A 57671-nucleotide genomic window follows, 5' to 3' on the forward strand; every position below is an offset into this window, starting at 1 on the left:
GCACCGCAGCCGCTCAGTGTCAGCACGGCGACAAGAACCGCCAGGAATCTCCGCATCAGTACTGCTCCCGTATCGGCGGCCACATGCCCCAGCCCAGCGACAGCACCGCGCCGAACACGCACACCAGGAACACGGTGTCGACCCCGGCCAGCGCTCGTGCGGCCGCGGCCGTGTTGCCGGTGGCTCGGGTGGTGTGCCGGGTGATGGCCTCGGTGAGCACCTCGTCGAGCCGCTGGGGGTGCTCGGTGCGGACGATGAGCCTGGCCCGTTCGACGTAGGTCAACGGCGGGTTCCTCGGCTCAAGCCGTTGTGCCACCTCAGTCCGCCACGCCTCCACCGCGGTGGTCGCGTTGTCGAGGCGTTCGCCGCCGCTCTCCTTGGCCGAGGTGACCCGGTCCTCGATCGCGGCCAACTCACCGCGGAGGTTCGCGATGTCGCCGACCTTCGGGAACACCAGGATCCGCACCCCGTCCCCATCGGCGGTCCTGCCGAGGTTGCGCGCCTCGGTCAGCGGGCCGACCACGCCCTCGAACTCGTTGACGCTGTCCTTGGTATGCCCAGCGGCAAGGCCAACCGCCACGCCTAACGTGACCAGCGCGGTGAGCACCAACGCGGTCGACAACACCAACCCGCCATTGACCCTCTGTCGCGTAGTGCGAGCCAGGTAGCGCTGTGCAGCAACGAGCAAGCCGAGCAAGACAGCGCCAACCGCGAACACATCCCACGGCGGCTCACCCGCGGACGACTGCGCGTCGTACAACGCCGCCATCTCCCTCCCGTGCAACTGGCCCGCCAAAGGCAGCAAGGTGACACGCGCGAGGTAAGAGGCCTGCGCCAGGTAGGTAGTGCCGACTGGTTGGTCGGTCGCGGCATTGACCCATCCCGCCTCGACCAGCCGGGAGTACTCAGGCAACAAGTCCGTCAGGTCGCGCACAAGGTCGTCCGACGCGCCCTCTGGCGCCAAGGAGGTGGCCACCCGCAATGCGTCCGTCGCGTCGAACAGGTCCTTCCGGAAGCGCTCCTGCTCGGCCATGACACCGTCCGGCCCGACCACCACGGCGTTGAGCGAGGTTGCGTCCGCGTCCGCCAACGCGCGGTAGACGTCCGACGCGGCGCCGGTGAGGGCGATGCGGCGACCGACCGCGTCGTCGAGCAGGCCCGTCCGGTCCCGCACCGCGGACTGGCCCATGAGGCCCAGCGCCACCGCCACGGCCGTGAGCACGGTAGCGCCCACGACGATGGCGGCCACGGCGATCAGGCGTCGTTCGAACCGCCCGATCCACCTCGTCAGGACTGGCACCCGGCTCCTCACCGACAGTCGATCACGGCCACCCAGGCTACGGATCCACGTACCTCGACGCCGGGATGGGTTCGCGGTTGGGGACGGAGCCGAACCAGCGGGTGTGCAGGGCGGCGAGGCTGCCGTCGGCGCGCATCCGGTCCAGGACGCCGTTGACGAAGCGGACCAGGTCCGGGTCCTCGTCGCTGATGGCGATGCCCGCCTCGCCCGCGGTGGGGGAGCGGTAGTCGAGCAGGACCGCGGTGGGGTCCTGCTGTCGGAAGCCCTCCAGGATGAGCACGTCGGTGTAGATGGCGTCGACCAGGCCGCGTTGCAGCAGCATCAGGCACTCGCTGGTGTCCGACACCGAGACCGGGATGACCGCGGGCTTGCCCTCGGCGCGCTGCCGGTCGCTGATCTCGATCATCTGGTCGCTGTTGGTGGTCTGGGCGCCGGAGCACACCTCGCGGCCGCCCAGGTCGTCGGGGGAGCGGACGCCCTCGTCGCCGCGGCGGACCATGAGGCCGGTGTTGGCGGTCAGGTAGGGCGCGGAGTAGCGCAGCCCGTAGGTCTGCACCCGCTCGCAGGTGATGCTGACATCGGCGATGACCAGATCGACGATAGGGACCTCTCGCAGCTCAGGTCGCCGTTCGCGAACCGCCCTGTTCTTGGGCGTGTCGAGTGCGAACAAGCGGCTACCGGTGGGCATGGTCACCAGCCGCAGGCGGGGGTCGCTAGTGCTTAGAGGCTCGCCGAACAGCTCTTGCGCTATCCGCCGCACGACGTCCACCTCGAACCCGGTGTGTTCGCCGGTCGTCAGGTCGCGGCGGCTGAACAGCGGCGCGGTCTGGCTCAGACCCACTATCAGCCGCTTGTCCTCGTTGCGGATCCGGTTCAGCGTCGGCATCTGCGCACGCGTCAGCCCTGCCGGGTTGAGGCTGCGCCCAGGGTCGGGGCATGGGGCTACCGGCGGCGAGTGCACGGCAGGGGACACGTAGCCGTTAGGGAGAACGTCCGGCGCCGACCGTGGTTCCTGCGCGACCGGTTCCGGAGCACTGCACCCGGTGACGACCAGCACCGCGGCGAGCGCGGCCAGCACAACGCGCATCAGTAGTACTCCCTGATCCTCGGCCACATGCCCCACCCCAGCGACACCAGGGCCAGCACGACGCACACCGCGAACACCAGGTCCGTGTCGGCCAGCGATCCCTTGGCCGCCGCCGTGCTCGTGGCGGCGTCGGCGGTGTGCCAGGTGATGGCGTCGGTGAGCGCCTCGTCGAACCGCTGGGCGTGCGCGGCCTGGGCGGTGCCGATGACCAGGCCGGACATCTCCGGGTAGGTCAGTGGCGGGTTCTGGTTGCCAAGCAGCGGCGCTACCGCGGTGCGCCACGACACCAGCGCCGTGGCCGCCTTGTCGACGCGCTGCTGGTTGCCGCCACCCGTCCTGGCGGCGGTGATCTCGCGGTCGAGCGCGTCCAGGCCGTCGCGCAGCCTGCCCACGTCACCGACCTTGGGGAACACCAGGATCCGCACCTCGTCCCCGTCCGCGATCCTGGCCAGGTTGCGCGCCTTGGCCAGTGGCGCGATGACACCGTCCAACTCGTCAACGCTGTCCGCGGCATGCCCGGCGGCAAGGTTGACGCTGACGCCTAGCGTGATCAGCGCCGCGAGCACCAACGCGGTCGATAGCAACAGGCCCCGGTTGAGCTGACGACGCGTCCGCCGAGCCAGGTAGATCTGCGCCAACACCAGCAGCACAAGGAGAACGGCACCAACCGCGTATACCTCCCACGGATGCCGCCCGGCCGCGAGCTGCGCGTTCGACAACGCGGTCGCCTGCTCGTGGTGCAGCTCTTGCGCTTCCCCCAAGAGAACCTCGCGGGCGAGCGAAGAGGCCTGACCCAGGTAAGACGTCCCCACCGGCTGGTTGAGCGCGCTGTTGCCCCAGCCCGCCTCGACCAGCCGCGAGTACTCGGGCAGGTGGTCGAGCAACTTGCGGACCCGCCGCGCCGAACTCTCCTCCGGAGCCAGCGAGGCGGTCGCCCGCAACGCGTCCGTGGCGTCGAACAGGTCTTCCCGGTACCGCTTGCGCTCGTCACCGACCCGGTACGCCTCGACCACCACGGCGTTGAGCGAGGTCGCGTCCGCGTCGGCCAACGCCCGGTACACGTCCAGCGCCGCCGCTGTCGACGCACCCCGCCGCGCCACCGCGTCGTCCAGCAGCGCCCCGCGTTCCCGGACCGCCACCTCTCCCAGGACCCCGAGCAGCACGGCGACACCCGCCAGTACCGCGCTCGCGGCCACCAACCGCCGCTCGGTGCGCTCGAACCACCGGAGGGCGCCCGCCCGAGCAGCGGCCCAGCCCCTCCGGTTGCCGACGCCCGCGGCCGATCGCGCCCTGCCGATCACCACTGGTCGTCGCTCGCCGCCCGGTCCGCGTTACGGCGAACCGGAGCGGCGCACGTCAGCGGATCGGGTCCGGTGCCACCGCGCCGGGGATCGCCGCCAGGAGATCCTTGGTGTACTGGGCGTTCGGGGTGGTGAGCACCGTGTCCGCTGGGCCGTGCTCGACCACCGAACCGTCGCGCATCACCGCGATGTGGTCGGCGATCTCGCGCACCACGGCCAGGTCGTGGGTGATGAACAGGTACGTCAGCCCCAACTCCTCCTGCAGGCGCACGAGCAGGCGCAAGATCTGGGCCTGCACCGACACGTCCAGCGCCGACACCGGTTCGTCGCACACCAGGAGGTCCGGGTGCAGCGCGAGCGCCCGGGCGATCGCCGCCCGTTGCCGTTGACCGCCGGACAGTTCCGCCGGCTTGCGCGCCAGCATCGAGGACGGGAGCGCCACCTGGTCGAGCAGTTCCGCCGCCCGGGTGCGCCGCTCGGCGGGCGAACCGACCCCGAACGCGCGCAACGGCTCGGTGATGACTTCCTCGATGGTGAACCGCGGGTTCAGTGAGGCGTAAGGGTTCTGGTAGACGAGTTGGAAGCGGCGGCGGAGCAGTCGGAGTTCCTCGCGGCCGAGGGTGGTGATGTCGTTGCCGTCGAAGGTCACCGTGCCGTCCGTGGGTGTTTCCAGGCCCACCACCATCCGCGCCGTGGTCGTCTTCCCGGAGCCCGATTCCCCCACCAGCGCCAGGGTCCGGCCGCGGGTGAGGGTGAACGACACGTCGTCGACCACCCTGGTGCGCCCGTCGAACGACTTCGAGACCCCATTGACCGCCAGCAGCACGTCCGGTCCCGCGTCGAGCCTGGCCCGCAACGGTTCCCGCGACAGGCTCGGCGCCGCGGCCAGCAGTTCCCTGGTGTAGGCGTGCGCGGGCGCGGTCAGGATCTCCCTGGTCGAGCCCGTCTCCACGACCTCGCCCTGCGACATCACCACGACCCTGGCCGCGCGGTCCGCCGCGATGCCCAGGTCGTGCGTGATCAGCAGCACCGCCGTGCCCGACTCCGCCGCCAACCCCTCCAGGTGGTCCAGGATCTCCCGCTGCACCGTGACGTCCAGCGCGCTGGTCGGCTCGTCGGCGATGATCAGCCGCGGCCTGCCTGCCAGCGCGATCGCGATCAGCACCCGCTGCCGCAGACCGCCGGACAGCTCGTGCGGGTACTGCCGGGCCCGCCGCTCCGGCTCCGTGATGCCCGCCGTGCGCAGCAACCGGACCGCCTCGGCCGCCGCCGCCCGCCGGGGCACCAGCCGGTGCACCAGCAGCACCTCGGCCACCTGCTCGCCGACCCGCCGCACCGGGTCGAGCGACACCGTCGGGTCCTGCGGCACCAACGCGATGTCGGACCCGCGGACCTGCTGCCACTGCTTGTCCGACAGCCCGGTCAGGTCCCGCCCGGCGAAGGTGATCGACCCCGACTCGACCCGCCCGCCGCGCGGCAGCAGCCCGATCGCGGCGTGCGCGGTGGTGCTCTTGCCCGACCCGGACTCGCCGACGACGGCCACGATCTCGCCCGGCGCCACCGCCAGGTCGGCCCCGCGCACGGCGGGCACCACCCCCGAGCGGGTGTGGTAGGACACCACCAGGTCGCGGATCTCCAGCAGCGCGCTCACCCCAGCCTCCGTTCACCGTCGAGCGCCCGGGAGATCCGGTTCGTGGCCAGCACCACGGCCGCGACCGTCAACCCCGGGAACGTCGTCATCCACCACGCGGTGGCCAGGAACCCGCGCCCACCGGCCACCAGCGACCCCCACTCCGGCGTCGGCGGCGTCGCGCCGTAGCCGAGGAAGCTCAGCGCCGACACCTCCAGCACAGCGGTGCCGAAGCTCAGCGTCGCCAGCACCAGCACCGGCCCGAGCGAGTTGGGCAGGATGTGCCTGGCCAGCACCCCGGTCCAGCGCACCCCGGCCGCCCGCGCCGCCTCCACGAACACCCCCGTGCGCACCCGCAGCACCTCGGCGCGCATGAGCCGGGCGAACGTCGCCAGGTTCGCCACCCCGACCGCGATCGCGACGTTGGTGGTGCCGAACCCCAGCGCGGTCACCAGCGCCAGCGACAGCAGGATCGAGGGCACCGACTGCAACACGTCGACCACCCGCATCACCAGCGAGTCGACCCAACCGCCGCGGCTGCCCGCGAGCAGACCGAGCGCCGCGCCCGCGATCAGCGACACCAACACCGACAGGACCGTTGCCCGCAGGGACAGAGCGGCGCCGTGCACGACCCGGGCGAACACGTCGCGCCCGGTCTCGTCGGTGCCGAAGAGGTGCGCCGCCGAGGGCCCCTGCAACCGCTCGGCGGGCACACCGGCTATCGGGTCCTGCGAGGTGAACAACTCCGGCGCCACCGCGCACAGCAGCACGAACACGATCACCGCGCCCGACAGCACCAACCCGGGGCGCCGCAGGTAGAAGCCGAGCTCCTGCCGGACCGCGTTCGGGGGAGCGAGACTAGACACCGGACACCGCCTTCGCCGTGACCCGGCCCGCGAGCCGGGGGTCGAGCACCGGGTAGAGCAGGTCGACGACCAGGTTGAGCACCACGAAGAACAGCGCCGCCAGCACGATCACCGCCTGCACCACCGGGATGTCCTGCGCGCTCACCGCCGAGGCGGTGACCCGCCCGATGCCGTCGCGGGAGAACACCGACTCGGTGATCACCGAGCCCGCCAGCAGGTTCCCGGCGAGCACGCCGACCAGGGTCAGCGCGGGCAGCGCGGCGTTGCGCAGCACGTGTCCGAAGTGGACCCGCGCCCGGCCTGCGCCCTTGGCCAGCACCACTTCCACGTAGGGCTCGTCGAGCTGGGTGCGCAGGCTCTTGGCCAGCACCTGGCCGATGATCGCCCCCGTCGGCAGCGCCAGTGTCACCGCGGGCAGCACCAGCGAGGAGAACCCGTCCGACCCCAGCGCGGGCACCAGCCCGAGGTCGAACGAGAACACCTGGATCAGCATCAGCCCCACCCAGAACGGCGGCAGCGAGTTGCCCAGCGGCGGCAACGACGCCAGGAACTGGCTGAGCAACCGCGACCGCGTGTACGTGCCCAGGATCGCGATCGCGCCGCCGAACACGACCGCGAACAGCAGGCCCAGCCCGGTGATCGACAGCGTCGACGGCAACGCGTTGAGCACCAGCGTGGTCGCGTCCTCGCCGGTCGCGATGGACCGGCCGAAGTCGCCCTGCGCCGCGGCGACCAGCCGCTTGCCGTACTGCACCACGACCGGGTCGTCCAACCCGAGGGCGGCGCGCTCGCGGGCCACGTCGGCCGCGGTCACCGTCGAGCCGCCCTCGCCGCCGCCGAGCTTGGCGAGGACCGCGTCGCCCGGCAGCAGGTAGAGGATCACGAAGGACAGCGTGAACGCCGCCCACAGCACGACCACCGCCTGCGCCAGGCGGCGCGGTACCCCGTTCGTCATCCGGCGAGCCAGGCGTCGAACAGCCGCATCCGCGAGGACGCCTCGAACGCCACGTCGTGCGTCTTCGGTCCGAGACCCCACACCTGGGTCAGCTCGAACACCGGCACCGCGTACGCCTGCTCGACGATCACCCGCTGCGCCTCCTCGACGGCGGGCTTGCGGGTGGCCTCGTCCACAGTGGCCGCCTGCTTGTCCAGCGTGGCGTCGAGCGGGTTGCCCGCGGTGAGCTTGCTGCGGTTGCCCGCCTTGGTGGAGAACAGCTGCCGCAGGATGTCCGCGTCGGCGCGGGTCGTGTTGTACCAGATGAAGTCGTAGTCACCGGCCAGCGTGAGCTGCTGGGTCTCGGCGGTCGTGCGCTGCTCGATCTGCAGGTCGAACCCGATCTTGCGCAGCTGCTGCTGCACCAGCTCCAGCACGCTCTGGTTCTGGTTGAACACCAGCGAGAACACGATCTTCGCACTCAGCCGCGTGCCGTCCTTGACCCGGATGCCGTCCGGACCGGGCGCCCAACCCTGCTCGTCGAGCAGCTTCTTGGCGCCGTCCGGGTCGTAAGCCAACTCCTTGGACAGGTCCAGGTGCAGCGGGGTCGCCGAGCCGAGGATGCTGGACGCGGGCTTGTAGTTCTTCGTCAGCACCGTGTCGGTGACCTCCTGGCGGTTGACGCCCTTGAGGACCGCCTGGCGCACCTTGAGGTCGGTCAGCACGCCGCGGGTGGTGTTGGCGTGCAGGTTGAACACGATGCCCGGGTTGGCCCGCACCGGCTCGGTGAACCCGTTGCCCGCGAACTGCGGCTCGTCGACCGGCTGCACGTCGGTGATCGCGTCGAGCTGGCCGGAGGCGAGGCTGCCGGTGCGCACACCCGGCTCCGGCACGACCCGGAACTCCACCTTGTCCAGGTACGCCTCGCCGGTGTGCTTCCACAGCGGCGAACCCCACGCGTAGCCCTTGCGCTTGGTGATGACGATCTGCTGGTTGGACTTGAAGCTCTCGAACACGAACGGCCCCGACCCGACGAGACCGTCGCCCTGGCAGCGCTGCTCCGGCGACTTCCGGTACGCCGATGGCGCCAGCACGCCGAGCGACATCGTGGAGCTGGCCTGGAGGAACTGCGCGCTCGGGGCGGAGAAGTCGAGGCGAACGGTGCTCGGGTCGACGACCGTGGCGCCCTTGTACGCGGCCAGGTAGCCGTTGCCCAGCTGCGCCTTCGGGCCGATCGCCTTGATGCCGTCGAAGCTGCCCTTCACCGCGGCGGCGTCGACCGGGGTGCCATCGGAGAAGGTGGCGCCCTTGCGCAGGGTGAAGGTGAAGCTGGTGGAGTCGGCGTTGACCTCCCACTTCTCCGCCAACCACGGCGTGATCTTGCCGTTGGCCGGGTCCTGGTCGGTCAGCGAGTCCACCAGCTGGCGGCCCACGTTGAGCGCCGCGTTCGTGCCGACCTGCTGCGGGTCAAGGCAGTCCGGGTTGGACGAGATGCCCAGCCGCAGCGTGCCCCCGGGCTTGGGCGGCCCCGCGTCACCGCCCCCGCCACCACCGGCGGCGTTGGTCGTGCCGCAGGCGGCGGCCAGTCCGAGAACCAGGACGAGTCCGGTGGCGGATAAGAGACGTACGGGGTTCCCGAACACGAGTGTGCCTCCAGCGGGGGAAAGCGGATCAGCACGGCCACGCTAACCGCGATCCCAGGCCCGGTCCCACCCACTGAATGGCACTCCCATATCGCGGGCGGCGATGCGATGACCTTGACCGCGCGCTCGCGGGCGTGCTCACGAAAACCCTTGCCGCGGACCGGATCCGCGGCGTACCAGCTCGTGGTACCGGTGGTTCCACCATGTGATCGGCAGGGCCGCTACCTGCGGGTGACCGATTCCCAGGCCGCCATCGCCGCGTCCACCACGGCCGTGAGCTCGGCGGCGGAGGCGGCGTCGCGCGACCGCACCGACATTCCATAAAGGACTGAAAGGTAGAAGTCGGCGACCGCCTCGGGCGCGGTGGTGATCTCCCCGGCCGCCCGCGCCTCGGTCAGCCTGGCCACCAGGGTCGCCCGGTCGCGCGCCCGCAGGTCGGCCAGCAGCGCGCGCGCCGGGTCGTTGTCGGCGCTGGTGTTGGTCGCCGCGAGCACCACCATGCAGCCCGGCGGGGTGTCGGGGTCGGCGTAGGCGGCCGCCCGCGCGCGCAGCAGCCGCTCGACGGCCTGGCAGCCGGTGGGCTGGGCGCGCGGGTCGAACTGGCTGTCCGGGCCGTCGTAGAGGTCCACCGCCTCCCGGAACAGCCGCTCCTTGCTGCCGAAGGCGGTGTAGAGGCTGCGGGTGCCGATGCCCATGGCCGCGGTGAGGTCGGCGATCGACACGGCCTCGTAGCCGCGCTCCCAGAACAGCCGCATCGCCGTGCGCAGCGCCGCGGCCCGGTCGAACCCGCGCGGCCGCCCCGGTCCCGGCATCGCCGCCTCCTCGCCCGCTCGCGGTTGACAACGCCGATGCTACTGCGGCAGGGTAATTGTGCAACGTTCGATGCACAATTACCGGCACGGGGGAGCACGACGATGGGTGAGCGGGGACAGCTGGCGGGCGCGGTCGCGCTGGTGACCGGCGGCAGCAGGGGGATCGGCGCGGCGATCGCGCGCCACCTGGGCCGCGCGGGCGCCGACGTCGCCATCACGTACAACACCGCCGCCGACCTGGCGAGCGACGTGGTGGCGGAGCTGACCGCGTTGGGGGTGCGCTCGGTCGCGGTGCGGGCGCCCGCGACCGAGCGCGGCGCGGTGGACGCCGCCGTGCGCACAGCGGCTGCCGAGCTGGGCGGACTGGACGTGCTGGTCAACAACGCGGGCATCGCCCGCTACGGCCCGGTCGCCGACACCGGTGACGAGGACGTCGACGACATCATCGATGTCAACATCCGCGCCGTGTTCACCGGCACGCGCGCCGCCCTCGGGGTGATGCGCGACGGCGGCCGGGTCATCACCATCGGCAGCAACCTCGCCGACCGGGTGTCCAGCCCCGGCCTGGCCCTCTACACGATGAGCAAGTCCGCGCTGGTCGGCTTCACCAGGGGCCTCGCCCGCGACCTGGGTCCCCGGCGCATCACCGCGAACCTGGTGCAGCCCGGGTCCACCGACACCGACATGAACCCGGCGGACGGCCCCGGCGCGGCGGCCCAGCTCGGCACCAGCGCGCTCGGGCACTACGGGACCGCCGACGACGTGGCCGCGACCGTGGCCCACCTGGCGGGTCCCGGTGGCGCGCACATCACCGGGACCGTGCTGACGGTGGACGGCGGTCAGAACACCTGACCAGCGGCGTTCCGCGCCGTGAGCGCCACGGCCACGCGGCGTTCACCTGGGGTGCATAGCTTTCTGCCCGGATCGGGGACACGGGAGAAGGAGGGGCTATGCGCAGAACAGTGGCGTACGGGGCCATCGGTGCCACCGTGCTCGCCGCGGGTGTGCTCGCGGGCGTGCCGAGCTCGGCGACGCCGGAGCACGGCCGCGGGTTCGGCCAGGCGGCGCTCACCGCGTTCGCCGCGCTGCCGGCGGAGACCTTCGTCTCGGCCAGCGACCCGTCGGGCGCGGCGCTGGGCACCAACCCGGTCAACGGGATCGTGCCGCCGTTCGCCGACCAGCCGGTGCAGGGCTTCAGCGGCATCGTGCGCAACGGCGACGGCACCTTCGAGGTGTTGTCCGACAACGGCTACGGCTCCAAGGCCAACAGCGGCGACTTCGTGCTGCGGATCCACCGGATCGCCCCCGACTTCCGCCAGGGCGCGGTGGACGTGCTCGGCGGGGTCAACCTGACCGACCCGAACCGGAAGGTGCCGTTCCCGCTGACCCGGCCCGACCGCGTGCTCACCGGCTCCGACTTCGACGTCGAGTCGATCGTGCGCGCCGCGGACGGGACCTACTGGATCGGCGACGAGTTCGGCCCGTACCTGCTGCACTTCGACCGCGCGGGCAGGCTGCTGACCGCGCCGGTGCCGCTGCCTGGCGTGTTCGCCCCGGAGAACCCCGCCGGGACGCCCAACCTGGGCGGCAGCAAGGGCTACGAGGGCTTGGCGATCTCCCCGGACCGGCGCACCCTCTACGGGCTGCTCGAGGGCACTGTCGCCGGTGACGCCGCGGGCACGTTGCGGCTCAACGAGTTCGACCTCGCCTCCGGCGCCTACACCGGCAAGCGGTGGGTCTACCAGCTCGACCAGCCCAACCACGCCATCGGCGACCTCACCGCGGTCGACCGCGACCGGTTCCTGGTCATCGAGCGCGACGGCGGCCAGGGCGTGGACGCCAAGGTCAAGAAGATCTACCTGCTGGACAAGCGCGACCGCGACCACGACGGCAAGCTCGACAAGGTCCTGGTCGCCGACCTGCTGAACCTGGCCAACCCCCGGCACGTGGGCGGCTTCGCCGACCCGTTCACCTTCCCGTTCCAGACCATCGAGGACGTCGTCATCCTCGACGACCGCACGCTGGCCGTGCTCAACGACAACAACTTCCCGTTCTCGTCCGGGCGCACCCCCGGCAAGCCGGACAACAACGAGTTCATCACCGTGCGGCTCACCGACCGGCTCAACGCCGACCCGCGCGTCCTGCGCTGACCCTCCCGCGCTGGTCCGACCTGCACTGGTCCGACCGCACGAAGCGCACGGCCCCCGGCCAGGTACTACCGGGGGCCGTGCGCTTCGGCCTAGGGCTGCGGGGCCTGGACGACCCGGTAGCCCAAAGCGGTGAACATGCCGGTCAGCATGGCGAGGGTGTTCTTCTCCGCGCGCTGCGTCAGGCCTGACTTCTGCGCGGCCTCGCTGATGCGCTGCTCCGCGGCGACGTAGAACTCCCGTTGGTCCTGAGGAGCGCTCACCAGCGCGCTGAGCTGGTCGAACAGGCCGCGGTCCTGGCGGTAGAGGTAGCTGCGTTCGTTGTCCAGGTTCGGCTTGCTGAGCTGTGCCTTCGGTAGCCGTACCTGCACCGTCTTGGCCTGCTGGTCGACGGTGAGAGCGTTGTCGGCCAGACCGCGGAAGTCGACGAACGCGTCGACGCTGCCCGCCGCGACAAACAGCGTGCGTTCGCCCGCGATCTCGGCCGGGACGTACTTGACGTCCTTCTCGATGTCGACCACGACCTGGTAGTCACCGGCGGCCGCGTGGTACTCGCTGAGGTCGCGCACGGCCTGCAGCACGGCGGGTTGGCTGCGGTCCACGGTGTCGGTGCCCGGCGTGAACCAGCCCGCCGCCCCGATGCCCACCGCGCCCGCTGCCACGACCAGCACGATCACGGCAACGATGCCGATCCACTTCTTGCGCACCTGCCATCACCCCACTCGGTATCACCCACCAAGTGCCACCTGGGGCCGCCGCTGAACCAGCAGCGACGATATTACTCCGATCGGGTGATTCGGTGGTGGCGGTATTTCCCTGGCGCCACTCGACACCGGCAGATACCGGGAAATCCGAGGCGTGCGGGTGTGTGCGGGCAGTGATCGGTTACGGCGGGCAACGCCCGTTTGGGGGTTTTACGGCGATGTTCGCCACGCGGGCGACGAAGTCCGGTCCTCGGGCCTATCGGTCGCGTTTGCCCAGTTCAGGGGGTTGTGAATTGGTGGGAATGGGTGAGTTCCGCGGTCTTTGCGGTAATTGCGGGATCTCGTTGACCCCGGTGTGCGACCGTGCCACCATGGGTTTCGGGGGGTGTCCGCACGGTCGCGCGCACATCCGTTTCACCGCGGTTCCGGCACGGGTCTTCAACTGGGGGATTGATGACTAGTGGGATGTTGTCGCGCCGACTCGGCGGGTTACCGGCCGCGGGCGAGCGGGCCGAGGACGTGGTCCGGGCCGCCCGCCACCACGTCGCCGTCGTCTGGCGCGACGGGGTGCTCCCGCTGACCCCGCGGGCCACCGTCGCGCTGCTGGCCGAGGTCGCCTGCCGCGGCGTGGTGGTCCAGGTGCTGTGCGCCAGGGACAACACCTACGCCGCCGCCGAACTGGCCGACGCGGCGCGGCGCGGCATCGAGGTCCAGTACGTGCCGAGGGGGACACCGGACGCGATCATCGTCGACCACCGGGTCGCGGTGTTCCCGCCCGGCCTGACCGACGACACCCCCGCCGCGGTGCTGCGCCACAGCGGCGTCGTCTCCGCGGCCCGCGAACTGTTCACCGCGGGCTGGCAGGCCGCGCTCGCCGCGAGCCGGGTCCCGCTGGCCTGCGTCCAACTCCACCGCGACATCCTGACCCTGCTCGGCCGGGGCCACACCGACGACACCGCCGCCCGCAAACTGGGCGTCTCGGTCCGCACCTACCGCAGGCACGTGGCCACCATCATGCGCACCCTCGGCGCCGACTCCCGCTTCCAGGCCGGTGTCCTCGCCCGCGAACGCGGCCTCGTGTAGGCACGCCCCAAGGCTGGGTCCGATGTGGACACCGTGGACCCCCGGGTGTGCGCAGTGTCCACATCGGAACGGTCAGCCGCGGGGCTGGTAGTGGCCCGCGTGCTTGCGCTGGGTGATCCCGAGCCGGTTCCAGGCGTTGATCAGGGTCGCCGCCATCACGACCTTGGCCAGCGTCGCCTCGTCGAACACCCTGGCCGCCTCGGCGTAGACGTCGTCGGGCACGTGGCTGCCGATGACATCGGTGATCGCCTCGGTCAGGGCGAGGGCGGCCCGTTCCTGCTCGGTGTAGAACCCGGTCTCCCGCCACGCGCCCAGCAGCAGCAACCGCTGGGTCGTCTCCCCGGCGGCCAGCGCGTCGAGCGAGTGCATGTCCAGGCAGAACGCGCACCCGTTGACCTGCGACCCGCGGGTGAAGACCAGCTGGATGATCGTCGGATCCAGCCCGGACTCCACGACGGCCATGTGCAGCCCCAGCAGCGCGCGATACCCCTCCGGCCACGCCTGCGCCAGGTCGACCCGTCCCTCGCTCATGGCCGGAACCTACCGGACCCCGACACCCAAAACCTGTCCGCCACCCGGGTGGCGATGACCCCGATCAGGTGGTGAGCAAGGTGCGCACGGCGAACACCGTGAACACCACCGCCACCACGCCGTCCGTCACCCGGAGCGCGAGCGGCGTGTGCAGCAGTGCCGACAGCCTGCGCACCAACGTGATCCACACCAGCAGCCACAGCATGACCAACCCCAGGTACACCACGGCAAGTGGCGTCAACCCGGCGATCGGGTCGGACCCGGCGGGGATGAACTGCGGCAGGAAGGCCATCAGGAACAACCCCACCTTCGGGTTCGTCCCCGTGCACAAGAACCCCTGCAAGTAAGCACGTCCGGCCGGAGGCGCCGCGACCACCCCGCCCGGAGCCACCGGCGACAGTGCCGACCGCAGTGCCAGAGCCGCCATCACCAGCAGGACCACCGCCCCTGCCACGCAGAAACCCCGGTACAGCCCGGGTCGGGTGGCCAGCAGGGCGGCGAGGCCCAGCGAGCCCACCACCAGGTGGGCCGCCCCCGCGGTGACCATGCCGAGTGCGGCGGCCACCGCGGGGTGGGGGCGGCGGTGGGTGAGCAGGAGCCGGGTCAGCAGGGCCAGGTCGGGGCCGGGGGTCATGATCACCAGCAGCGAGCCGACCACGAACGTCGTGCTGACCACGGCCCCGCTCAGCCGATCGGGGCGGGGTGCTCGGCGGTGATCACCAGCGAGCGCTCCAGGTCGCGGACCACCCGGTAGTCGGCGTCGACCTGGTCGGCGTCCGGGTGCGAGAGGATCGCGAAGCCGAACTCCAGGCTGTCCACCAGGTTCCTGGTCGCCTGCACCGGACCGCCCTCGGTCAGGTTCTGGATGGAGAAGTGGTGGCTCGCGAGGTCCCGCACCTTCGCCAGCGCCGACACCCCGTGCACCACGCCGGACGCGGGCGCGATGTGGAACACGCAGGTCTGGTGCCGCACCAGGTGGTAGTCCGCCGACACCGGCTCACCGGCCAGGCTGCGGACCGTGCGGTCGATCTGGCTGTCGCCGGTGGCCACCCGGTTGAACCTGGGCTGCCCACCGCCGTGCGGGCGCGCGCCGAGCTCGATCAGCAGCGGGCCGTCCGCGGTGTGCATGATCTCCACGTGCGCCGCGCCGTAGCGGACGCCGACCGCGTCGAGGACCTCCCTGGCGTACGCCAGCAGCACCGGGATCGCCGGGTCGGTCTCCGGCAGCCAGCGCATCGTGTCGTACACCGCCATGTACGGCCCGTTGTCCACCTTGTGGTAGCGGCACACGTCGACCAGCGCGTGCACCCCGTCCTGGCTGAAGGTGTCGATGACGTACTCGGTGCCGGTGACGTACCGCTGCACCAGCAACCGGTCGTCCACCTCGCCGAACTGGTTGACCCGCCCCAGGTTCGCGGCGAACACCTCGGCCCAGCCGACCCCGCCGGTCACCTTCACCACGCCGTCGGTCGACGCGCTCTTCGGCGGCTTGATCACCAGGTCCGCGCCGACCAGCCCGGAGCGGACCAGCCACTCGCGCACCTCGTCGACGTCGGCGGTGCAGATCTGCGGGATCGTCGGCAGCCCGGCGGCGGCGACCGCGGCGGCCATCGCCCACTTGTCCCGCCGCGCGTCGGCCAGCCCGGGCACGTTCGACCGCGCGGGCGTCACCAGCGGCGCCAGCCGTTCGGCCAGCTCCACCCCGGACTCGCACCCGGCCAGCACGCACCGCGGGTCCAGCGCCCGCAGCCGGTCCACCACCTCGGTGAGGTCACCGCGGTAGACGATCGGGTCGGTGTAGTCGGCCGGTTGGTACGAGGACGCGTAGGCCTCCGGCGGCTGCTCCGAGCTGAGCACCGCGACGACGTCGATGCCGCGCTCGGCCAGCGCGGCGGCGAACAGCGCGCCAGAGGAGTAAGGGTCGACGATGACCGCCGGTCCACTCGGCTCAGACACCGGCGGCCTCCGCGTCGGCGACGGTGCTGTCTGTGATGGTGCTGTCTGTGATGGTGATGTCCTCGCCCTCGGCCAGGGTCACCACGGCGGCGCAGAACCGGCGGACCATGTCAGCGGCGGGCTCGCTGACCCCCCTGGCGCGGACAGGCGCGTGCACCATGCCCGGCTCCAGGACGTACCGGACCGGTGTGCCGTTGTGCTCCAGCAGTTCCACGTACTTCTCGGCGTCGACCCGCAGCGAGTCCTTCTCGCAGCCGACCACGTAGGCGGGCGGCAGGGCGTGGAACTTCCCGCCCAGCAACGGCGAGACGTACTGGTCGGCGGCCTGGTCCACCTCGGGGCAGTAGCAGGCCACGAAGTACTCCATCTCCCCGCCGGACAGCAGCGGCGCGTCCTCGCCGCCGTGCCGCCAGCGGGTGAAGTCCAGCACCGGGCTGATCAGGGCCTGCCCGCGCAGCGCGGGGCCGCCCCGGTCGCGGGCCAGCATGGACAGCACCACGGCCATGTTCGCCCCGGAGCTCTCGCCCGCCACCACCGCGGCCGAGGTGTCGATGGACAGCCCGAACGCCGCCGGGTCGGCCAGCACGGCGCTGACCCCGGCGTAGCAGTCCTCCACCGGGCCGGGCGCGGGGTTCTCCGGCGCCATGCCGAAGTCGATCGCGATGGTCACCAGCCCGGTCCGGTCGGCGATCTCGGCGACCAGGCTGTGGTGGCTGAGCAGCGAGCCGATGACGAACCCGCCGCCGCGCACGTAGAACACGACGCCCGGACCGGAGGTCGTCGCGGGCTCGTAGATGCGCAACCGGACACTGCGGCCGTCGTGCTCGGCGGTGACATCGCGCCAGGTCACGGAGTCGGGGACCGGGATCGGCAGCGCCTCGGTCAGCGAGTCGTAGAGCTCGCGCTGCCGCTCGACCGGGTAGGTGTAGTAGTCGGGGGGCAGCGCGGCGTTCACCGTGTCCACGAACTCCTTGATGCCCACTGCGTACGACATGTCCGCGCCTCTCGTGCTGTGCCTGGGGTGGAACGGGTGGAACGGGTACTGCCTGGTGGGCCGGGTCGGTCCGGTGCTCCCACGGTGGAGAACACCGGACCGCCCCGCGGTGTTGCAGTCAGCCGGTCAGCCCGCGCGGCGCGCGCCGCACAGCTCGGGCGAGAGCGGGCGGTGGCTGGTCGCCACCTCGGTGTCGGCGGCCACCGCGAACACGGCGGTCACCCGGTTGCCGCTGCGCACGGCCGGGATCCCCTTGCGCAACAGCCTGGTCATCGACGTCGGCTGGTCGTGCCACGGGCACAGCAGCCGGTTGCCGCTCGCGTCGAGGGTGGCCAGGTGCAGCGGGCCACCCCGGTGCGAACACCGCGCGGCCGTGATGAAAGCGCCCCGGTCGGTGCGCGCGTACACGTAGGGCACGCCGCCGACCTCGGCGCAGTTGCCCACCCCGGAGGCGGCGAAGGTCAGGACAAGCATGCGCGGTAGTCACCCACCGAGTGGATCTCGTAGACGCACTCCTCGGACTCGATGATCGCGCCGTGCAGCCGGTTGCGCCAGATCACCGTGCCCTGGCCCGCCTCCAGGATCTGGTGCGAGTCGTAGCCGCTGACGAACTTCATCGTGCCGGAGACGATGTGGCACAGCTCGTCGCCGTCGTGCTGGTGGGTGTTGGACAGCTCGCCGTGCGGCTCCACGATGTGCGCGACCGGCGCGGTCACCTCGCCCGCCTCGACCTTGCCCCACACCGGCTCGTGCAGCTCCTTGTTGCGCGGGCCCGCGTCCATCCAGGCCACCTGCGCGGCGAAGTCCTCGTCGGCGATCCGGTTGACCACCTGGAACTCCTCGAAGCCGCGCACGATCTCCGGGATCACCGACTCGCCGCAGTAGTCCACGATGGGCAGGATCAGCTTCTCCAGCGCCATCCGGCCGTGGTGGGTGTCGATGTGCACGTGCTCGGTGAAGTACCGGACGTCGGCCTCGCCGTCGAACACCTCGGTCAGCAGGTCGGCGGCCCGCTTGCACCACGGCACCAGCGTCGTCTCGGTGTAGTACAGCGCGCCGAGGTAGCGGAAGAAGTGCTCGTGGTTCTTGCCGAGGTAGTGGAAGTAGTTGCTCAGCATCAGGCTGCTGGTCAGGTAGTACTGCCAGTAGCGGTGCACGTCCGTGCCGAGGCCGACCGAGGTCAGGGTGTCCTCGAACAGGGTGCTGTGCTTGGTCTCGTGCACGCCGTAGCCGTACTCGTCGATGATCACCTTGAACCACTCCGACTGCACCGGGCCGTAGTAGCCCAGCACGTTGCGGATCATCGGCGAGGCCTCGGACAGGAAGTCCGGCGCGAACTGGATCAGCCAGTTGCGGGCGGCCCGCCTGGGGTCGCTGGACTCGCGGATCGCCTTCTCGCTCGCCGACGCGGTCTGCGGCTCGTCGGCCAGCTTGCCCAGGTACGCGGCCAGGCTCTCCTTCGTCCACGCGCCGCTGACCTCGACCTCGTCGTCGAGGAAGCCGAACACGTGCCGCTCCAACGACGGCCGGATCATCTCGCCGCGGGCCCGGTTGGTGGCGCTGTAGTACTTGCGGAAGTCCGCGTAGGACTCCTCGGTGAACCCCTTCTTGGGCAGGAACACCAGGTCCGTCTCGTAGATCGCGGCCAACAGCCGGTTCGCCGCCAGCGCCGAGTACTCCAGGACCTGCTCGACGCCCAGCGGCTTGCCGAAGTCCAGGTGCTTGATGATCTGCGGCCGCAACTGCCTGCGGTACGGGTTGTCGGAATTCTCCCATTCCTCGTTGTCGAGGTAGATGGAGTTGCTCGCGTAGTCCAGGGTCAACTCGGTCAGCTGCTCGGCGGATAACTCGAAAGGGGTGTGGTTCGGGACGAAGTTCACTTATATTCCTTCCACCGCGCTCGCGAAGTCGAGTCGTCGGGCGGAAAGTCGGCCGCCCGTCCAGGAGAAAGCGATCCGGACCCGCTCGCCCGCGGCGTGCGGGCGGGGCTCGGCGAAGGGCACGAAGGCCTGCATCCAGTGCGAGGCGAGGTTGTCCGGGGCGTTGCGCAGCGCGATGCCGCCGCCGAGGCGCAGGTCGAACCACACCGCGAGGCCGTGCGCGGTGCCCGCCTCGGTGACCTCGATGCCCACCTCGACCGACTCGTCGAGCAGCGAGTCCGCGGCGAAGTCGAACCGGGCGATCTCGGTCTCGGCGGAGATCAGCCGGTGCGGCCAGGTGGGCAGCCGGACCGGGAAGTGGCCCCGGGTGGACAGCGCGTTGAGCAGCCGCACGTCGAGCCCCGCGGCCGACTGCACGCGGTTGAGGCCGTCGACGGCCTGGCTGTCGAGCAGCGCGCCGTAGAGCACGGCGGAGTCCGGGAGCAGCACCCCGCCCGGCTCCAGGAGGTGCTCGCGCGCGTGCCGCACGGTCGGCAGCACGCCCTCGCCGACCAGGCCGCAGTCGACGATCTCGGACACGATCACGTCCGCCCGCCTGGGCAGGTCCACCCCGACGACCAGGTCGGTGGACAGCTTGGGCACCACGGTGATCACCTCGGCCAGGCCGTGCGCGGCGATGATCTGCTCGGCGACCGCGGCCAGCACCGGGTTCTGCTCGCAGGTGGTGACCGAGCCCGCGCCCGCCTTGACCGCCATCATCGCCAGCAGCCCGGTGCCGGAGCCGATGTCGAGCACGTGCGCGCCGGGCGGCACGACCCGCTCCAGCGCGACGGCGAACGCGTCGTTGCGCTCCAGGTCGTTGAGCATCGCGAAGTGCCAGCGCGGCACCGACCGGATCGCCGCGCCGAGCAGCGCCTCGGTGACCTCGGCGCTCGCGGGGGTCCCCGGCAGCAGGGTGCGCGCCGTGGTCACCGACTCGGTGGCCTGGTCGAGCGCCACCCGGACCGCCGCGGCCGCCAGCACCCGGCTCACGTCCTGTTCGGACGCCGGACGGTCCTGAACGGCGATTGTGGGGGTTTTCCTGGGGGTTGTGCCGACACCTTCTTCTGGTAATCGGCTGACTGGAGGCGAATTCATCAGACATCCCCGCCATTAATTGATTGACTACCCGAGATCCAGAGCAGGTCGGGGGTAGTGAAACAGGTTTGCCAGGGGGCGTCAACGACGTCCGGGACGAGCAATTGTATTGAATTCACCGATAGGGGTCCGGGGTATTGCGCCGTTCGAGTGGCGGGGGTGTCGCCCACACGGCGGTGCCGGTCGCGCGGCCGGGTCGCCCGGATCGACCATCCGGCGCACCTGCCTGCGACCGGGGGCCGCCCCGGCACGGGCGGGCCCGCGCCGCGTAGGTGGATCGGGTGAATGTGGCCCGGTGTGCTGCTGGCTGGGGTGGCCCTGGTGTGGGTAGGCTGCGTGTCGCACCCCCATTCGAGCGAGGCGCCTTCCCCATGAGCAGTTCGCGTTACGGCCAACTGGCGATGCCCGGCCTGTCCGAGGAACCCGACCGCACCCCCGTCCCGGTGGGCGCGGAGGTGGTCGGCGCGGCGGAGTTGGACTGGGCCGCGGTCGGGTCCGAGCTCGACCGCAACGGGTTCGCGTTGACGCCACCGCTGCTGACGCCGCGGGAGTGCGCCGAGGTGCGAGCGATGTTCGACGAGCCGAAGCGCTTCCGCAGCACCGTTGTCATGGCGCGGCACCAGTTCGGCGAGGGCGTGTACCGGTACTTCGACCACCCGCTGGCCGACCCGGTCACCCGGCTGCGCGGCGAGTTCTACCCGCCGCTGGCCGACATCGCCAACACCTGGGCGCGCAGGCTCGGCACCGAGGAGTTCCCGCCGGATCTCGTTGGCCTGCACGAGATGTGTGCGCGGGCCGGACAGCACCGTCCGACGCCACTGCTGCTGCGGTACGAGGCGGGCGGCTACAACTGCCTGCACCAGGACCTCTACGGCGACGTCGTGTTCCCCTTGCAGCTGGCCGTCATGCTGAGCCAGCCGGACGAGGACTTCACCGGCGGCGAGAACGTGTTCGTCGAGCAGCGGCCGCGCGCGCAGTCACGGCCGCTGGTGGCCAGGCCGCGCATCGGCCAGGGCATGATCTTCACCGTGCGGGACCGCCCGGTGCCCTCGGCGACCAGGGGCTGGCGGCGGGTCGTGCTCAGGCACGGGGTCAGTGAGATCCACAGTGGACTTCGCTACACCCTGGGCATCATCTTCCACGACGCCACCTGACGCTCAGAACAACCGCAGGTCGTCACTGTCCGGTGTGGACTCCAGGTCGAGCAGGCCGCGCTTGACCTGGAGCCCGCCCGCGTAGCCGGTCAGCGCGCCGGAGGAGCCGACCACCCGGTGGCAGGGGACGAACACCAGCACCGGGTTGCCCGCCAAGGCCTTGCCGACCGCGCGCGACGCGGCGACGGGGAGGTCGAGTTCGCGCGCCAGCCAGCCGTAGCTGACGGTCTTGCCGTAGGGGACGCGTTCGGTGAGCGCGGCCAGCACGCGGTTGTCGAACTCGGAGACGCCCAGGCGCACGGGGGTGGCGAACTCGCGGGTCTCGCCCGCGAGATAGGCCTCGACCTCGGCGACCGCCCGCTCGGCCAGGTCCCGCTCGTCGTCCCGGGTGCCGCCGAAGCGCTGCGCCAACTGGTCGGCGGGCATGAACTGGCAGCCGACGACGGCCCCGTCCCTGGCCGCGACGGACAGCTCGCCGAACTCGGTCACGGTCGACCGGACGGTCACACTCATCGGGATCACCACCGGGTTGGTCGGGTCGGGCATATCAAGATCGAACTTAGCCGCCCCCGAAACACAGCCCAGGCGGCGGGGGTCGCGGCCTGGGGCGGTGCGGGCAGAGCCTGTGGATGGGCGCGGGGTTGGGGACGGGCGAGTTGACCGCAGGAGGCGGGAAGGGATCCAGCGGTGATGGGCCCGGGGGAGGGGGCCCATCACCGCTGGGGGGCTCAGGCCGGGTCGCGGGCCTCCGAGGTCGAGGCGGCGTGGGCCTCGTCCAGCGGGGGCGGGAGGGTGTCCGCGCCGGGGGTCGGCTCGGGCTTGGTGTCCTCTTCGGACGGTGGTTGGCGCATGCCGGTCAGGGCGGCGACGACGGCGACGACGGTGATGATCGACGAGCCCCACCACACGCCCGCGGGCCAGACGGTCCACAGGGCCACGCCGAGCGCGGGGCCCACGGCGTAGCCGATCTGCATCGGGAACGCCGCCGCGGCGATGTAGCGGCCGCGCAGGCCGGGAGGCGCGACCTGGCCGGGGTAGGCCGACGCGGTCGGGGTGCCGATGATCTCGCCGAGGGTCCAGACCAGGGTCGCGACCACGAACATCGCGATGGCCGGTCCGGCGATGTAGAGGTTCATCCCGACGCCGACCAGGCCGACCCCGAGCGCGACCGCCAGCTTGGCGGGCAGCCGCTGCACGAACTTGGTGAACGGCAGCTCCAGCGCGATCACCACGACGGCGTTGAGCGACAGCAGTGCCGCGTACACCCCGGGCGTGTGCCCGTCGGCGGTGATCTGCAGCGGCAGCACGGCGATGTGCTGGATGTAGACGACCGCGTTGAGGAACAGCGCCAGCATGAACAGCGTGAACCCGCGGTCCGACAGCACGGCCAGGTACGACTTGCGCTGCGTCGCCTCGGCGGACCCGTCGTCCTTCGCGGCGGCGACCGCGTGCGGCAGCCGGAGCGCGAACAGGGCGAACACCACCGAGGTGATGGCGTCGACGTAGAACATCAGGTCGTAGGAGTACGCGATCAGCAGCGCGCCGAGCAGCGGGCCCGCCGTGGTGCCCAGGTTGAACGCCAACCGGTACACCGCGAACACCATGACGTGCTGCTTCTCCGGCGTCAGCTCCACCAGCATCGCCGACGACGCGGGCCGGTACGCCTGCGCGAGCAACCCGGTGGCGGCCGCGACCACGAGCACCAGCCACAGCGCGGACAGGTGTACCAACACCGCGGTCAAAGCACCGGCACCCGCCATCGACACCACAATCGTCCACCGGTAGCCGAACCGGTCGGAGATGGTGCCACCGAGCAGGACGCCGACGACCGAGCCGATGCCGTAGGCGCCGAGCGCGATGCCCGCGGCGGGCTCGCTGAAACCCTTCTGGGTCAGGTAGAGCACGAGGTAGATCTGCAGGAAGTTGCCCAGCCGGTTGACCAGCATGCCGACCAGCAGCAGCCACACCGGCCGGGAGATCTGCCGGAGCGTCTGCACCACCGAGGGGTGGTCGTTCTGGTTCACGCGGTCACCTCTACCGGCGTCCCGGTCAGCTCCACGAGCGCGGTCGGGTCCTTGAGCGCCTCGGTGACCTCGTCGACCGTGTCGGCCACGGCGATGATCCGGCCGTAGCGGGCGATGTAGCCGCGCGGCGGGAGCTTGAGGGTGGCACCGGGGTCGGCCATCGCGGTCGCCTCGTGGATGTGCGGGCCGAGGTTGTCCTCGTGCACGGTGACCTGGTCCACCCGGGTGTCGCGCTCGGGGTAGAGGAAGGCGACGGCGGCGACCCGGCGGTGCTTGGGCGTGGTGTCCGGGACCACGCCCGCGGCGACGTCGGCGGCGGCGAGCGCGATGTCGACACCGGTGGCCAGGTAGCCGAGGTAGGGGATCGAGTCGCCGCCGAGGCGGGCGTTGACCTCCAGCAGCCGGGGGCCGCGGGAGCCGAGGCGGAACTCGGTGTGCGTCACCCCGGTGTGGAACCCGAGCGCCTTGTGTGCGCGCTCCAGGGCCTCCAGCAGCTCCGGGTCGGTCAGCAGCGGGTCGCCCGCGTCGACCACGTGCCCGGTCTCCTCGAAGAACGGGTCGAACCCGACCTGCTTGCGCGCCAACGCCAGCGGCACGAACCGGCCGTCGTGGAACACCGCGTCCACGCTGATCTCCGGGCCGTCGACGTACTCCTCGACCAGCACGGACATGTCGAACACCGGCACACCCGGGTAGGTGATCGCGGTGGCCGCTGCGTACGCGTCCGCCACCTCACTGGGGTCCCTGGCGAGCTTGACCCCCATGCTCCCGGCCAACCCGCGCGGCTTGACCACCACCGGGTACCCGATCTGCTCGGCCGCGGCCAACGCCCCGTCCAGGTCGTACACCCCGACCGACACCGGCTGCGGCACACCGGCCTCCGCCAACGCCACCCGCGTCGCGTTCTTGTCCCGACACGCGGCAATGGCCTCCGGCGAGTTCCCCGGCACCCCCAACGCCGCGCTCACCGACGCCGCGGGCCACACCAGGCCCTCGTCGTAGCAGAAAACCCCGGCCACCTCGTGCTCGGCCGCGACCTCCCGGGCAGCCGCCACCAACGCCTCGTGGTCGGTGTTGTCCACCACCGTGTTCCCCACGACGTACGGCTCTTCCCAGCTCACCCCCGCGGGCTGCAACAACCACAACCGGTACCGCGGCGCCACCGCCCTGAGAATGAACTCCCGCCCCCGCCGCGCGCTGCTCCCGATGAGCAACAACAACGGTCTCTGCCCGACCTCGAGGTCCGAAACCATCCCGGGCCACTCCTCACCCACCACTAGACCCAACAGCTCTCACCCCGTGAGAACACCACCCCCCACTCACCGGTTGCACCCCTGTACCCCCTGTCACCGCGCCGGCCTCCAGCGAGCCATCAGTGACCACCTGAGCCCGGCACCACTGGGCCGGAAGGGATGGTCGCATGGCTCTACCGTGGGGTGTACGGGAGCGGCTACCGTGCCGGGGGGAGGTGGGGTGGGTGCGGCACTGTCAGGGTGGGCAGGAGAGGGCTGTGGTCGAGCGGGGCCCGGCTCGGCAGGTGGCTGTGCGGGGGTTGCGCGGAGCCGGGAACGCCGCGGTGGCGGGGCTGTTGGGGCAGGTCCGGGTGCAGCGGCAGACGGCGCCGGTGGCGGCGGGTGGGCCTGCGATCAGGGCGGGGAACGGGACGACCGCCGAGTTGGTGGCGGAGCGGGCGCGGTTGCTGCGGGAGCGGGGCACGCACGCGAGGGACATGGCGCAGTTCGCGGCGTACCAGCGGGGGATCGACCGGCTGGACCTGCTGCTGGCCGAGCGGGGGAACTCGGGGTTGGCGGACGCGGCGGTCGACATGGTGTTCGACGGGGCGACGTTGACGTTGGGGAGCCAGTCGTGGGTCGCGGTGTCCGGGCGCCCTGACGCGGCGGGAGCGTTCGACTACTCGCCCGCCAGGCAGCGGCTGGAGGGCGTGGGGCCCATCCCCGCGGGTGTGTACTGGGTGGACCCGTCGCAAATGGTGGATCTCAGCAGCCGGTGGTTCTACGCGTCGCGCTTTGCAGGGCCGTGGGGGACGCACCGGATCACGGTGCACCCGTTCGACACCACGCACACGTTCGGTCGCGGCGGGTTCTTCATCCACGGCGGGTCTACCCCGGGCAGCGCCGGTTGCATAGACCTGACGTCCAGTGTTAGTGCGTTCGCGAGGGCGCTCAGCACTGTCCCGCTCAACACCAAGGTAAAGCTAACCGTCCGCTATCCCTAGACAGGCAGAGCCACCGGGTCGGCCTCACGAGCGCGCGCGAGCTGGGTGACGCCAAGAGCGGCGATAACCCCGCACAAGACCGCCAGGGTCAGCTCAATCGGTGACGCGCCCAAGTCCTCGTCCAAGAACAGGATGCCGATCAAGGTGGCGCTAAGCGGGTTCGCCAGGTTGGTCACGGCAAGTGGTGCGCCGAGTCCGTTGCGGTAAGAGCGCTGGGTCAGCACGGTCGCGGCGATGGCGAAGGTGCCGATGGCGAGGATGGTGAAGACCGTCGCGGGCCACAACAGGAAGCTCGGTCCGTTCGCGCCGAAGTTGACGACCGCCGTCTGGCACAGTGCCGAGCAGACCGCGAACGCCAGTCCGCCCGCCGCCGCCTCCCACACCGTCGACGCCCCGTGGCGGCGACCGCGCAGCCCGAGGACGGCCACGACCCCCGCGGCCACGGCCAGCAGCAGGGCCAGCTCACCGGAGCTCAGCGCCTCCGAGCGGCCCGAGGTGGCGATGATCATCGTGAGCCCGGCCAGGCCGACCACCGTGCAGGCCATCCCGCTCAGCTCCAGCCCGGTGACCCGCCGCTTGGCCGCGACCGCCGCGAACGGCACCGCGATGACCAGCGTCAGCACCCCGAGCGGCTGGATCAGCGACAGCGGGCCGAACCCGAGCGACACCACGTGCAGCGCCGCGCCGCCCACGTTCAGCAGCTGCGCGACCCACCACACCGGAACCCTGGTCAGCTCGCGCACCGACAGGTGCCCCAGCCGCGCCTGGATCAGCGCCGCGGCCGCGTAGATGATCGACACCGCCACGCACAGCAGAATGGTGATCGCCAGGTCACTCACCGCTCGACTCCCCCTCGGTCTCCAACCGAGCGGGCACAACCCGGCGTCGGCGCGCGCACCAGCCAGAATAGTCCGCGGGCGGCCCGACCTGAGCTGTTTCGGCCGAAGTCACACGTCGGTGACCGGCCTCACAGCGCGTCGATGTCGAGCGCCCGGCCCGGGTTCCGTCACCAGGTCAGGACCACCAGGAGGACGCCATGAGCACGGTTTTCTGCGATATGACCATCTCACTCGACGGGTTCGCCGCGGGCCCCAACCAGCGCCTGGACACCCCGTTCGGGGACGGCGCCACCGGCACGCTGCCCCGGTGGATGCTCCACGCGGCCGAGGAGAACGCCGTCGAGCGGGGCCGGATCACCGACGCGGGCGCGTTCATCATGGGCCGCAACATGTTCGACCCCGGCCGCGGCGGCTGGGATCTCGAGTGGACCGGCTGGTGGGGCGCGGAACCGCCGTACCACGCGCCGGTGTTCGTGCTCACCCACCACGAGCGCGCCGACCTGGAACTCGAAGGTGGCACCACGTTCCACTTCGTCACCGGCGGCATCACCGAGGCCCTCGACCGGGCGAAGGCCGCCGCGGGTGACCGCGCGGTCTCCATCGCGGGCGGCGCGACCACCGCCAACCAGTTCCTCGCGGCCGGGCTGATCGACGAGCTGCGCCTGCACGTCGTCCCGATCGTCCTCGGCCGGGGTGAACGCCTGTTCACCGATGTCGGTCAGTTCAACCTGACCCCGATCGAGGTGCGCCACACCGCGCTGGCCACCCACCTGAGGTACACGATCGGCTCCTGAGCGTCACCGCACCATCGGGTCGCCCCAGGCCAGCTCCGGCGGCGTGCCGGACAGCCCGGCCGCGCCGCCACCGAACGGGGTGGCGGCGGGCGCGGGCCGGTACATCGCCAGCCGCAGCCGCCGCGCCTCGGCCAGGTCGAGCCGGACGCGCACCGGCCTGCCCCAGCTGACGGTCTCCGCCAGCCGCAGGCGGCCGTCCACCGCCACCTCGATGCGGCCCGTCTGGAACCGCTCGGTCGCGTCGTCGACGATCCCCGCCGTCGTGGTCAGTTCGCGGTAGCTGCCGACGCCGAGGTCGAACTCGACGAAGCTGTGCTCGACCGGGGTGGTCGTGGGCCGCAGCAGCAGGCTGTTCTCGTACGGGACGCCCTCGATGCGGGCCGTGCCGGTGGCGAAGTCGTCGCTGCTGTCGAGCCAGCGCTCCCGCTGCGCGAGCAGCAGCCGCGGGCGGTCCCCCGGCGTGCTCTCCACCCCGCCCCGCCACGGCGCGCGCTCCGGGGCCGTGTGCGCTGACTCGCCGGTGATGGCGGAGATCAAGTACGCGACCTCCCCCTCGGTGAAGTCGGCGATCTCGTACCGGGTCGTGGAGTACGGGGTGAGGAACATCGGGATGTCCTCGACGGACCCTCCGGGCAGCACGACCGGCAGCACGCGCTGGGTGCCCGCCGCCAGGTTCTTCGTCAGGTGGTCGCGCAGGATCGCCGCCTCGAACTGCGCGCCCCGCCCCTCGTCCGGCGGGGCCAGCCCCTCGGCCCGCCGCTTGTACGCGGGGGAGGCGATCACCAGGACGAAGTCCGCGTCCCGCAGGTTGTCCATCGCCCACAACGACCAGTCCCGCCGCGGCCCGTCCGCCCACTGGTCGAGGTGGACCTCCAGGCCGATCCGCCCCTGCAAGTATCCGGCGAACTCGCGCACCAACCGCTTGTGCACCTCCGAGTCGTGTGAATAGGTCACGAAAACCCGCGGCGCGGAAGATTCCGACATCGACACTCCCCTGTGACTTTCCCCCGGCCCAGTGCGCCTTTCCGGCGACACGCATTGTCGGGGACCGGGCGGCGCCGGTCGAGATCTGTCACCCGGTTGTCGTCTTCCTGTCCGCGAAATGGCGCTGTCCATGTTCTGTCCGACTTCTGTCAGCTTTTCGCCCCTGTCTGCGCCACGCCCAACGCCTTTAGGATCGACCAGCCCACCGGTGGATCCCGAAGGAGCGATGTGTACGAGTACGACGTGTACATCAGCTACGACAGGGAGAGCGAGACGGTGAGCCCGTGGGTGCGCCACCACTTCCACCCCCGGCTGCGGGAATTGCTCGACGACAACCTGGTCGACAAAGTGCGGGTGTTCTTCGACCAGGATGTCGGCGGTGGGACGAAGTTCCCGGAAGCGCTCTACCGCGCGCTGCACCGCACCAAGGTCCTCGTGGCGGTGTGCTCGCCGAAGTACTTCTACAACGAGTGGTGCCTGGCCGAGTGGCACTCCATGGCCGGGCGCGAGGAGCACATGGGCCTGCACGACACCGGGCTGATCTTCCCGGTGATCTACAGCGACTCCTACAGCTTCCCGGACTCGGTGCTGCGCCGGAACCCGGTCGACCTGCGGGACTGGAACGAGCCGCGGCCGCACTACCAGGACAGCCCGGCCTACTTCGACTTCCGCAAGCAGGTGGGCAGGCTCGCCGAGGACATGGTCCGGGTCGTGCTCGAACCGCCGCCCTGGCAACGGGACTGGCCGATCCTGCGCCCGGTGCCGGGGGTCCTGCCCACGATGCGGTTACCCGGGCGGGGCGCGTGGCCGGTCAGGTGATCACCTTCTACTCCTTCAAGGGCGGGGTCGGGCGCAGCTTCGCCCTGTCCAACATCGCCGTCCTGCTGGCGCGGTGGGGTTTCCGGGTCCTGTGCGTCGACTGGGACCTGGAGGCGCCCGGTCTGCACCACTACTTCGCGGACAAGATCCAGGTGCCCCCCGAGGCGGGCGTGGTCGACCTGGTCGACGACTTCAGGGCCGGACTGCTGGTGGACCGCGCCATCCGGCTCGACGACACCCTCGACCTCATCCCGGCGGGCGGGGACGGCGACGACTACTTCGGCCGGATGCAGGTCATCGACTGGGAACGGCTCTACGACGAGGGTTTCGGCGAGTACCTGGAGCAGTGCCGGGCGCGGTGGACCGAGCGGTACGACTTCGTCCTGGTCGACAGCAGGACCGGGATCACCGACATCGGCGGGATCTGCACCGCGCACCTGCCGGACCGGTTGGTGCTCGTGGTCAACGCGAACCTGCAGAGCATCCAGGGCGCGGTGCGGGCGGCCGGGAAGGCCGACGCCGAGCGGGACGCGATGCCGCTCGACCGACCCCGGCTCGCCGTCATCCCGGTGCTGTCCAGGTTCGACACCCGCGACGAGTACGCCGAGGCCGAGCAGTGGCGCGCCACCTGCCTCAAGGAGACCGGCGGGCTCTTCGCCAACTGGCTCGACGCCAGGGTCCCGGCGAAGGTGATGGCGTCGCACCTGGTCATCCCCTACGTCTCGTACTGGGCGCTCGGCGAGCGGTTGGCCGTGGAGCGGGAGACCACCCCGTCCGCCGACCAGATCAGCTACGCGCTGGAGACCATCGCCGCGGTGCTGGCCCACGACCTCGACCGCACGGCCCTGCTCGCGGACAACCGGGACTCCTTCGTCGCCGCGATCCGCAACCGCAACCGCGAGTACGACCACACCGTCCGCGTGAGTTCTCCCTGGCAGGCGAGGGACCTGGCCGACGAGGTGGTCATCGCGCTCACCGAACTGGGGCTGTCGGCCGAGCGGGCGCTCTCCGGTGACCGCGCGATGCTGGACAGGGCGAGCGATGCCGCCGAGCACCTGTGCCTGCTCGTCGACGGCGGGCCGACGCGGTGGCAGGCCGCCGAGGCCGAGCTGTTCCTGCGCCACACGGTCGGCCAGGACCGGCGGGTGTTCCTCGTGCTCACGGCGGGCACGACCGTCGCCGACCTGCCCGGCTACCTGGCGAACCTGCGCCACATCCGGCTCGGTTCGACGCGGGGCGCCGTCGAGGTCGCGCGGGACCTGCACGACCAGCTCCGCAAGGTCTTCCCCTTGGTGGACAACGAGGTCGACCCGATCAGCGTCCTGCGGCGAGCAGGCAGGGCCACCATGCGGTCGGGCCTGTGGCAGGTGGTCAGGGACCTCGTGCAGGACCTGAACGCGGCCGCGGGCGACGGCGACGACCTGCGGGTCCGCGAGCTCACCGCCGACCTGGACGTGTTGACCAGGAACAGGTCGCACGGCCACCGCGTCCCGGTGCCCACCGACACCCGGGCCGCCATCGACTACACCACGCGCGTACTGCAGACCCGGTTCACGAGCACGAGCTAGGACGAGAGGGGTTCCCATGGCAGACCGGTTGGGGCACAACCAGACCGCGGTGATGCTCACCATGATGGTGTTGGGGCGGGCGGCCACCAACACCGACCTGAAGGCCTACGGCCTGACCCTCGACGGCGCCGACCGCCGCGGGCTCAACGACCGCGGCCTGGTCGAGACCGACACCCAGCGCAGGCCCTACGTCCACTCGCTCACCGGGGCGGGCCTGGACTGGTGCCGCGAGGAGTTCGCCGCAGGCGAGCCGCCGCGGCCCGCGCCGCGCAGCACCTTCGGCCCGGCCCTGTACGTGGTCCTGGCCGGGCTCGACCAGTACCTGCGGCGGCAGAAGCTCGCCATCACCGACCTCTTCGGCGTCGAGGTCGACCTGACCCCGGCCGAGGTCGAGAGCCGGATCCGCGCCGCCTACGCGAAACTGGCCGATCCGGGCGACTGGGCGGGCCTGGCCGAGCTGCGGTCGCTGCTGGTCGGGGTCGACCGCTCCGCCGTGGACGAGGTGCTCAAGGACCTCAGCAGGCGCCGCGCGATCGACCTCGCCCCGGAGTCCAACCGCAAGACCCTCACCGACACCGACCGCGCCGCCGCCATCAAGGTCGGCGGCGAGGACAACCACCTGATCTCCATCGAGGCGTCATGACCGTCGAGGAGGACGCCGCCCTGGCCACCCTGCGCTTCGACTGGGCGGACACCCCCGACCACGTCTGGGTCGACTCCCCGTTCCACGTGGACGGTCTGCACCCCGACGTCCAGGTGGCGGTTCACACCAGTGCCAGGGACGCGGTGGCCAGCGAGGGGCCGAGCCCGCTCGGCCTCGTGCTCAAGGGCGTCAAGGGGGTCGGCAAGACCCATTTGCTGGGCATGGTGCGCCGCCAGTTCCACGCGGTCGGCGGGTACTTCTTCCTGGACAACATCTCCACCGGTGATGCCTTCTGGGAGACCGCCGTCCAAGCCCTCCGGTTCGGGCTGAGCCAGGTCGACGAGTCCGGGGAAACGCAGCTGACGACCTTCCTGCGGAGGGTCTGCCAGCGCGGCGTGGTGCCGGAGGACACCACCAAGGTTGTTCTCGCCGGGCGCGGGTTGACCAAGGACCATCTCGACGCGTTCGTCGCAGGCGTGCGGTTGCTCGACCGAACTGTCGGGCGGGAGTGCTCGGACGCCGCGCGGGTGCTCGTCCTGTACGCCACGGAATCCGACGAGACCAACGACATCGCCGAGGACTACCTGGAACTGCTGGACCACGAGGACCGGCTCCGGTGGGGTGTCAGGCGGTTACCCAGGTCGCCGATGGACCTGGTGCGCGACATCACCTGGCTGCTGGCGTTGACCGGCCCGATCGCCATCTGCGTCGACCAGCTCGATACCCTGGTCGCCCGGTCCGAGCGGGCGACCCGTCCTGGCACCGCGGACGGTCTGCTGCTGGCCCAGGTCAGCGACGGGCTGATGCGGCTGCGGGAGATCACCCGCCGAACCGCGACGGTACTGGCCTGCCTGCCCAACACCTGGCAGCAGATCAAGTCCAAGGCAGCGGACACCGTGCCGGACCGCTTCCGCGAGCAGCGCACCCTCGGTCGGATCCCTGATGGCGCGACCGGCCGTGCCCTGGTGGAGAAGCGGCTCGGGGTCGCTTACGCCGACATGGGTTTCATCCCACCGCATCCCACTTGGCCGGTCGCGCCGTCGGCGTTCGAACAGGGTTGGGACGATCTCACCCCGCGTGAACTGCTCAAGCGCATCGGTGCGCACATCGATACCTGCCTGCGCACCAACGAGATCCGCGAGCTGACCTCCTTCACCGGCGAGGAACCGCCACCTGCCACGCTGGCGGCGGAGCCACTCCGCGACAACGGGCTGGACGAGTTGTTCGAACAGACCAGGGCCGAGGCTGACCTCGAAGCCCTGTACGACCAAACGGCAGGCGACAGTCTCATGCCGAGACTGCTCTCGGCCGCCCTGCGCTCATGGATCATCGAAGGGGGGAACGACGACATAGCCTGGAAGTCACCCGACGCGAGTGGCGACCTGCACGCCTGGATCACCTGCACGCTGGACGAGCAGGCCGACATGGAGGTCCACTGGGCGTTCCGGGCGATCAGCCACATCCAGCCCAACGCGGTGCTCAGCCGATTCCGCAAGGCGCGCAAGGCTGTGGTGGGACTCAGCCAGGGTGCGGATCGCACGCTGGTCATCATCCGCAACGGTGAGTGGTCCAACGGTGTGAAGACCCAGGCGGAGATCAAGGCGTTCGAGGCCGCCGGGGGCATCCGGATGCAGCTGTCCCAGGAAGACGCGCGAACCTTCTGGGCGCTCGACCGACTGCGGACCGACAACGTGCCGGGTCTGCACCGTTGGCTCGTCGACCGTCGACCAGCAACTCGGTCGGCGTTCCTCGGTGCGCTGCTGTCCGAGTACCGGCAGCGCGGCGGGGACACGCACCCGCCGCCGGATCAGGAGGGGGTTGGGCTGGGGGTGACCAGCGCGGGGGAGTCGCTGCGGATTGATCTGGAGGCGTTGCGCAAGCACGCGGTCGTCTTTGCCGGATCGGGATCCGGCAAGACTGTCCTGTTGCGACGGATCGTCGAGGAGTGCGCGCTGCAAGGGGTCTCGGCGATCGTGCTGGACCCGAACAACGACCTGGCGCGGTTGGGTGACGCGTGGCCTGAGCCGCCGGAGGCGTGGGGGGCGGACGACGCGGCGTTGGCGGCGCGGTACCTCGCTGACACCGACGTCGTGGTGTGGACGCCGGGGCGATCGAACGGGCGGCCGTTGTCGTTCCAGCCGTTGCCGGATTTCGCCGGGGTGCTCGACGACGAGGACGAGTTCACGGCGGCGGTCGAGGTGGCGGTGGCCAGCCTGGCCCCGCTGGTGCGGTTGACGGGGACGACGGTGCGGGCCAACAAGGGGCTGGCGGTGCTGCGTGAGGCGGTCATCCACCACGCGCGGTCCGGGTCGCGGAGCCTGCCGGGGTTGATCGCCGTGCTGGAGGACCTGCCGGAGGGGGTCAGCACGCTCAACGGGGGCAAGAAGATCGCGGCGGAACTGGCCGAGGCCCTCAAGGCGGCGATGGTGAACGACCCGCTGTTCGCGGGTGCGGGTGTGGGCATCGACCCCGGTGAACTCCTCACGCCCCGGGACGGCAAACGCGCCAGGGTGTCGGTGATCAGCTTCATCGGACTGCCTGCGGACGGGCAGCGGCAGAACTTCGTCAACCAGCTCCAGATGGAGCTGTTCGCCTGGGCCAAGCGCAACCCCGCCGGTGACCGCCCACTCGGGGCGCTGTTCGTGATGGACGAGGCGCAAACCCTTGCGGCGTCGGGTACGTTGACCGCGAGCACCCGCAGCACCATCGTGCTGGCCTCGCAGGCCCGCAAGTACGGCCTGGGGCTGCTGTTCGCCACCCAGGCCCCGAAGGGCCTGCACAACCAGATCGTCGGCAACGCCACCACCCAGTTCTTCGGCAGGCTCAACAGCCCCGCCCAGATCGCCGCCGCCAACGACATGGCCAGGGCCAGGGGCAGCCAGGTGGTCGACATCTCCCGCCTGGAACGAGCCCAGTTCTACGTCTCCAGCGAGGCCTTCGGGTTCCAGCAGGTGACCACCCCGCTCTGCCTGTCGCACCACCCGGCCAGCCCCCTGCGGCCCGAGGAAGTCATCGAACGGGCCCGGTCAACCGAGCTCGAGCGAGGTGACCCCGAACAAACCGAGTAGATCGACCTCCGGTGCGGGGCCGGTATACATGCGGGCAGCCTCGAACGTCGGCGTGAACCCGGCCTCCTCCACCAACCGCACCGCCGCCGGGTTCGCATCCGGCACATCGATGACAACCGGCTCGCCTGCGGACAGACTCGCGAGCAACGCGGCTGCCGTACCCGGCGAGTCAGCGTAGAGCGGCCCGATCCGATCAGGACCACACGCGGCGCGGCGGACCGCAAAGCCGGAGATGGCCTTGCCGCGCAGGGCAACCAGGGCAGTGCGATCCGGCAGGGACAGCCAGCTCGACAGGAACGCGTCCCTCGGCTCGGGGAAGAACCTCCGGTCATACGCCGCGATCTCCTCGAACGGCACAGTCCTGGCGTCCACCAGGTCCACCGTGCTGTCTACAGAGGACAGCGAACCCTCGTACCGGATGTTGTTCCACGCCCGCGCGAACCCGGACTTCCGGTAGTTCGCCTGCTGGTCCACCACCCCGTCAAGCCCCACCAACCGCCCGGCCAGCCTGCTCATCCCCGCTCGCCACAACTGGATCCCATACCCCTGCCCCCGAACCTCCGGCAGAGCGATGTAGAACCCGACGAACCCGAACCCGCCCCCGTAGCGGACGGCTGAGACACAGGCCACCGGCTGCCCGTCGAGCCTGCCCACCAGGAACCCGCCCGGATCGGCCACCCCGAACGCCACCGGATCCGCCAGCCCGGGATTCCATCCCTCCCGCGACGCCCACTCGCCGATCAACCGCACGTCCCCGACGCTCGCGGCCGCGATCTCGAACCCCACCCGCACCTCCCTCTCCGCGGCCACCCTGGCACAGCCACCCGTCCCGGATCCGCCCCCACACCCCGAGTCCACCCGGAGGTGTGGCTAGGCGGTGGGTGTTGGGATCGGCTCGGAGTCGATGGTGGGGAGGGTGAAGCGGATCCTGGTGCCGCCGGTGTGTTCGGTGTCGACCCAGATGGTGCCGCCGTGGAATTCGATGATCTTGCGGCACATGGCCAGGCCGATGCCGGTGCCGGGGTAGCTGTCCTTGGCGTGCAGGCGTTGGAAGATGACGAAGACGCGGTCGGCGAACTGGGGTTCGATGCCGATGCCGTTGTCGGTGACCGAGAAGGTCCAGGTGGTGTCGTCGCGGTCGGCGGTGATGGTGACGGTCGGGGGTGCCGAGCCGCGGAACTTGATGCCGTTGCCGATGAGGTTCTGGAAGACCGAGGTCAGCAGCGGGGCCTCGCCGTGCACGGTGGGCAGGGGGTCGATGGTGACGGTGGCCTCGGCGGCGGTGATGGCCTCGGTGAGGTTGCGGGTGGCCTGCTCGGCCAGCGCGGTGGCGTCGTGGTCGGCGTGCTTGCCGGTGTGGCGGCCGACCCGGCTGAACGCCAGCAGGTCGTTGATCAGCACCTGCATCCGGCGCGCGCCGTCCACCGCGAACCCGATGTACTGGCCCGCCTTCTCGTCGAGCTGGTCGCCGTAGCGCCGTTCCAGCAGCTGGCAGAAGCTGGCGACCTTGCGCAGCGGCTCCTGCAGGTCGTGCGAGGCGACGTAGGCGAACTGCTCCAGCTCCGCGTTCGACCGGGCCAGGTCCCGCCCGGCCGCCTGCGCGCGGTCCAGCTCGGTGACGATCCGCACCCGCATCGTCTCCACGTCGTGCCCGAGCGAGGCGATCTCCCGCGGCCCGCGCACGGTCACCGGGTGCGCGAAGTCGCCGTCGGCCACCTGCCGTACCTCGTCGGTGAGCCTGGACAGCGGCCGCACCACCGAGGTCGTCATCAACCCGACCCCGACCAGCACGACCAGCAGCAGCCCGCCCAGGGTGATCACGCAGGTGGTGGCCAGCCGGGAGGCCGCGTTGTTGAGCGCGGCCCGCGCCGCGGTGCGGTCGGTCTCCAGCCGCGACTGCAACGTGCTCAGCGCCGACCGCACCGCGTCGAACTCCTGCTTGCCCGCCTCCACCGTCGGCGGCGGCGCCCCCGCCTTGGTCGCCGCGATCACCGGCTCGGCGTACACCCCGCGCCACGCCTCGATCGCCCGGTCGACCGAGTCCAGCTGACCGACCAGCCACGGCAGCTCGGACTGGGCCGCCGCCACGACCGCCCTGGCCCTGGCCGCGTCGGCGACACCGGCGGAGTACGGGGTGAGGAACTCCTCGAGCCCGCTCAGCGTGTACCCGCGGACCCCGGTCTCCTGGTTGATCAGCGCCGTGCCCAGCTGCTGGGTGCTCACCACCGCGGGCCCGATGGTGTCCAGCAGCCGGGTCCGCGACCGGGTCAGGTCCGCGATCGCCCAGCCGACGCTGATCATCGACCCCAGCAGCACCAGCACCAGCAGCACCGAGGACGCCACCCACCACCGGCGCAGCGACCAGCGCGCGGACGGACGGGCTACCTGGTCTTGGCTCATCGCACGCGCGCTTTCGCTGGGTGGGCGCCCAGGTGCCGCCGACAGCGGGCCGCCCGACCGCGGCCACCTGCCATCGACACCCCGACCGGTCCCACGAGGTGGTGGCGGCTGTTCGCTCAACCGTCCGTGTTGGCCGCAGATCCTAGACAGCGCGGGACCCCGGCCGTCGAGCAGGCCGGGGTCCCGGGGTGGTGTCAGAGGCCCAGCTGCTCGCGGACGTGCGCGCGCAGGACCATCGGCATCTCGGCCAACCAGACGTGGCGGCTCAGGACCAGCAGGTCGTACCGGTTCTCCGCGGTCAGCATCGAGCCCGCCCAGTTGCCGCGCTCGGAGTTCCAGAACTTGGTCTCGGTCACCGCCAGCTCCCTGAGGTTGGCGTCGGTCGGCGGCTTGGCCAGCACGTGCGCCACGTCCTTCTCGTAGTGGTCGCCGATGCTGCCCGAGGCGGTCTCCCCGATGCCCCACTTCAGCGCCTTCACCGGCGGCAACGCGACCGTGGCGACGCTGATCGGGTGCTGCGCCGAGACCCGCTCCAGCACCTCGATCGCCTTCTGGCGCTGCGAGGGCGAGTACGGCCGCTCCCCGGGGGTGGCCTGCGCGGGCTGGACGGTGCCGTCGCCGCCGCCGAACACGCGCGCGTGGGCGTCGTCGATCTCCTGGTAGTCGGCGACCACCGCGCGCAGCCCGTCCTGCACGTCCGAGTACGCCTTGGCGGTCTTGGTGATCGCCTCGCGCACGTCGTCGCCGGCCAGCGCGATCGCGGCGGCGAAGAACGAGCCGATCGCCCCGTAGGCGTTCCCGCTCACGGTGGCCTGCGCGATCCGCAGCGCCCCGTTCACCTCGCTGGAGATCGTCGCCACGGTGCCTGCGTGTGCCCGGACCTCGCCCAGGTTGATGTCGAACCCGCTCATCCCCACCCCTGTCGTCGCCCTGTGCCCCGATTCTGGCCCACCGCCCGCCCACGGTCCGACGAACCCGGAAAACGTGTGCGTACGCGATCGGTGCGACCGTCAGGTCAGTTGTACAGGGCGATCGCCCTACTGCCCGCCATACGCGCCGTCGCCGCCGAGTTGGACGACGTGCCGGCCACGGCCGAGTCCCCGGTCACGGCCATCGACGCGATTCTTGCCGAGGCACTGGCGAAGCTGCGCGCGAGGCGCGAGGGCTGAGCTTGACGCCCTCCGGGGTGAGACGGTCTGGTGGGTAGTGCGATGGCCCCGTGTCTGGTGGACGCGGGGCTGTTGGCTGTCCTGGGCGGGCTGCCCACAGAGGCCCCCAGACGTTGGTCCCAACGTGCCCCTCTACGACGTTGGCCGAACAACGCTCCTCGGAGTCGCTGGTGCCAAGCCGGCTCGATGGGGTGGACTTGTTTTGTGTGGGGGGACGGCACCCGTAGCGTCGCTCACCGTGGCAGGGCCTGCTTGTGGGCCCCTGCTTTGTGGTTCTGCCCGGGTGTCGTAGGGGCCCCGCACAAAACAAGTTCGCCCCATCGAGCTTGTCGCTTAAATCGCGTCCAGGCCAATGCCGAAGGCGAGGTCTACCCGTCGACGGCGCAGCCGAGACCGAGAGCCACCCGCGCGCCTGGCGGAGGCGTGAAAGCGGCCGGGCCGGCCGAGCGCGGGGGTGTGCGCTCGACCGGCCCGGGGGGACGACGGTGGGTCAGCTCGTGGTGACCGACACCGTGTCGACGAGGAAGTCCGTCTGCAGGTTGCTGTCCTCGGTGCCGTAGAACCGCAACGTGATCGTCTTCCCCTTGTAGGCGGACAGGTCGACCGTCTGCAACGCGTAGCCGCTGTTGGCGTTGGCGTTGCTGTAGGTCTTGAGGTTGGTCGTGGTCGAGCCGCTGATCGCCTGGACCCGGAGGTAGTCGTAGGCGGTGCTGCCCGACTCCGCCGTGGCGATCCGCAGGTAGAACGTCAGCGTCGCCGAACCAGCCGTGGCCGGGATGGTGATGTTCTGGCTCACGGTGTCGGTGTTGACCTGACCGTTGCCGCCGAGCCACGCGTAGTAGCTACCCGCCTGGGCCGCGTAGTAGGTCCAGTTGCCGACCGAGCCGCCGGTGACGGTCCAGCCGGTGGTGCCGCTCTCGAAGCCGCCGTTGGTGACGAGGTTGGTGCCCGGGTTCGGGTTGGTCGTCGTGGTCGGCGGCGTGGTGGTGGTCGGCGGGGTGGTGGTCGTGGGCGGCGTCGTGGTGGTCGGCGGCCTGGTGGTCGTCGTGCCACTGCTGCGGTAGTCGATGGTGTGGGTGTAGATGAGGTTCATCGTGGCCGTCGAGGTGCTCAGGCCCTTGGTCGGCCGGTCGGTGACCACGTACTCCCGGAAGCTGCTGGAAGTGTTGCCCACCATCAGGTCGAACGTCCCACCCGGTCCACTGTCGACATTGCGCCAGAGGTCGATCAGCGCGCCCGCGACGCGCAGCTCCACGGTGTCGCCGTCGTTGGGGTTGGTGCGGCCCGCCGCCTGGCTCGAGTTGAACCAGTTGGTCTGCATCAGGTCGAGCCAGCTGCCGTCGGACCAGTAGTAGCGGCCGTCACCCATCACGTAGCCCGCGATGGCGTTCGCGAAGCCCTCGGTCCACGCGCAGTTGGTGCCGGTGCGCAGGTGCAGGTAGTGCGGCGACGGGCAGTCGCTGGTGGCCCACCAGCCGCCGTAGAGCATGTCCATCAGCGCGTGACCGGACTCGTGCAGCACGGTGTGCGCGGAGTCGGGGTCGGCGTCCATGAGCGCGATGTAGCGGTTGGCGACGGCGACGCCGTTCTGGAAGTAGGTGCCGTCGGTGCTGCCCGGCTGCCAGTGGATGGTGATCTTGCGGCAGTTGCTGCTCTCCCGGGTGGTCCAGCAGGCGCTGGTCCCGTGGATCGCCCACAGCTTGTTCACCGTGTCGAAGGCGTGCCAGGCCCGCATGTAGGTCGAGGTCGGCGTGGTGGTGCCGAACGCGGCGTCGGAGCCGCTGGCGACGTTGGTCTTGGCCGCGGTGGTCACCGAGTAGGTGGTCGTGCCCGCGTTGTTGGTGACCCGCCACAGGTTCGAGTCCGCCTGGAACTCCACCCACACCTGGTACATGGTGGTGACCGGCGTGGTGAAGCAGACCGAGTAGGTGCCGGTGCTGCTGGTGTACCCGGTGGCGTAGTACGCGCTGGCGGCCGAGGAGGTGGTCTTGCCCGCCACCTGGACCTTGATGGTGCGGCCCGGCTGCCACGTGCCCGCCGGGTTGCTGTAGTTGAACGTGCCGGTCGCGCAGATCTGGCCGGGCACGGCGGCGGGGACCAGGCTCGCGCTCGGCGCGACCAGGGTGCGGCCCACGGTGGTGGCGGCCGCGATGCCCTGCTTGGAGCCGCCCTTGGCGTCGGCGACGGTCAGCGTGGCCGAGCCGTGCGCGGAGCGCTCCGGCGCCGGGCTGTCCACACTGGTCACGTCGGCCTGGATGTTGACCGGACCGGCGGCCACCGCGGTGACCCCGAAGGTGACCGTGCGACCGTTGGGGGACAAGGTGAACTGCTGGTCGGCGACCTGGTCGAGGCCGACGGTGCGCGCGGTGGACAGTCCACTCGAGCGCGGGTCGAGCTTGAGGGTGTCCGGCAGCGTGACCGCGAGCCGGGCCTTGGCGACGTCGACCTGGGAGCCGACCTTGACCGTGACCGTCGCCGACTCGCCGACCGCGGGCAGCCGGTCGAGGGACACATCGGCGGAGACGCAGCTGGCGGGCTTCTCGGAGTGCTCACCGGCCGTGGACAGCGAGCAGGCCGGGCCTTGCTTGGCCGCCGCGGTGTCGGCGGCACCCGCCGAACCGGATACAGCGAATACGGTCCCGGCCACGACGGCGGCCGAAACGGCGACGGAAACGGACAGGGGGATTGTCCCGAGTTTGCGGTGCATACGGGGTGCCTTTCGGACGACTGAAACTGTCGTCACTTCGCAGGGTGACGCCCGATAGAATGACCGCAGTCACGGTAAGGAAGCAATCTCGGCGGTCTAACAAGTCCGGTGGCCGGTAAATCTGTGAAATCGACGCGGGGGCTCCCGCCGCTCGACAGTTAAACTGTGAAGAACCCGTTCACCAGGTCCAGCGGGTGCCGATGATGCCGGGGGAGACGTTGAACCCCACCTGGCAGCTGGCCCCGGACGGGCCGACGGTCAGCGCCTCGGCGACCTGCTCCGGCCCGTGCAGCGAGGTGCGCCGGAACCCGTGGCAGCGGCTGGGCAGCGCGCCCTCGAACTGCACCTGCTGGCTGTACTCGGCGACCGGGGTGAGGAACTGCCGGTAGTAGAACTCCACGCGGGGCCCCGGTTCCGAGGCCATCTCGTATTCGACGACGGCGTGGTCACCGGCGCGCAGCGGCTTGTCCAGCAGCAGCTCGGCGACCATCAGGCCGGTCGCGTCGTCCCGGCGCACCTCGCCGCGGCGGCAGAACCGCACGGTAGTCAGCGCGGGCGGGTAGTCGGGGGTGTCGGCCTGGTACTTGACCAGGCACCGGGTCACCCGTCCGCGCTCGCCCCTGAGCACTAAGCGTGACCGGACACCGCGCTCGTCGCCGTCCGCCCCGACGGTGAACACGTCGTGCGCGGAGACCATCGTGTAGTCGCCCTCGTCGGGGTCGTCGAACTCCGCCATCAGCGGCAGCTCGGTCTCCCGGCGCAGCCACCTGCCGCGCGGGCGCGGCGGCCCGAGCAGGGTCAGCAGCGAGGTGGCGGGCAGCCCGAGCAGCGCCTCCAGCGCCCGCACGGCGCGCAGCGACTCCTCGCGCTCGGGGCGCCTGCGGTCGCGCCGCCAGTAGCTCAGGGTGGCGACGCTGACGTCGATGCCCTTCTCCGCGAGGTGGTAGCGGACGCGGTCGAGCGTGAGCCCGCGCGCGGTGATGGCCGCGTCCAGCGCCTGGCCGAACGTGCCGGTGCGCGGCACCCGGCTCAGGTCCCGACCGAACTCCGGTGACCGGATCGATCGCGCCATCGACTGCCTCCTCGGGTCGCGCGGCGGGCAGGCGACGAGCAGGGGGCGTCGCGGTGCCGGTCGCGCGGGCTACCACTATCTGTCGCCGCGCCCGCCATGTCCAGCACTCGCTACGCACGATTACCACGGTTGTTTCGCCGGTGACCGGGCCCGATAGTCCACTTGGCCGCCTGCGGACGTTCCCCGCCGGAGGCCCGGTCACGGGGCCCCGACCGTTCGATTCCCTGCAACAGAAGGACATCGACGTGAGAGAGCGCAAGCTTCTGCTCGCCGCCGCGCTGGCACTGGCCGTGGCCGCGGTGCCCGTCGTGGCGTACGCCGCGCAACCAGCCGCCGAACAACCCGCCACGGCGGCCACCCCCACCGACCAGCTCGTCCTCGGTGGCGGCGGGGCCCAGGTCGTCAACGGCCAGCGCACCACCGTGCGGGAGAACCCGTTCGTCATCGCCGGTATGCGAGCAGGCGGCGGGGGACCCCAGGGCCAGTCCTGCACCGCGTCCGTCGTCGGCAAGCGCAAGATCATCACCGCCGCGCACTGCATGATCGACGCCACCGGCGCCAAGCACTACCTCTACGGCGACGACGACCTCAACACCACCGGTGACGAGACCTTCCGCACCAAGGTGGTCTCGTTCAAGGCCCACCCGAGCTACTCCGGGACCGGCGGCTGGCAGACCGGCTACGACGTCGCGGTCGTGACCACCGAGGACGACCTCCCGGTACCGGAGAGCCAGTGGGCGAGGGTCGCCGGATCCGGTGACTCCGCGCTCACCCAGCCCGGCAAGAACGGCACGGCGGTCGGCTACGGGCGCACCTCGGCCAACGGCGGCTCCGGTGTCCTCTACAAGACGACGATGCCGGTCAACGACGCGTCGGGCTGCCAGGTGTTCAACACCAGGGTCAACCCGGACCTGATGGTCTGCGTCGGCTACGACGACGGCCGCACCGCCACCTGCACCGGCGACAGCGGCGGACCGTTCACCGTGGACGGTGTGATCGTCGGCGTGGTGTCCTGGGGTTCCAGCGGCTGCGACCGCTACAGCATCATGGCGCGGCTGACCAACGCGATGGGGGACTGGGCCAGGTCCGAGATCGGCGGCGGCACACCCCCCGGCGACGGCAAGTTCACCGTCGCGGTCTCCCCGTCCTCCGGCAAGGCCGATCCCGGCAAGTACATCTCGGCCACGGTGGCGACCACGGCCGGTGACCAGCCGGAGCGGGTGGAGCTGTCGGCGACCGGCCAGCCCGCCGGGGTGTCGGTGAGGTTCCAGCCCGCGGCGGTGAACTCCGGCGAGTCGGCCAAGGTCACCTTCGACGTCGCCGCGAGCGCGGCGAAGGGCAGCTACCCGATCACGGTGAGTGCCAGGGGAAGCACGGGCAGCAAGACCGCGACCTACACGCTGACCGTGGGTGACGGCGGGTCGACCGACGGCCCCAGGCCGACCGCGTCGCCGTCGTCGGCGACGGTCGCCAGGGGCGGCAGTGTCAAGGCCGCGGTCACCGTGGCGGGCGGGACCGGTGCCAGCAGGCTCAGCGCCACCGGCCTGACCTTCGCCCCGATGTTCTTCCCGTTCAGCGTCAGCCCGGGCGGGACCAGCCAGATGTCGGTGTTCGCGCCGTTCCAGCCGGGCACCTACAAGATCGTCATCACCGCGACCGACACGGCGGGCAGGACCGGTCAGACCGAGTTCGCGCTCACCGTGACCTGAGCCCCGGCAGGGTAACGGGAGGAATAGGCGGTGCGGTCGGGTGATCCCTGGCCGCACCGCCCATTCCTCGTCCCACTTCCGTGGTGGAGAACAACCGTGGAAACAGTAGGTACTCGCTGATTGGGTACGTACCGGGGAAATGGGATTCGATGGCCGCTGGGAATGAGTACCGGAGCCCATTCGGTCTCGGTATGCTTCGGCGCATGGGCTACCTGGCCGACCGGGGACCGGAATGCGGTCCGGCCGCCGCCAGGGGGGTGTGGGTGCGCCCGGGGACCGCCGTCCCGGTGGCCAGGGAGCGGGAACTGGCCGCGGTGACCGAGGCGGCGAAGTGGCCGCCGTCGCTGGTGCTGGTCGAGGGCATCGCCGGGGTCGGCAAGAGCGCGCTGGTCGCCGAACTGGCCCGCCGCCAGGGCGTCGAGCACTGGGTGGCCACCCGCCGCTGCGACCCGTCGCGCGACCGGGCGCCGTTCGGCGTGCTGGTCGACCTGCTCAGCGGCTACCCGCGCGCGTTCGGCCCGCTGGGGCCCGCCGCGGGTGCCGTGCTGGCGCACCTGCCGGAGCTGGCAGACCGGCTCCCACCGGCCCCGGCCCGGCCGTCCGGCGGTGTGGTGGCCGCCGGGTTCCGCGAGGTGATCGGCGCGCTGGGGCGGGTGACGCTGGTGGTGGAAGACGCGCAGTGGGTCGACCGGTGGAGCCTGCGGGTGCTGCGCGCGGTCGTCGACCACCCGCCCGCGGGCCTGACCCTGGTGCTCACCTACCGGCCGGAGCAGGTCGGACCCGGCGGCCCGCTCGGCGCCCGGCCCGGCCGGATGAGCAGGACCAGGGTCGTGGTGGAGCCGCTGGGCCGCGACGGGGTCGGCCGGGTCGTCGGGCCGGTGTCGGACGCGGTCGCGGCGGCGTTGTGGCGGCGGACCGCCGGGCTGCCGTTCGCGGTGGCCGAACTCGTCGGCGCGGTGCGCGACCCCGGTGTGTTGCGCCGGGCCGACGCCGCCGCCGCGGAACGCGTGCTCGGGCGGGTGCCCGTGCCGTGGTCGGTGCGCGACGAGATGGCCGACCAGCTGCGGGGGCTGTGGGGCGCGGCGGCGTCGTTGGTGCACGCGGCCGCGGTGGTGGCGTCGCCCGCGTCCCCGGCGGTGCTGAGCGAGGTGGCCGGAGTGGACGGTGCCGAGGTCGCCCGGCTCGTGCGGCGCGCGGTGCTGGTCGAGACCGACGCCGGGATCGGGTTCCGGTACCCGTTGGCACGACAGGCCGTGTACGAGTCGTTACCGGCTGGTGAGCGGAGGCGACTGCACGAACGCGCGCTCGCCGTGCTGGGGGACCGGTGGCCCGCGCAGCAGCTGGCCACGCACGCGCGCGGAGCGGGTGCGCTGGGTAAGTGGCTGCGCCACGGTGTGCGCGCGGCGGAGGAGGCGATGGCGGCCGGACGCGACGACATCGCGGTGGGGTGGCTGACCGAGCTGGTCGCCGAGCCCGCCCTGCCCGCCGACGACCTGGCCCGGCTGGTCACCGTCCTGTGCGGACACGGCCTGCGCGGCGCCCGGCACCGCGAGCTGATCCCGGTGCTGGAGCGGCTGTTCACCGACCAGCGGCTCTCCGAGCGGGTCAGGGCCGAGGTCGCGATCGGACTCGGGCTGCTGCTCATGCGCGCGCCGGGCGACCTGCCCAGGGCCGACCTCAAGATCAGGACCGCGGTGCGCACCACCGGGGTCGCCGGGACCTGGAGCCTGCGCGGGGTCGCGATCTTCGGCATGCCCTACCTCGGCACCCGGTCGGTGGAGGAGTGCCGCCGCTGGCAGGGCCTGGTGTTCGACCGGATCGAGGCCATGCCGCCCGGCCCGCAGCGCACCACCCTGCTGGCGAGCACCTTGCAGTCGCGGTTGACGCTCGGCGACGCGGGCATCGCGGACCTGGAGGACCTGCTGCCGTCGCGGGTCGACCCGGACGACCTCGAACACCTGCGGCAGCTGGGCCGCGCGCGGTGCAACCTCGCGGACGTGTGCGCCTGGCTCGGCCACTTCGACCACGCCAGGGCGCTGCTCGCCGACGGGCTGCGCGGGGTCGAGTCCGCGCCGTACGTGCGCAGCACCGGCATGGGCACCGAGGTCCGGCTCGACTGGCTGGCGGGCCGCTGGTCCGGGTTGGACGCCAGGGCCGAGGCGATCGTGGCGGCCAACCCGGGTGCCCTGCCGGTCACCGGCGAGGTGCGCCTGGTCCAGGGATTGCTCGCCCTCGCGGCGGGGGACACGGCCCGGGCCGAGGTGTGCCTGCGCGACACCGGGTTGGCCGACCCGGAGTCCGCCGTGACGCCGGTGGTCCTCGCCGCCATCGCCGCACTGTCCATTGTGGCCTTGGAGCGGGGCGATGTCCGGACCGCCTGCACCCACGTCGACTCCGGTGCCGCCATCCTGCGCCGCCAACGGGTGTGGGCCTGGTCGGCCGACCTGGTCCCGGCCGCGGTGTTGGCCTACGCCGCGGCGGACCGGCTCGACGACGCCCGCAGGCTGCTCGACCAGACCGCGGCGGGCATCGCGACCCTCGACGGCCCGTTCCTGCGCGCGTCCCTGGCCGCCGCCTACGCCCACCTCGCCGCCGCCACCAATCCACCGGAGGTCGTGGCCCCGCTGTACACCGCCGCAGCCGCCCAGCACCAAGACCTCGGCCTGCCGTACCTCGCCGCGACCCTCACCGAACGCGCCGCACTCCTCGGCGCCCCGCACTCGTTCCTGGCGCTGGCCAAGACCTACGAGGAACTCGGCGCCGTCATCGCCGCCGCCCGCTGCCGCCACCACGCCCGCCGCGCGGGCACCCCCATGCCCTCCACCCGCGGCCGCCGCGGCTACGGCCGCTCCCTTTCCCCGCGCGAGGCCGAGATCGCGCGCCTGCTCGCGGACGGGCGCACCAACCGCGAGATCGCCGAGACCCTCTTCCTGTCCCGCCGCACGGTCGAGGACCACGTCGCCAACATCCTCCGCAAACACGGCGCCCTGTCCCGTGCCGCGTACGTCTCACGTCATGGGAGCTGACCCCGTCGCGTTCCCAGATGGTCCGCTTCCTCAAGTGCCTTGAAGTCGGGCGTTCACAGTTAAAGCGGACAGGTCATCACTGTTATGCGCGGGTGCCGGACGGCGGATTGACGCCGAGGGGTGGGGTGGGGCTGGCTGGTGGTCCCTGCAAGAAGTGAAGGAGCGCCCATGCGGCCCCTGCCCCGTGCCGTGCTGGTTGCCGCGCTCGTCGTCGCTGGTGGTGTCCCCCTGGTCACCAGTGCGGCGAGCGCGCGAGAGAGCACCGCGACGATGCTCGAGGAACGCGTCTACGTCGAGACGAGCGTGGACACAGACGGCAACGGGCGGCTCGACCGAGTCGCCATCGACATCTCCCGACCGTCCGGCAGCACCCGGGTACCGGTCGTGTTCGAGCACAGCCCCTACGTCAAGGGGCTGAACACCTCCGCCAACTACAACCCCAATGTGGACCGACTCCCGCAGGAGGGCGTCACCGCCGGGTCCGCCGCCCCGTTCGCCGAGTCGCTGCGGCCCGCGCCAGACCTGCCCGACTGGTACGACGACTACTTCGTGCCGCGCGGGTACGCCGTGGTGATGGGGCACAGCATCGGCACCGGTGATTCGGACGGCTGCCCGACGACCGGCGACCGCAACGAGACCCTGGGCGCCACGGCCGTCATCGACTGGCTCAACGGCCGCGCCAAGGGCTACAACACCTCCGGCACCGAGGTGAAGGCGACCTGGAGCACCGGCAACGTCGGCATGATCGGCATCTCCTACAACGGCACCCTGCCCAACGCCGCCGCCGCCTCCGGGGTCCCCGGGCTCAAGGCGATCGTGCCGATCGCGGCGATCTCGCGGTGGTACGACTACTACCGGGCCAACGGGCTGGTCGTCGCACCCGGCGGGTACCAGGGCGAGGACGCCGACGTGCTCGCCAAGGCCGTGGTGGGCAACGCCTCCCGGTGTTCCGGGCAGATCGCGACCATCACCCGCGACCAGGACCGGGTCACCGGCGACTTCACGAACTTCTGGCAGCAGCGCGACTACCTGCGCGACGCCAACAAGGTCACCGCGGGCGTGTTCGTCATGCACGGCCAGGCCGACTGGAACGTCAAGGGATCGCAGTACGCCCAGTGGTGGGACGCGCTCAAGGCCAACAACGTCCCGCGCAAGATCTGGCTGCACCGCGGCGGGCACGGCGCACCGTCGCGTTCGGACTACCAGGCCGCGGTGCTCAAGTGGTTCGACTACCACCTCAAGGGCATCGACAACGGTGTCATGAACGAGCCCAAGGCCGACGTGCAGTTCACCGACGGCACCTGGCAGCAGTACGCCGACTGGCCGGACCCCGCCGCGCGCAACGCGGTGTTCCGCCTCGGCGCCACCTCCGCGACCGCGCCCGGCACGCTGTCGCTGACCGGGTCCGGAGGCGACGTCAAGCAGGCGTTCGTCGACAACGGGCGGACCAGCACGGCCACCACCCTCGTCGCGAGCCCGGACAGCGCGAACGGCAGCAGGCTCGTCTACCGCGGTGACGCCCTCGCCACGCAGGCCAAGCTCTCCGGCGTGCCGAGGGTGACCCTGCGCGCGTCGGTCGAGAACCGCAAGGCCGCCAACCTCACCGCGCTGCTCGTCGACTACGGCGGCGCGTCGCCGGTGGTCGTCACCCGCGGCTGGATCGACCCGCAGAACCGCGACGGCATCAGCGCCAGCCAGCCGATCACCCAGGGCCAGGAGTACGACCTGTCGTTCTCCCTGCAACCCAAGGACTACGTGTTCGCCGCGGGGCACCGCATCGGCCTCGTCGTGATCTCCACCGACTACGACTACACGCTGCGCCCCACGGCCGGGACCCAGCTCAAGCTGGCGCCCGGGCAGAGCACGCTGACCGTCCCGCTGACCGGGATCTCCCAGCCGGGCAACGACTTCTCCGTCGCGGTGTCGCCGGGCACGGGCACCGTCGCCCCCGGTGGGTCGACCACCGCGACCGTCGCCACCGCGACCACCAGCGGCAGCGCGCAATCGCTTGCCCTGTCGGCGACCGGGCTCCCCGCCGGGGCGACGGCGACCTTCGCCCCGACCTCGGTGACCTCCGGCGCGTCGGCCACGCTGACGATCGCGACCTCGTCCACCACCCCGCCCGGCACGTACCCGGTGACCGTCCAGGCACAGGGCGCCACGAGCAAGACCGCGGCGTACTCGCTGGTGGTCAGCGGTCCCGGTGGCGGCTGCAAGGCGAGCACCACGACACCGGTGGCCATCCGGGACAACTCCACTGTGGAGAGCCCGGTCACCATCTCCGGCTGCGCGGTGACGCCCTCGGCGACCAGCAAGGTCGACGTCGACATCCAGCACACCTACCAGGGCGACCTGGTCGTCTCGCTGATCGCGCCCGATGGCAGCGCGTACGTGCTGCACAACCGGACCGGTGGCTCCGCCGACGACATCGTGCGCTCGTACCCGGTGAACCTCGCCGGTGAGGCGCCGAACGGCACCTGGAAGCTCCAGGTCCGCGACGCCGCGACCAACGACACCGGCACGGTGCGGGGTTGGGGCATCACCCTCGGGTGAGCCGGGGGCGGCGCCGGGGCTCCCGGCGCCGCCCGAAGGCGCACGAACGAGGGTTTTCCCTTTCCCAGTAATGGATTCTGGGGTCCACTGGCAACGAGACGTCCTTGCCGGGTGAACCGGACACTGGGTACCGTCCGGACACCGGAACCGGCGCGGCATCGCCACCGGTGGACCCCACCCCTGCTTCCCACGCACCCCCGCCGCTGATCCGGCGGGGTGTCGCGCACCCGTCCTTCTCCGAGGAGGAGAGCAAGTGAAGTCACCAAGAGCGGCCCTCACCGCCGTCGTGTCGGCGGTGCTGGCGCTGGGCGTCACCGCGGGGATCGCGAACTCCGCGCCCGCGCCAGCCCAGCAGGCCCCCGCGCTCGTGTCGGCCGCGCCGGAGATCCCGGTCGAGAACGTCATGGCGCACCTCAACCAGCTGCAGACCATCGCCACCAACAACGGCGGCAACCGCGCGCACGGCAGGCCCGGGTTCCGCGCGTCGGCCGACTACGTCAAGGGCAAGCTCGACGCCGCCGGGTTCACCACCACCCTGCAACCGTTCACCCACAACGGCGCCACCGGCTGGAACGTCATCGCCGAGTGGCCCTACGGTGACGCCACCAAGGTCGTCATGGCAGGCGCGCACCTCGACAGCGTGACCGCCGGGCCGGGCATCAACGACAACGGGTCCGGCACCGCGGCGGTGCTCGAGGTCGCGCTCGCGGTGTCCCGGGACAACCTGCGCCCGGAGAAGCGGCTGCGCTTCGGCTGGTGGGGCGCCGAGGAGCTGGGCCTGATCGGCTCGAAGTACTACGCGGACAACCTGCCCGCCGCCGAGCGCGCCAAGATCGCCGCGTACCTCAACTTCGACATGGTCGGCCAGAAGGACGTCACCACCTGGGGCGTCTACAACCACAACGCCACCATCGCCAACCACTTCAAGGAGTACTTCCAGGCCAAGGGCATCGCCACCACGCCCATCAGCTGGAACGGCAGCTCCGACCACTCCTCGTTCGCCAAGTACAACATCACCGTCGGCGGCATCGGCTCCGGCACCGACCCGTGCTACCACGCCGCCTGCGACACGATCAGCAACGTCGGCTCGCGCACCATGGGCCACAGCACCAACGCGATCGCGTACACCGTGTGGAAGCTCGCGGGCGTGTCCGACACCCCGGCCAACGACTTCGCGGTGTCGCTGACGCCGACGACCGGTGAGGCCATGCCGGGCAACACCCTGAGCGTCGCCGTGGCCACCAGGACCACCGCGGGCCAGGCCCAGTCGGTCTCGCTGTCGGCAAGCGGCCTGCCCGCCAACGCCACCGCGACCTTCAGCCCGCAGACGGTCACCTCCGGCCAATCGTCCACACTGACCATCGCCGTGGCGACCTCGTCCCCGGTCGGGTCGTACCCCGTGGTCGTGACCGGGACCGGCCCCAGCGGCACCCGCACCGCCACCTACACCCTCAACGTCCGCAACGACGCGCCCACCGGCTGCCGCTACCTCAACGGCACCGACGTCGCCATCCCGGACAACACCACCGTCGAGAGCAAGATCACCCTCACCGGCTGCAACACCGGCCCCTCGGCGACCAGCAAGGTCGACGTCAACATCCAGCACACCTACCAGGGCGACCTCGTGGTGACCCTGCTCGCCCCGGACGGCACCCCCTACACCCTCCACAACCGCACCGGCGGCAGCGCGGACAACATCGTCAAGTCCTACGTCCTCGACCTGCGCACCGAGTCGTCGCAGGGCACCTGGACCCTCCGGGTCCGCGACGCCGCCACCAACGACGTCGGCAAGATCGACAGCTGGACCCTGGACCTGCAGAACCCGGTCCGCTAGCCCCGACCCGCCCGCGGGGGTGACCACCCGGTCACCCCCGCGAGCGGTCACGGCAGGTCGGAGACCCGGATGTCGCGGCGGGACACCACCTTCAGCTTCCGCAGCACCCGTGAAGTGTGCTGCTCCACCGTCCGCGGTGACAGGAACAGGATCTCCGCGATCTGGTTGTTGGTGTGACCGGCGGCAAGCAACCGGGCCACCTCCCGCTCCCGGGGCGACAGCGTGTTGCCGTACCCGCGCCGCCCCTGCCGAGACGGCGTGACGATCCCCAGGGTCCGCAGCAGGTGGCGGCATCGCGCGGCGTCATGTGTGGCGCCCAAGTCCTCGTAGCGCTCGGCGCAGCGGCTGAAGGCCTCACTGGCGGCGGGGTCGCCCTTGGCCAGGCGTTGGGCCTCGGCGCGTTCCCAGGCCGTGGCGGCCAGGTAAGGGGCGGAGAGGTCGTCGTACGCGCGAGCGGCGGCGGTGTGGTGGTCCTCGGCCGGGTTGCCGAGGTACTCCGCGATGGCGCCGCGGCAGGTGTGCAGGGCGGCGGACGCCAGGGGGGCCACGACACCGGTGATGCCCTGGGCCAGGGAGCGCATGGTGTCCTGGGCGTCGTGGACTCGGCCCGCGGCGAGGTAGGCGTCGACCGCGGCCGGGGCGAACTCGCCCGCCCACGCCCAGACTTCCTTGCGCCGCAACAGGGCCATGCCCGCGTCGGCCTCGACCACGGCCAGCACCGTGTCGTCGTTGCGCAGGGCCAGCCGCACCAACCCCGCGCTACCGCCCAGCGCGACCGGCGTGATCGCGTTCTGCGGCGTGCGGACCCCCGTGTCGGCCAGGTACCCCGCCGCGGCCGCCCACTCGCCCCTGGCCAGCGCGAGCAGCCCCAGCACCAGGTTCAGCTCCGTCGCGACCGCCATCAACTCGCGGTACTCGACCAGCAGCGACTCGGCCCGTGCGGCCAGCCCGTCCCAGGCGCCGGTGAACCAGTCCAGCCGGATCGCGGTGCTGCGGGCGGTGCTGAGCACGTACAGCGCCCCGCTCTCCTCCGCCGCGCGCGTGCCGAAGCGCAGGAAGTCGCGGGCGGTGTCGAAGCGGCCGATGGTGGTCAGCGAGTCGGCTAGGTTGCTGTGCGCCCGCGCGACCTGCCGCTGCTCGCCCAGGGTCTGGGCGAGGGTGGGCACGGTCCCGAGCCGGTCGTGCATGTCGGGGTCGCCGATGGCCGCCAGGGAGCCGATGACGTTGGCCATCAGGAAGATCCGCAGCTCCGGGTCGTGGCACTCGTCGATGAACGCGTCCGCCTTGCGCATCCACGGTGCCACGAGGGAAAGCGGGGTGTCGCCGGTGAACGGCTGGGCCAGCGCGCTCATGCACTTGGCGGCCAGTTCGGGCCTGCTCGCCAACTCGTCGGCGGCCAGTTCGAGCTGCGCGCGCCCCTCGGCCAGCGCGTCGCTTTGCCGCGACAGCAACAGACCCAGCTGCATGCGGACCTCGCCGCGGGCCGACGACGACAGCCGCGGGTCCACCAGCAGGCGCTTGAGCAGCACCGCCGACCCCCGGGTGTAGAGGCCGAGCAGCGACGCCTCGCCCAACTTCACGCCGAGCCGGTCGACGTCGGCGCCGGTGAGGGTCGGTTCGGCGAGCAGCCGTTGCAGCAGCGGCGTCGCGGTGGTCGCGTCGGACACCGCCAGGGCCTGGTCGGCCGCCGCCTCGCCGTAGTTGAGCCAGTCGACCCGGCGGTTGGCCAGCCTGCTGTGCTCGGCGAGCTGCACCAGGGGCAGCGGGTCGAGCGCGGAGAGCAGCCGCACCGCGCGTTGGTGCAGTTCACGGCGTTCCATCGCGCTCACCGTGCTGTAGACCGCCTGGCGGGCCAGGGTGTGCCGGAACGCGCAGGTGCCGTCGCCGGGGTCGTGCAGGATCGAGCAGGCCAGGGCCTCGTCGACAGCGGCGCTGAGCCGTTCCCCCGACAGCCGCGCGACCTCACCGAGCAGCTCCACCGCGGCCGGGATGGTGAACACGGCCGCGGCGCGCACGAGCCTGCCCGCCTCCGCGGACAGCGCGGCCAGCCGCTCGGCGACCGACTCGCGCAGCAGGACCGGGACCTCGCCCTGCTCGGAGAACCTGCGCGGGACCGTGCCGTCGCCGCTGTCGGCGATCATCTTGTCGCTCATGGCGCGCAGGACTTCCTCGACCACGAACGGCAGTCCGGCGGTGTGCTCGTGCAGCTCGGTGGCGAACGCGGCGCTCACGGACTCGGTGCGCAGTATCGCGGCGGCCAGCATCCGGACCTGCGCCACCCCAAGGGGTTGCAGCTGCACGAGCTCCGCGGTGACGCCCGCGCCCGGCCGGTACGCGGTGCCCAGCGGCATGCCGCCCGCGACGTCCTCGCGCCGGTAGGTCACCACCACCGCCAGTTCCGGGGGCGGGTCGGCCATCAGGAACCGCAGCAGCTGCAGGGTCCCGTCGTCGGCCCAGTGCAGGTCCTCGATCACCAGCAGCACCGGCCCGAGCGCGGCGAGCACCTCGCGGATGGCGCGGAAGAGCAGGTGCCGGTCGAACTCCGGGTCCGCGCCGCCGGTGGCCGGGGCGGGCAGCACGTCCGCCAGTTCCGGCACCGCCGTGCGCAGCGCCGAGGTGACCGGGTTCAGCTCGCCGCACTGCGCCAACCGGCCCCTGGCGCGGCGCAGCGCCTCCAGCACCGCGCCGAGCACGAACGGCTCGCGCAGCTGCTGGCAGTAGCCGATCAGCACGGTGGGCACGTCGCCGCCGAGGGTGTCGACCAGCTCGCGGACCAGTCTGCTCTTGCCGACCCCCGCCTCGCCCTCCACCTGCACGAGCGCGGGCTTGCGCCGCACCAGCAGTTGGAGCAGGCCCAGTTCGTGCTCGCGGCCGATCAGGACGGAGTGCTGTTCGTGGCTCGGCATGGCTCTCCCTGCGGCCGCGGGGCGGGAGGCGCCGTTGCCCCCCGCCCCGCGGTTCGGTTCAGTGATCAGTCCACATCAGACGCCCGCGATGGACTGGATCCAGGAGCGGTAGCGGGTGATGTTGGTGTAGGTGGTGTAGTCGGAGCGGTTGCTGGTGGAGGCGACGCCGATCTGGCGGCCGTTGCCCCACATCGGGCCACCGGAGTCGCCACCGGCGGTGAGGCCGTTGTACCAGTAGGCGCCGATCCCGACGCCGCCTGCGTAGTCGCGCCCGTTGACGGTGTCGACCCGGACGGTGGCCTGCTTGAGGTAGCGGGACTGGCAGTTGATCTCGGCCTGGTTGGTGCAGGTCGCGCCCCAGCCCATGACCGTGACGTACTGGTTGACCGCGACGTCGGAGGTGGTGCCCAGCGGCGAGTACGGGCCCGCGACGGCCCGGTCGAGCCGGACGATGGCCAGGTCGGCTGCGGAGTGCGTGGTGGTCTGCACGCCGTTGGCGACCGTTCCGCCGGAACTCTGGTCGAGGCTGCCGATCCGGAAGGACAGGGTGCCGCTGACGCAGTGCCGGGCGGTGAGAATGTAGCGGGATGCGATCAGGGTAGCCGTGCAGCTCTGCTGGCCGTTGGAGAACAGCCGGGCAGCCCAGGTGGCGCTGCCGTTGTAGTAGCTGCCGCCGATGATCTGGACGGTGGCGCCCGGGTCGGTCGGCGGGGCGGGCTTGGCCGACGCGGCGGGCGCGACCGCGGCGACCGCGGCGGCAGTGGCGACAAGTGCGAGAACGGACTTGATGAGCTTCATGGGCCATCGCTTTCTCCGCGCCGGGACAGGGTGCGCGGATAGTCCGGTGACCCGGTGGGACCCCGGGTCACGCAGGGGGGACACGACGCAATGGTGCGGGCGATGGCGGAGCGTGATCAATCCGTACCCGGTACTTATAAATTGTAGAACCCGTACGTAGTTTGACAGTTTTGAACAACAACACCCTATTCACCGCCGGTACCCCTCAACCGAGTGCGCGCCGCGGTCCGCGGAATCCGGGCCCGCGGCCGGTGGCGCGATCGTTCAAGACGCCGCGGGCACCACGGACCTACTCTGGCCGGAGTGGACAGCGGGAGGTCGGGTGGACGAGTACGCCAGCGCGCGACTGGTGGCCGCGGTGCGCCGCGGCCTCGCCGAGGCGGGCATCGACACGACCGCGCCCCAGGCTGCGGGCGCCCTGCTGCCCCTCGACGCCAAACGGCGGTACCTGTCCGAGGTGGCCGCCGCGCACGGGTTGCTGCCGCTGGCGCGAGCGGGGAGCGTACTGCGCGAACTGGCCGCCGATCCAGCCGTCTCGGCGCTGTCGCTGGCGACCACGCCCGCCGAGTTGCTCGACCGGTGGCGCCGGTTGGAGCGCTTCACGCACTCGCGGCACCGGGTCGAGGCGCGGGGCGACACCGGCGGTCAAATCACTGTAGAACACGTGGGCCTGGCGGGAATCCCGCCGGAACCCGCGGAGGACGCGGTCGTGCTCGGGGTGCTGGTGGCGTTGCTCGGGGTGATCGGCGTGCGCGGGCTGAGCGTCGCGGTGGGACCGTCGGCGCTCGTCGTGTTCGCCGGTGGTGACTTCGTCGCGCCGCCACCGGTCACCGGGTCGGGGTGGTGGCGGTTCGAGTGGACGGGCACGACCGCGCGGACGCCGGTCGCGGTGCCCGAACGGTCCGATGTGGTCACCCGGGTGCGCGGGCTCCTGGCCTCCGACCTGGGCAGGCGGTGGTCGCTGGCCGAGGTCGCCGCGCTCGTCGGGACGTCCGGGCGGAGCCTGCAACGGGCGCTGCGGGCGGCGGGCGGGTTCCAGGACCTGCTCGGCGCGGCCAGGACCGAGGCGGCGGCCGGGCTGCTGCTCGCGGGCACGCACCCGCTCAGCACCATCGGGTTCGCGTGCGGCTACGCCGATCAGCCGCACTTCACCCGCGAGTTCACCAGGCGTACGGCGATGTCCCCGGCCGCCTATCGGCACTCCTTCAGCTGACCACTCTCCGAATTGGGCGAAAACGATGGAACTCACTGGAAGAACCGTTCTGGTCACCGGCGGCGCGCGGGGCGTCGGCCGGGAACTCACGAGGCAACTGGTCGAGCTGGGGGCCACGGTCGTCGCGGTCGGCCGGGACCGGGCGCGGCTGGAGGCTCTGGCGGCCGAGCACGGCTCACGCGTGCACCCGCACGTCGTCGACCTCGCGGACCCGGCGGCCACCGCGGCGTTCGCGGACCGGCTCGTCGCGCTGCACCCGGAGCTGTCGGTGCTGATCAACAACGCGGGCGTCCAGGCGCACAGCGACTTCCTGGCCGACGACCCGGCGGCGACCCGTGCGGCGGCGCGGACCGAGATCGCGGTCAACCTCGACGCGGTCGTCACCCTCTGCGCGGCGCTGCTCCCGCACCTGCGCGCCCAGGACTCGGCGGCGGTCGTCAACGTCACCACGGGTCTCGCGCTCGCCCCCAAGGCCTCGGCGCCGGTGTACTGCGCGACCAAGGCCGGGGTCCGCACCTTCACCAGGGCGCTGGACTACCAGTGCCGCCGGGGCGCGCCGCACGTGCGGGTGCTCGACGCGGTGTTCCCGCTGGTCGACACCGACATGACCCGGGGGAGGGGCCGGTTCCGCAAGATCAGCGCCGCGCAGGCGGCCACCGCGGTGCTCGACGGGGTGCGCCGCGACCGGGCCCGGGTGCACGTCGGGGTGACGGCGCTGCTGGCCGTGATCATGCGGGTCGCGCCCTCGATCGGGTACCGGATGATGCGCGAGAGTTGAGTGGACTGCGGACTTTCGCCGATAAGTGGACCGCCCACCCACGGGCCGGGGCGAGCAGCATGGGGGTGACCGGTGGGCCGATGGGGTGAGGTGGTGTGGTGGACGGGCACACGGCGTGGCTGGCCGCGCTGAGCGGGACCCCCCGATGACCGCCGTCCGCGCCGCCGAGCGCGCCGACCTGCCCACCGTCCTCGAACTGATCGTCGAGCACGCCGAGTACGAGCGCGCCCCCGCCCCGGGCCCCGGCCTGGCCCAACGCCTCGACGCCCTGCTCTTCGGCCCCGCCGCCCGCCTGCACTGCCTGCTCGCCGAACACGCCGACGAGGTCATCGGCTACGCCACCTGCTCCCCCGAGATCTCCACCTGGGACGGCTGGGAGTACCTGCACATGGACTGCCTCTACCTGCGCCCCCAGGCCCGCGGCCACGGCATCGGCCAACTCCTCATGGACGCGGTCCTGCACCGCGCCCGCGCCCTCGGCATGGCCCAGGTCCAATGGCAAACCCCCACCTGGAACGAAGGCGCCATCCGCTTCTACCGCCGCCTGGGCGCCACCGCCGCCGACAAGATCCGCTTCACCCAGGCGCTGTAACCCCAACCCCGTCGCCCGAGCGCCCGAGCCCGCCGCCAGCCAAGATCAACTCCGCTCCGGGGGCCCACCCTCCCGGGGCCCGGGGCCCCATCTCTGAACCTATCGCCTCCTCGGATCTGTCAATGCCCCTCGCGCGCACCCTGTGGATGGTTGGCGTGCATGTGGATGAGCCAGCTGCTGCGGGGACCATCCAGGCGCCGCAACGGGGTCGAACCCAGAGGCACGACTGCCCCCGACCGTGCCGATGTCGGCACGGTCGGGGCCGGTTCTACTTCAGGTGCCGCGCGAAGAACCGGTTCCCGTCATCGCCCTCGAAAGCCGGAACCCCCGTGTGGCCGCCCAGGTTGGCGTGGAGGGTTTTCTCGGTCGAGCCGAGGGCGTCGAACAGGTTCAGGGCCATCCGGCGGTCGTTGCCCTCGTCGTCCCATTGCAGCAGGACCAGCAGCGGGATGGTGAGCTGCCGGGCCTCGTCGAAGATGGCGCGCGGCACGAAGCTCCCGGCGAACAGGAGTGCGGCCGAGACGCGCGGTTCGACCACCGCCAGCCGGACGCCGATGGAGATCACCCCGCCCGAGTACCCGACCGGGCCGCGGAGTTCGGGGAGCGGCAGGAGCGCGTCCAGCGCGGCCTGCCACTCCGGGACCGCCGCGTCGACCAGGGGGAGGACGAGTCGGTCGATGATGTCGTCGGTGACCGGTTCGCCCGCGGTCAGTGCCGCGCGCAGATCGGCGCGGGCCTGGTCGGCGGATACGGAGCGGGGGCGGTCGCCGCTGCCGGGGA

47 protein-coding genes (1 of these 47 only partly in view) are annotated in these 57671 nt (G+C 71.4%); 18 read left to right on the forward strand and 29 right to left on the reverse strand.

From position 1 onward, the window contains the following. Positions 1 to 55: 55 nt before the first annotated feature. The 8 genes from BMY07_RS02600 to BMY07_RS02635 form a co-directional block, all read right to left on the reverse strand. Positions 56 to 1300, reverse strand: coding sequence for a hypothetical protein (locus BMY07_RS02600; RefSeq protein WP_092774747.1), 1245 nt, complete (start codon positions 1298 to 1300; stop codon positions 56 to 58). A 37-nt stretch (positions 1301 to 1337) separates the two neighbouring features. Beyond that, positions 1338 to 2387: a transporter substrate-binding domain-containing protein gene (locus tag BMY07_RS02605; RefSeq protein ID WP_092774748.1), complete on the reverse strand. Its 1050-nt coding sequence runs from the start codon at positions 2385 to 2387 to the stop codon at positions 1338 to 1340. After that, positions 2387 to 3688 (reverse strand): hypothetical protein, encoded by a 1302-nt coding sequence (locus BMY07_RS02610; RefSeq protein ID WP_143073313.1) that lies wholly within the window; start codon positions 3686 to 3688, stop codon positions 2387 to 2389. The genes BMY07_RS02605 and BMY07_RS02610 overlap by 1 nt, the downstream gene beginning before the upstream one ends. A gap of 55 nt (positions 3689 to 3743) precedes the next feature. Then, entirely contained in the window at positions 3744 to 5339 is a 1596-nt protein-coding gene (locus tag BMY07_RS02615) for a dipeptide ABC transporter ATP-binding protein (protein ID WP_092774750.1), read from the reverse strand. Continuing rightward, positions 5336 to 6184, reverse strand: coding sequence for an ABC transporter permease (locus BMY07_RS02620; protein WP_245782150.1), 849 nt, complete (start codon positions 6182 to 6184; stop codon positions 5336 to 5338). The genes BMY07_RS02615 and BMY07_RS02620 overlap by 4 nt, the downstream gene beginning before the upstream one ends. Then, the gene (locus BMY07_RS02625; protein WP_092774751.1) at positions 6177 to 7139 is read right to left on the reverse strand and encodes an ABC transporter permease; all 963 of its coding nucleotides are present in this window, start codon (positions 7137 to 7139) and stop codon (positions 6177 to 6179) included. Before BMY07_RS02625 ends, BMY07_RS02620 begins: the two co-directional genes overlap by 8 nt. Further along, positions 7136 to 8761 carry an ABC transporter substrate-binding protein gene (locus BMY07_RS02630; protein WP_245782151.1) on the reverse strand — a complete coding sequence of 542 codons (1626 nt, stop codon included), beginning with the start codon at positions 8759 to 8761 and terminating at the stop codon, positions 7136 to 7138. The genes BMY07_RS02625 and BMY07_RS02630 overlap by 4 nt, the downstream gene beginning before the upstream one ends. Positions 8762 to 8982: 221 nt before the next feature. Further along, positions 8983 to 9573: a TetR/AcrR family transcriptional regulator gene (locus BMY07_RS02635; protein WP_092774752.1), complete on the reverse strand. Its 591-nt coding sequence runs from the start codon at positions 9571 to 9573 to the stop codon at positions 8983 to 8985. A 102-nt stretch (positions 9574 to 9675) separates the two neighbouring features. On the opposite strand from BMY07_RS02635, the gene BMY07_RS02640 reads away from it, so the two are divergent. Both BMY07_RS02640 and BMY07_RS02645 read left to right on the forward strand, forming a co-directional pair. After that, positions 9676 to 10425 (forward strand): SDR family oxidoreductase, encoded by a 750-nt coding sequence (locus BMY07_RS02640; protein ID WP_092774753.1) that lies wholly within the window; start codon positions 9676 to 9678, stop codon positions 10423 to 10425. A gap of 98 nt (positions 10426 to 10523) precedes the next feature. Beyond that, positions 10524 to 11723 carry an esterase-like activity of phytase family protein gene (locus BMY07_RS02645; protein ID WP_092774754.1) on the forward strand — a complete coding sequence of 400 codons (1200 nt, stop codon included), beginning with the start codon at positions 10524 to 10526 and terminating at the stop codon, positions 11721 to 11723. A gap of 89 nt (positions 11724 to 11812) precedes the next feature. Here the strand turns inward: BMY07_RS02645 and BMY07_RS02650 are convergent, their stop codons facing one another. Further along, positions 11813 to 12427: a DUF4230 domain-containing protein gene (locus BMY07_RS02650; RefSeq protein ID WP_092774755.1), complete on the reverse strand. Its 615-nt coding sequence runs from the start codon at positions 12425 to 12427 to the stop codon at positions 11813 to 11815. Positions 12428 to 12877: 450 nt separating this feature from the next. Here BMY07_RS02650 and BMY07_RS34065 point away from each other — a divergent pair, with 450 nt between their 5' ends. Then, the gene (locus tag BMY07_RS34065) at positions 12878 to 13507 is read left to right on the forward strand and encodes a helix-turn-helix transcriptional regulator (RefSeq protein WP_177215394.1); all 630 of its coding nucleotides are present in this window, start codon (positions 12878 to 12880) and stop codon (positions 13505 to 13507) included. A 72-nt stretch (positions 13508 to 13579) separates the two neighbouring features. Here the strand turns inward: BMY07_RS34065 and BMY07_RS02660 are convergent, their stop codons facing one another. The 7 genes from BMY07_RS02660 to BMY07_RS02690 form a co-directional block, all read right to left on the reverse strand. Continuing rightward, positions 13580 to 14038, reverse strand: coding sequence for a carboxymuconolactone decarboxylase family protein (locus tag BMY07_RS02660; RefSeq protein WP_092774757.1), 459 nt, complete (start codon positions 14036 to 14038; stop codon positions 13580 to 13582). Positions 14039 to 14102: 64 nt separating this feature from the next. Continuing rightward, positions 14103 to 14714 (reverse strand): LysE family translocator, encoded by a 612-nt coding sequence (locus tag BMY07_RS02665; protein ID WP_092774758.1) that lies wholly within the window; start codon positions 14712 to 14714, stop codon positions 14103 to 14105. An 8-nt stretch (positions 14715 to 14722) separates the two neighbouring features. Continuing rightward, the gene (locus tag BMY07_RS02670; RefSeq protein ID WP_092774759.1) at positions 14723 to 15994 is read right to left on the reverse strand and encodes an ATP-grasp domain-containing protein; all 1272 of its coding nucleotides are present in this window, start codon (positions 15992 to 15994) and stop codon (positions 14723 to 14725) included. Further along, a complete protein-coding gene (locus tag BMY07_RS02675; RefSeq protein ID WP_092774760.1) occupies positions 15987 to 16988 on the reverse strand; it encodes an alpha/beta hydrolase in 1002 nt (333 codons plus the stop codon). Before BMY07_RS02675 ends, BMY07_RS02670 begins: the two co-directional genes overlap by 8 nt. 126 nt (positions 16989 to 17114) lie before the next feature. Next, positions 17115 to 17462: a Rieske (2Fe-2S) protein gene (locus BMY07_RS02680; RefSeq protein WP_092774761.1), complete on the reverse strand. Its 348-nt coding sequence runs from the start codon at positions 17460 to 17462 to the stop codon at positions 17115 to 17117. Next, positions 17450 to 18868: an iron-containing redox enzyme family protein gene (locus tag BMY07_RS02685; protein ID WP_092774762.1), complete on the reverse strand. Its 1419-nt coding sequence runs from the start codon at positions 18866 to 18868 to the stop codon at positions 17450 to 17452. The genes BMY07_RS02680 and BMY07_RS02685 overlap by 13 nt, the downstream gene beginning before the upstream one ends. Beyond that, positions 18869 to 19900 (reverse strand): class I SAM-dependent methyltransferase, encoded by a 1032-nt coding sequence (locus tag BMY07_RS02690; RefSeq protein ID WP_218150564.1) that lies wholly within the window; start codon positions 19898 to 19900, stop codon positions 18869 to 18871. It lies immediately after the preceding gene. Between the two features lie 476 nt (positions 19901 to 20376). On the opposite strand from BMY07_RS02690, the gene BMY07_RS02695 reads away from it, so the two are divergent. Continuing rightward, positions 20377 to 21159, forward strand: coding sequence for a 2OG-Fe(II) oxygenase (locus BMY07_RS02695; protein ID WP_245782152.1), 783 nt, complete (start codon positions 20377 to 20379; stop codon positions 21157 to 21159). 3 nt (positions 21160 to 21162) lie between these two features. Here the strand turns inward: BMY07_RS02695 and BMY07_RS02700 are convergent, their stop codons facing one another. From BMY07_RS02700 to BMY07_RS02710, 3 genes are all read right to left on the reverse strand, one after another. Next, positions 21163 to 21672: a methylated-DNA--[protein]-cysteine S-methyltransferase gene (locus BMY07_RS02700; RefSeq protein WP_218150565.1), complete on the reverse strand. Its 510-nt coding sequence runs from the start codon at positions 21670 to 21672 to the stop codon at positions 21163 to 21165. A gap of 215 nt (positions 21673 to 21887) precedes the next feature. Then, positions 21888 to 23183 carry an MDR family MFS transporter gene (locus tag BMY07_RS02705; protein ID WP_092774766.1) on the reverse strand — a complete coding sequence of 432 codons (1296 nt, stop codon included), beginning with the start codon at positions 23181 to 23183 and terminating at the stop codon, positions 21888 to 21890. Beyond that, the gene (locus tag BMY07_RS02710) at positions 23180 to 24436 is read right to left on the reverse strand and encodes an ATP-grasp domain-containing protein (RefSeq protein WP_092774767.1); all 1257 of its coding nucleotides are present in this window, start codon (positions 24434 to 24436) and stop codon (positions 23180 to 23182) included. Before BMY07_RS02710 ends, BMY07_RS02705 begins: the two co-directional genes overlap by 4 nt. A gap of 323 nt (positions 24437 to 24759) precedes the next feature. Here BMY07_RS02710 and BMY07_RS02715 point away from each other — a divergent pair, with 323 nt between their 5' ends. After that, complete coding sequence (locus BMY07_RS02715) at positions 24760 to 25419, forward strand: tlde1 domain-containing protein (protein ID WP_177215395.1); 660 nt, start codon at positions 24760 to 24762, stop codon at positions 25417 to 25419. Here the strand turns inward: BMY07_RS02715 and BMY07_RS02720 are convergent. After that, positions 25416 to 26258 carry a DMT family protein gene (locus BMY07_RS02720; RefSeq protein ID WP_092774769.1) on the reverse strand — a complete coding sequence of 281 codons (843 nt, stop codon included), beginning with the start codon at positions 26256 to 26258 and terminating at the stop codon, positions 25416 to 25418. The two genes, BMY07_RS02715 and BMY07_RS02720, sit on opposite strands and share 4 nt — an antisense overlap. Before the next feature lie 197 nt (positions 26259 to 26455). On the opposite strand from BMY07_RS02720, the gene BMY07_RS02725 reads away from it, so the two are divergent. Then, positions 26456 to 27052 carry a dihydrofolate reductase family protein gene (locus BMY07_RS02725; protein ID WP_092774770.1) on the forward strand — a complete coding sequence of 199 codons (597 nt, stop codon included), beginning with the start codon at positions 26456 to 26458 and terminating at the stop codon, positions 27050 to 27052. A 3-nt stretch (positions 27053 to 27055) separates the two neighbouring features. Here the strand turns inward: BMY07_RS02725 and BMY07_RS02730 are convergent, their stop codons facing one another. Next, the gene (locus BMY07_RS02730) at positions 27056 to 28036 is read right to left on the reverse strand and encodes an SEFIR domain-containing protein (RefSeq protein ID WP_177215396.1); all 981 of its coding nucleotides are present in this window, start codon (positions 28034 to 28036) and stop codon (positions 27056 to 27058) included. Positions 28037 to 28264: 228 nt separating this feature from the next. On the opposite strand from BMY07_RS02730, the gene BMY07_RS02735 reads away from it, so the two are divergent. Genes BMY07_RS02735 through BMY07_RS02750 form a run of 4 tightly spaced genes read left to right on the forward strand, consistent with a single transcriptional unit; the run spans position 28265 to position 34134 of the window. Beyond that, on the forward strand, positions 28265 to 28855 hold the full coding sequence (locus BMY07_RS02735) for a toll/interleukin-1 receptor domain-containing protein (RefSeq protein WP_092774772.1): 591 nt from the start codon (positions 28265 to 28267) through the stop codon (positions 28853 to 28855). Beyond that, positions 28840 to 30423 (forward strand): tyrosine-protein kinase family protein, encoded by a 1584-nt coding sequence (locus BMY07_RS02740; protein ID WP_092774773.1) that lies wholly within the window; start codon positions 28840 to 28842, stop codon positions 30421 to 30423. The genes BMY07_RS02735 and BMY07_RS02740 overlap by 16 nt, the downstream gene beginning before the upstream one ends. A 16-nt stretch (positions 30424 to 30439) precedes the next feature. Next, positions 30440 to 31066, forward strand: a complete 627-nt coding sequence (locus BMY07_RS02745; RefSeq protein ID WP_245782153.1) for a hypothetical protein — start codon at positions 30440 to 30442, stop codon at positions 31064 to 31066. Beyond that, entirely contained in the window at positions 31063 to 34134 is a 3072-nt protein-coding gene (locus tag BMY07_RS02750) for an ATP-binding protein (RefSeq protein WP_092774774.1), read from the forward strand. Before BMY07_RS02745 ends, BMY07_RS02750 begins: the two co-directional genes overlap by 4 nt. Here BMY07_RS02750 and BMY07_RS02755 read toward each other — a convergent pair. The 3 genes from BMY07_RS02755 to BMY07_RS02765 all read right to left on the reverse strand — a co-directional run bounded on the left by BMY07_RS02755 (position 34093) and on the right by BMY07_RS02765 (position 37445). After that, positions 34093 to 34920, reverse strand: coding sequence for a GNAT family N-acetyltransferase (locus tag BMY07_RS02755; RefSeq protein WP_218150566.1), 828 nt, complete (start codon positions 34918 to 34920; stop codon positions 34093 to 34095). The two genes, BMY07_RS02750 and BMY07_RS02755, sit on opposite strands and share 42 nt — an antisense overlap. Before the next feature lie 84 nt (positions 34921 to 35004). Continuing rightward, a complete protein-coding gene (locus tag BMY07_RS02760) occupies positions 35005 to 36534 on the reverse strand; it encodes a sensor histidine kinase (protein WP_092774775.1) in 1530 nt (509 codons plus the stop codon). Between the two features lie 194 nt (positions 36535 to 36728). Beyond that, positions 36729 to 37445, reverse strand: a complete 717-nt coding sequence (locus BMY07_RS02765; RefSeq protein ID WP_092774776.1) for a type VII secretion target — start codon at positions 37443 to 37445, stop codon at positions 36729 to 36731. A 108-nt stretch (positions 37446 to 37553) separates the two neighbouring features. Between BMY07_RS02765 and BMY07_RS34070 the strand changes: the two genes are divergently transcribed. Further along, a complete protein-coding gene (locus tag BMY07_RS34070; RefSeq protein ID WP_177215397.1) occupies positions 37554 to 37703 on the forward strand; it encodes a hypothetical protein in 150 nt (49 codons plus the stop codon). A gap of 490 nt (positions 37704 to 38193) precedes the next feature. Here BMY07_RS34070 and BMY07_RS02770 read toward each other — a convergent pair whose 3' ends face one another. Both BMY07_RS02770 and BMY07_RS02775 read right to left on the reverse strand, forming a co-directional pair. Next, positions 38194 to 40350: a M6 family metallopeptidase gene (locus tag BMY07_RS02770; RefSeq protein WP_143073317.1), complete on the reverse strand. Its 2157-nt coding sequence runs from the start codon at positions 40348 to 40350 to the stop codon at positions 38194 to 38196. Between the two features lie 238 nt (positions 40351 to 40588). Continuing rightward, positions 40589 to 41482: a hypothetical protein gene (locus BMY07_RS02775; protein ID WP_092774778.1), complete on the reverse strand. Its 894-nt coding sequence runs from the start codon at positions 41480 to 41482 to the stop codon at positions 40589 to 40591. Between the two features lie 245 nt (positions 41483 to 41727). Here BMY07_RS02775 and BMY07_RS02780 point away from each other — a divergent pair, with 245 nt between their 5' ends. The 4 genes from BMY07_RS02780 to BMY07_RS02795 all read left to right on the forward strand — a co-directional run bounded on the left by BMY07_RS02780 (position 41728) and on the right by BMY07_RS02795 (position 50604). Next, complete coding sequence (locus BMY07_RS02780) at positions 41728 to 43191, forward strand: S1 family serine peptidase (RefSeq protein WP_092774779.1); 1464 nt, start codon at positions 41728 to 41730, stop codon at positions 43189 to 43191. A 191-nt stretch (positions 43192 to 43382) separates the two neighbouring features. Next, positions 43383 to 46217: an AAA family ATPase gene (locus BMY07_RS02785; RefSeq protein WP_177215398.1), complete on the forward strand. Its 2835-nt coding sequence runs from the start codon at positions 43383 to 43385 to the stop codon at positions 46215 to 46217. Between the two features lie 168 nt (positions 46218 to 46385). Next, positions 46386 to 48770 (forward strand): Xaa-Pro dipeptidyl-peptidase, encoded by a 2385-nt coding sequence (locus BMY07_RS02790; RefSeq protein WP_218150567.1) that lies wholly within the window; start codon positions 46386 to 46388, stop codon positions 48768 to 48770. Positions 48771 to 49023: 253 nt separating this feature from the next. Further along, the gene (locus BMY07_RS02795) at positions 49024 to 50604 is read left to right on the forward strand and encodes a M20/M25/M40 family metallo-hydrolase (RefSeq protein ID WP_245782154.1); all 1581 of its coding nucleotides are present in this window, start codon (positions 49024 to 49026) and stop codon (positions 50602 to 50604) included. 47 nt (positions 50605 to 50651) lie between these two features. Here the strand turns inward: BMY07_RS02795 and BMY07_RS02800 are convergent, their stop codons facing one another. Continuing rightward, positions 50652 to 53510, reverse strand: a complete 2859-nt coding sequence (locus BMY07_RS02800; protein WP_092774781.1) for a helix-turn-helix transcriptional regulator — start codon at positions 53508 to 53510, stop codon at positions 50652 to 50654. Positions 53511 to 53585: 75 nt separating this feature from the next. Further along, on the reverse strand, positions 53586 to 54308 hold the full coding sequence (locus tag BMY07_RS02805; protein ID WP_092774782.1) for a S1 family peptidase: 723 nt from the start codon (positions 54306 to 54308) through the stop codon (positions 53586 to 53588). Positions 54309 to 54630: 322 nt separating this feature from the next. Between BMY07_RS02805 and BMY07_RS02810 the strand changes: the two genes are divergently transcribed. From BMY07_RS02810 to BMY07_RS02820, 3 genes are all read left to right on the forward strand, one after another. Beyond that, positions 54631 to 55521: a helix-turn-helix transcriptional regulator gene (locus tag BMY07_RS02810; protein ID WP_177215399.1), complete on the forward strand. Its 891-nt coding sequence runs from the start codon at positions 54631 to 54633 to the stop codon at positions 55519 to 55521. Between the two features lie 25 nt (positions 55522 to 55546). Continuing rightward, positions 55547 to 56299, forward strand: a complete 753-nt coding sequence (locus BMY07_RS02815; protein WP_092774784.1) for an SDR family oxidoreductase — start codon at positions 55547 to 55549, stop codon at positions 56297 to 56299. 145 nt (positions 56300 to 56444) lie between these two features. Beyond that, positions 56445 to 56891 carry a GNAT family N-acetyltransferase gene (locus BMY07_RS02820; RefSeq protein ID WP_092774785.1) on the forward strand — a complete coding sequence of 149 codons (447 nt, stop codon included), beginning with the start codon at positions 56445 to 56447 and terminating at the stop codon, positions 56889 to 56891. A 268-nt stretch (positions 56892 to 57159) separates the two neighbouring features. Here the strand turns inward: BMY07_RS02820 and BMY07_RS02825 are convergent, their stop codons facing one another. Continuing rightward, positions 57160 to 57671: the 3' portion of a dienelactone hydrolase family protein gene (locus tag BMY07_RS02825; RefSeq protein ID WP_092774786.1), read on the reverse strand. Its footprint extends 214 nt past the window's final position; the window shows 512 of its 726 coding nt (coding positions 215–726); its start codon lies beyond the right edge, outside the window; it ends in the stop codon at positions 57160 to 57162.

This window comes from Actinokineospora terrae (assembly GCF_900111175.1).
In the GTDB taxonomy this organism is placed as follows: domain Bacteria; phylum Actinomycetota; class Actinomycetes; order Mycobacteriales; family Pseudonocardiaceae; genus Actinokineospora; species Actinokineospora terrae.

Excerpts from the sequence above, each read along its gene's own strand:
- BMY07_RS02605 (WP_092774748.1), bottom strand. The coding sequence starts at position 2,387 with ATGCGCGTTGTGCTGGCCGCGCTCGCCGCGGTGCTGGTCGTCACCGGG.
- BMY07_RS02625 (WP_092774751.1), bottom strand. The coding sequence starts at position 7,139 with ATGACGAACGGGGTACCGCGCCGCCTGGCGCAGGCGGTGGTCGTGCTG.
- BMY07_RS02635 (WP_092774752.1), bottom strand. The coding sequence starts at position 9,573 with ATGCCGGGACCGGGGCGGCCGCGCGGGTTCGACCGGGCCGCGGCGCTG.
- BMY07_RS02640 (WP_092774753.1), top strand. The coding sequence starts at position 9,676 with ATGGGTGAGCGGGGACAGCTGGCGGGCGCGGTCGCGCTGGTGACCGGC.
- BMY07_RS02645 (WP_092774754.1), top strand. The coding sequence starts at position 10,524 with ATGCGCAGAACAGTGGCGTACGGGGCCATCGGTGCCACCGTGCTCGCC.
- BMY07_RS34065 (WP_177215394.1), top strand. The coding sequence starts at position 12,878 with ATGACTAGTGGGATGTTGTCGCGCCGACTCGGCGGGTTACCGGCCGCG.
- BMY07_RS02660 (WP_092774757.1), bottom strand. The coding sequence starts at position 14,038 with ATGAGCGAGGGACGGGTCGACCTGGCGCAGGCGTGGCCGGAGGGGTAT.
- BMY07_RS02675 (WP_092774760.1), bottom strand. The coding sequence starts at position 16,988 with ATGTCGTACGCAGTGGGCATCAAGGAGTTCGTGGACACGGTGAACGCC.
- BMY07_RS02680 (WP_092774761.1), bottom strand. The coding sequence starts at position 17,462 with ATGCTTGTCCTGACCTTCGCCGCCTCCGGGGTGGGCAACTGCGCCGAG.
- BMY07_RS02695 (WP_245782152.1), top strand. The coding sequence starts at position 20,377 with ATGAGCAGTTCGCGTTACGGCCAACTGGCGATGCCCGGCCTGTCCGAG.
- BMY07_RS02700 (WP_218150565.1), bottom strand. The coding sequence starts at position 21,672 with ATGAGTGTGACCGTCCGGTCGACCGTGACCGAGTTCGGCGAGCTGTCC.
- BMY07_RS02710 (WP_092774767.1), bottom strand. The coding sequence starts at position 24,436 with ATGGTTTCGGACCTCGAGGTCGGGCAGAGACCGTTGTTGTTGCTCATC.
- BMY07_RS02725 (WP_092774770.1), top strand. The coding sequence starts at position 26,456 with ATGAGCACGGTTTTCTGCGATATGACCATCTCACTCGACGGGTTCGCC.
- BMY07_RS02730 (WP_177215396.1), bottom strand. The coding sequence starts at position 28,036 with ATGTCGGAATCTTCCGCGCCGCGGGTTTTCGTGACCTATTCACACGAC.
- BMY07_RS02745 (WP_245782153.1), top strand. The coding sequence starts at position 30,440 with ATGGCAGACCGGTTGGGGCACAACCAGACCGCGGTGATGCTCACCATG.
- BMY07_RS02750 (WP_092774774.1), top strand. The coding sequence starts at position 31,063 with ATGACCGTCGAGGAGGACGCCGCCCTGGCCACCCTGCGCTTCGACTGG.
- BMY07_RS02760 (WP_092774775.1), bottom strand. The coding sequence starts at position 36,534 with ATGAGCCAAGACCAGGTAGCCCGTCCGTCCGCGCGCTGGTCGCTGCGC.
- BMY07_RS02765 (WP_092774776.1), bottom strand. The coding sequence starts at position 37,445 with ATGAGCGGGTTCGACATCAACCTGGGCGAGGTCCGGGCACACGCAGGC.
- BMY07_RS02775 (WP_092774778.1), bottom strand. The coding sequence starts at position 41,482 with ATGGCGCGATCGATCCGGTCACCGGAGTTCGGTCGGGACCTGAGCCGG.
- BMY07_RS02785 (WP_177215398.1), top strand. The coding sequence starts at position 43,383 with ATGCTTCGGCGCATGGGCTACCTGGCCGACCGGGGACCGGAATGCGGT.
- BMY07_RS02790 (WP_218150567.1), top strand. The coding sequence starts at position 46,386 with ATGCGGCCCCTGCCCCGTGCCGTGCTGGTTGCCGCGCTCGTCGTCGCT.
- BMY07_RS02800 (WP_092774781.1), bottom strand. The coding sequence starts at position 53,510 with ATGCCGAGCCACGAACAGCACTCCGTCCTGATCGGCCGCGAGCACGAA.
- BMY07_RS02805 (WP_092774782.1), bottom strand. The coding sequence starts at position 54,308 with ATGAAGCTCATCAAGTCCGTTCTCGCACTTGTCGCCACTGCCGCCGCG.
- BMY07_RS02815 (WP_092774784.1), top strand. The coding sequence starts at position 55,547 with ATGGAACTCACTGGAAGAACCGTTCTGGTCACCGGCGGCGCGCGGGGC.
- BMY07_RS02820 (WP_092774785.1), top strand. The coding sequence starts at position 56,445 with ATGACCGCCGTCCGCGCCGCCGAGCGCGCCGACCTGCCCACCGTCCTC.